Annotated in this window: 56 protein-coding genes, 3 tRNA genes and 1 pseudogene (1 of these 60 only partly in view); 38 read left to right on the forward strand and 22 right to left on the reverse strand. The window is 59.2% G+C overall.

All coding sequences use genetic code 11. The features are described from left to right. Positions 1 to 138 (forward strand): annotated as a pseudogene (locus FHX16_RS18505) (HlyD family type I secretion periplasmic adaptor subunit); the annotation flags it as partial. A gap of 173 nt (positions 139 to 311) precedes the next feature. Here the strand turns inward: FHX16_RS18505 and FHX16_RS18510 are convergent. Both FHX16_RS18510 and FHX16_RS18515 read right to left on the reverse strand, forming a co-directional pair. Continuing rightward, positions 312 to 396: transfer RNA gene (locus tag FHX16_RS18510), tRNA-Leu, on the reverse strand. 53 nt (positions 397 to 449) lie between these two features. Then, positions 450 to 818 (reverse strand): VanZ family protein, encoded by a 369-nt coding sequence (locus tag FHX16_RS18515; protein ID WP_183864110.1) that lies wholly within the window; start codon positions 816 to 818, stop codon positions 450 to 452. A gap of 175 nt (positions 819 to 993) precedes the next feature. Here FHX16_RS18515 and ilvA point away from each other — a divergent pair, with 175 nt between their 5' ends. Together ilvA and FHX16_RS18525 are read left to right on the forward strand one after the other, a co-directional pair. Continuing rightward, positions 994 to 2,244, forward strand: coding sequence for a threonine ammonia-lyase (gene ilvA, locus FHX16_RS18520; protein WP_183864218.1), 1,251 nt, complete (start codon positions 994 to 996; stop codon positions 2,242 to 2,244). Between the two features lie 35 nt (positions 2,245 to 2,279). Continuing rightward, on the forward strand, positions 2,280 to 2,606 hold the full coding sequence (locus FHX16_RS18525) for an HlyU family transcriptional regulator (RefSeq protein ID WP_183864111.1): 327 nt from the start codon (positions 2,280 to 2,282) through the stop codon (positions 2,604 to 2,606). Positions 2,607 to 2,756: 150 nt separating this feature from the next. On the opposite strand, the gene FHX16_RS18530 is transcribed toward FHX16_RS18525, so the two are convergent. Next, positions 2,757 to 3,533 (reverse strand): SDR family NAD(P)-dependent oxidoreductase, encoded by a 777-nt coding sequence (locus FHX16_RS18530; protein WP_183864112.1) that lies wholly within the window; start codon positions 3,531 to 3,533, stop codon positions 2,757 to 2,759. Between the two features lie 104 nt (positions 3,534 to 3,637). Here FHX16_RS18530 and FHX16_RS18535 point away from each other — a divergent pair, with 104 nt between their 5' ends. Then, positions 3,638 to 4,216, forward strand: a complete 579-nt coding sequence (locus FHX16_RS18535) for a TetR/AcrR family transcriptional regulator (protein ID WP_183864113.1) — start codon at positions 3,638 to 3,640, stop codon at positions 4,214 to 4,216. A gap of 47 nt (positions 4,217 to 4,263) precedes the next feature. Here the strand turns inward: FHX16_RS18535 and FHX16_RS18540 are convergent, their stop codons facing one another. Beyond that, positions 4,264 to 4,878 (reverse strand): FMN-dependent NADH-azoreductase, encoded by a 615-nt coding sequence (locus tag FHX16_RS18540; protein ID WP_183864114.1) that lies wholly within the window; start codon positions 4,876 to 4,878, stop codon positions 4,264 to 4,266. Positions 4,879 to 5,019: 141 nt separating this feature from the next. On the opposite strand from FHX16_RS18540, the gene FHX16_RS18545 reads away from it, so the two are divergent. After that, the gene (locus FHX16_RS18545) at positions 5,020 to 5,988 is read left to right on the forward strand and encodes a LysR family transcriptional regulator (RefSeq protein WP_183864115.1); all 969 of its coding nucleotides are present in this window, start codon (positions 5,020 to 5,022) and stop codon (positions 5,986 to 5,988) included. A gap of 35 nt (positions 5,989 to 6,023) precedes the next feature. Here the strand turns inward: FHX16_RS18545 and FHX16_RS18550 are convergent, their stop codons facing one another. The 4 genes from FHX16_RS18550 to FHX16_RS18565 all read right to left on the reverse strand — a co-directional run bounded on the left by FHX16_RS18550 (position 6,024) and on the right by FHX16_RS18565 (position 9,959). Beyond that, the gene (locus FHX16_RS18550; RefSeq protein ID WP_183864116.1) at positions 6,024 to 8,012 is read right to left on the reverse strand and encodes a bifunctional 2',3'-cyclic-nucleotide 2'-phosphodiesterase/3'-nucleotidase; all 1,989 of its coding nucleotides are present in this window, start codon (positions 8,010 to 8,012) and stop codon (positions 6,024 to 6,026) included. Between the two features lie 90 nt (positions 8,013 to 8,102). Next, on the reverse strand, positions 8,103 to 8,438 hold the full coding sequence (locus FHX16_RS18555; protein WP_183757016.1) for a PilZ domain-containing protein: 336 nt from the start codon (positions 8,436 to 8,438) through the stop codon (positions 8,103 to 8,105). 70 nt (positions 8,439 to 8,508) lie between these two features. After that, the gene (locus tag FHX16_RS18560) at positions 8,509 to 9,405 is read right to left on the reverse strand and encodes a DMT family transporter (RefSeq protein ID WP_183864117.1); all 897 of its coding nucleotides are present in this window, start codon (positions 9,403 to 9,405) and stop codon (positions 8,509 to 8,511) included. A 92-nt stretch (positions 9,406 to 9,497) separates the two neighbouring features. Further along, positions 9,498 to 9,959, reverse strand: a complete 462-nt coding sequence (locus FHX16_RS18565; RefSeq protein WP_183864118.1) for an Lrp/AsnC family transcriptional regulator — start codon at positions 9,957 to 9,959, stop codon at positions 9,498 to 9,500. 155 nt (positions 9,960 to 10,114) lie between these two features. On the opposite strand from FHX16_RS18565, the gene ald reads away from it, so the two are divergent. Further along, positions 10,115 to 11,233, forward strand: a complete 1,119-nt coding sequence (gene ald / locus FHX16_RS18570) for an alanine dehydrogenase (protein ID WP_183864219.1) — start codon at positions 10,115 to 10,117, stop codon at positions 11,231 to 11,233. Positions 11,234 to 11,294: 61 nt separating this feature from the next. On the opposite strand, the gene FHX16_RS18575 is transcribed toward ald, so the two are convergent. The 5 genes from FHX16_RS18575 to FHX16_RS18595 form a co-directional block, all read right to left on the reverse strand. Next, complete coding sequence (locus tag FHX16_RS18575) at positions 11,295 to 11,762, reverse strand: DUF1203 domain-containing protein (protein WP_183864119.1); 468 nt, start codon at positions 11,760 to 11,762, stop codon at positions 11,295 to 11,297. Between the two features lie 98 nt (positions 11,763 to 11,860). Next, positions 11,861 to 12,424: a GNAT family N-acetyltransferase gene (locus FHX16_RS18580; protein WP_183864220.1), complete on the reverse strand. Its 564-nt coding sequence runs from the start codon at positions 12,422 to 12,424 to the stop codon at positions 11,861 to 11,863. Positions 12,425 to 12,428: 4 nt separating this feature from the next. Beyond that, entirely contained in the window at positions 12,429 to 13,298 is an 870-nt protein-coding gene (sseA, locus tag FHX16_RS18585) for a 3-mercaptopyruvate sulfurtransferase (protein WP_259129637.1), read from the reverse strand. A gap of 15 nt (positions 13,299 to 13,313) precedes the next feature. Then, on the reverse strand, positions 13,314 to 14,051 hold the full coding sequence (locus FHX16_RS18590; RefSeq protein WP_183864121.1) for an alanyl-tRNA editing protein: 738 nt from the start codon (positions 14,049 to 14,051) through the stop codon (positions 13,314 to 13,316). 6 nt (positions 14,052 to 14,057) lie between these two features. Further along, positions 14,058 to 15,098, reverse strand: a complete 1,041-nt coding sequence (locus FHX16_RS18595; protein WP_183864122.1) for a cysteine synthase A — start codon at positions 15,096 to 15,098, stop codon at positions 14,058 to 14,060. A 233-nt stretch (positions 15,099 to 15,331) separates the two neighbouring features. Between FHX16_RS18595 and FHX16_RS18600 the strand changes: the two genes are divergently transcribed. Beyond that, positions 15,332 to 15,976 (forward strand): ChrR family anti-sigma-E factor, encoded by a 645-nt coding sequence (locus FHX16_RS18600; RefSeq protein WP_183864123.1) that lies wholly within the window; start codon positions 15,332 to 15,334, stop codon positions 15,974 to 15,976. Between the two features lie 99 nt (positions 15,977 to 16,075). Next, entirely contained in the window at positions 16,076 to 16,909 is an 834-nt protein-coding gene (locus FHX16_RS18605; protein WP_183864124.1) for an SDR family NAD(P)-dependent oxidoreductase, read from the forward strand. 444 nt (positions 16,910 to 17,353) lie between these two features. Here FHX16_RS18605 and FHX16_RS18610 read toward each other — a convergent pair whose 3' ends face one another. Both FHX16_RS18610 and FHX16_RS18615 read right to left on the reverse strand, forming a co-directional pair. After that, positions 17,354 to 17,683, reverse strand: coding sequence for a hypothetical protein (locus tag FHX16_RS18610; protein ID WP_183864125.1), 330 nt, complete (start codon positions 17,681 to 17,683; stop codon positions 17,354 to 17,356). Between the two features lie 284 nt (positions 17,684 to 17,967). Continuing rightward, positions 17,968 to 18,042: transfer RNA gene (locus FHX16_RS18615), tRNA-Asn, on the reverse strand. Between the two features lie 117 nt (positions 18,043 to 18,159). Here FHX16_RS18615 and FHX16_RS18620 point away from each other — a divergent pair. The 3 genes from FHX16_RS18620 to FHX16_RS18630 all read left to right on the forward strand — a co-directional run bounded on the left by FHX16_RS18620 (position 18,160) and on the right by FHX16_RS18630 (position 19,208). Further along, on the forward strand, positions 18,160 to 18,450 hold the full coding sequence (locus FHX16_RS18620) for a hypothetical protein (protein ID WP_246712710.1): 291 nt from the start codon (positions 18,160 to 18,162) through the stop codon (positions 18,448 to 18,450). 115 nt (positions 18,451 to 18,565) lie between these two features. Continuing rightward, positions 18,566 to 19,012, forward strand: a complete 447-nt coding sequence (locus tag FHX16_RS18625; protein ID WP_016553714.1) for a BA14K family protein — start codon at positions 18,566 to 18,568, stop codon at positions 19,010 to 19,012. A gap of 122 nt (positions 19,013 to 19,134) precedes the next feature. Further along, positions 19,135 to 19,208 (forward strand) — tRNA-Cys (locus tag FHX16_RS18630). A gap of 148 nt (positions 19,209 to 19,356) precedes the next feature. Here the strand turns inward: FHX16_RS18630 and FHX16_RS18635 are convergent. Beyond that, positions 19,357 to 19,650 carry a hypothetical protein gene (locus tag FHX16_RS18635; RefSeq protein ID WP_183757005.1) on the reverse strand — a complete coding sequence of 98 codons (294 nt, stop codon included), beginning with the start codon at positions 19,648 to 19,650 and terminating at the stop codon, positions 19,357 to 19,359. A 626-nt stretch (positions 19,651 to 20,276) separates the two neighbouring features. On the opposite strand from FHX16_RS18635, the gene FHX16_RS18640 reads away from it, so the two are divergent. After that, complete coding sequence (locus FHX16_RS18640) at positions 20,277 to 20,459, forward strand: hypothetical protein (RefSeq protein ID WP_114712548.1); 183 nt, start codon at positions 20,277 to 20,279, stop codon at positions 20,457 to 20,459. Between the two features lie 466 nt (positions 20,460 to 20,925). Here the strand turns inward: FHX16_RS18640 and FHX16_RS18645 are convergent, their stop codons facing one another. Further along, positions 20,926 to 21,126, reverse strand: coding sequence for a hypothetical protein (locus FHX16_RS18645; RefSeq protein WP_183757035.1), 201 nt, complete (start codon positions 21,124 to 21,126; stop codon positions 20,926 to 20,928). Positions 21,127 to 21,227: 101 nt separating this feature from the next. Here FHX16_RS18645 and FHX16_RS18650 point away from each other — a divergent pair, with 101 nt between their 5' ends. The 4 genes from FHX16_RS18650 to FHX16_RS18665 all read left to right on the forward strand — a co-directional run bounded on the left by FHX16_RS18650 (position 21,228) and on the right by FHX16_RS18665 (position 27,611). Continuing rightward, the gene (locus FHX16_RS18650; protein ID WP_183864127.1) at positions 21,228 to 21,890 is read left to right on the forward strand and encodes a protein-L-isoaspartate O-methyltransferase; all 663 of its coding nucleotides are present in this window, start codon (positions 21,228 to 21,230) and stop codon (positions 21,888 to 21,890) included. A 209-nt stretch (positions 21,891 to 22,099) separates the two neighbouring features. Beyond that, the gene (locus FHX16_RS18655; RefSeq protein WP_183864128.1) at positions 22,100 to 22,984 is read left to right on the forward strand and encodes a DUF2497 domain-containing protein; all 885 of its coding nucleotides are present in this window, start codon (positions 22,100 to 22,102) and stop codon (positions 22,982 to 22,984) included. 118 nt (positions 22,985 to 23,102) lie between these two features. Next, entirely contained in the window at positions 23,103 to 25,946 is a 2,844-nt protein-coding gene (locus tag FHX16_RS18660) for a valine--tRNA ligase (RefSeq protein WP_259129642.1), read from the forward strand. A 405-nt stretch (positions 25,947 to 26,351) separates the two neighbouring features. Then, on the forward strand, positions 26,352 to 27,611 hold the full coding sequence (locus tag FHX16_RS18665; RefSeq protein WP_259129644.1) for an OmpP1/FadL family transporter: 1,260 nt from the start codon (positions 26,352 to 26,354) through the stop codon (positions 27,609 to 27,611). A gap of 3 nt (positions 27,612 to 27,614) precedes the next feature. Here FHX16_RS18665 and FHX16_RS18670 read toward each other — a convergent pair whose 3' ends face one another. After that, positions 27,615 to 28,055, reverse strand: a complete 441-nt coding sequence (locus tag FHX16_RS18670) for a hypothetical protein (RefSeq protein WP_259129645.1) — start codon at positions 28,053 to 28,055, stop codon at positions 27,615 to 27,617. A gap of 263 nt (positions 28,056 to 28,318) precedes the next feature. On the opposite strand from FHX16_RS18670, the gene exoR reads away from it, so the two are divergent. Further along, entirely contained in the window at positions 28,319 to 29,122 is an 804-nt protein-coding gene (exoR, locus tag FHX16_RS18675) for an exopolysaccharide production regulator ExoR (RefSeq protein ID WP_183757000.1), read from the forward strand. Positions 29,123 to 29,148: 26 nt separating this feature from the next. On the opposite strand, the gene xth is transcribed toward exoR, so the two are convergent. Both xth and erpA read right to left on the reverse strand, forming a co-directional pair. Then, positions 29,149 to 29,973: an exodeoxyribonuclease III gene (xth, locus tag FHX16_RS18680; protein WP_259129647.1), complete on the reverse strand. Its 825-nt coding sequence runs from the start codon at positions 29,971 to 29,973 to the stop codon at positions 29,149 to 29,151. Between the two features lie 123 nt (positions 29,974 to 30,096). After that, complete coding sequence (gene erpA, locus FHX16_RS18685; RefSeq protein ID WP_183756998.1) at positions 30,097 to 30,429, reverse strand: iron-sulfur cluster insertion protein ErpA; 333 nt, start codon at positions 30,427 to 30,429, stop codon at positions 30,097 to 30,099. Between the two features lie 216 nt (positions 30,430 to 30,645). On the opposite strand from erpA, the gene FHX16_RS18690 reads away from it, so the two are divergent. The 13 genes from FHX16_RS18690 (at position 30,646) to FHX16_RS18750 (ending at position 45,884) form a co-directional block, all read left to right on the forward strand. Next, positions 30,646 to 31,863 carry a deoxyguanosinetriphosphate triphosphohydrolase gene (locus FHX16_RS18690; protein ID WP_259129649.1) on the forward strand — a complete coding sequence of 406 codons (1,218 nt, stop codon included), beginning with the start codon at positions 30,646 to 30,648 and terminating at the stop codon, positions 31,861 to 31,863. A 65-nt stretch (positions 31,864 to 31,928) separates the two neighbouring features. Next, positions 31,929 to 33,686 carry an arginine--tRNA ligase gene (argS, locus tag FHX16_RS18695; RefSeq protein ID WP_183864135.1) on the forward strand — a complete coding sequence of 586 codons (1,758 nt, stop codon included), beginning with the start codon at positions 31,929 to 31,931 and terminating at the stop codon, positions 33,684 to 33,686. Between the two features lie 59 nt (positions 33,687 to 33,745). Beyond that, positions 33,746 to 36,760 (forward strand): SPOR domain-containing protein, encoded by a 3,015-nt coding sequence (locus FHX16_RS18700; protein ID WP_259129651.1) that lies wholly within the window; start codon positions 33,746 to 33,748, stop codon positions 36,758 to 36,760. Positions 36,761 to 36,867: 107 nt separating this feature from the next. Next, positions 36,868 to 37,881, forward strand: a complete 1,014-nt coding sequence (gene nagZ / locus FHX16_RS18705) for a beta-N-acetylhexosaminidase (protein WP_183864137.1) — start codon at positions 36,868 to 36,870, stop codon at positions 37,879 to 37,881. 21 nt (positions 37,882 to 37,902) lie between these two features. Then, positions 37,903 to 38,763, forward strand: a complete 861-nt coding sequence (locus FHX16_RS18710) for a ScpA family protein (RefSeq protein ID WP_183756993.1) — start codon at positions 37,903 to 37,905, stop codon at positions 38,761 to 38,763. 32 nt (positions 38,764 to 38,795) lie between these two features. Next, complete coding sequence (scpB, locus tag FHX16_RS18715) at positions 38,796 to 39,476, forward strand: SMC-Scp complex subunit ScpB (RefSeq protein ID WP_183864221.1); 681 nt, start codon at positions 38,796 to 38,798, stop codon at positions 39,474 to 39,476. A 185-nt stretch (positions 39,477 to 39,661) separates the two neighbouring features. Further along, positions 39,662 to 39,862, forward strand: a complete 201-nt coding sequence (locus tag FHX16_RS18720) for a twin-arginine translocase TatA/TatE family subunit (RefSeq protein WP_016553757.1) — start codon at positions 39,662 to 39,664, stop codon at positions 39,860 to 39,862. 49 nt (positions 39,863 to 39,911) lie between these two features. Further along, the gene (gene tatB, locus FHX16_RS18725; protein WP_183864138.1) at positions 39,912 to 40,547 is read left to right on the forward strand and encodes a Sec-independent protein translocase protein TatB; all 636 of its coding nucleotides are present in this window, start codon (positions 39,912 to 39,914) and stop codon (positions 40,545 to 40,547) included. Next, positions 40,544 to 41,371 (forward strand): twin-arginine translocase subunit TatC, encoded by an 828-nt coding sequence (gene tatC / locus FHX16_RS18730; RefSeq protein WP_183864139.1) that lies wholly within the window; start codon positions 40,544 to 40,546, stop codon positions 41,369 to 41,371. The genes tatB and tatC overlap by 4 nt, the downstream gene beginning before the upstream one ends. 91 nt (positions 41,372 to 41,462) lie before the next feature. Next, positions 41,463 to 42,746 carry a serine--tRNA ligase gene (gene serS / locus FHX16_RS18735; protein WP_183864140.1) on the forward strand — a complete coding sequence of 428 codons (1,284 nt, stop codon included), beginning with the start codon at positions 41,463 to 41,465 and terminating at the stop codon, positions 42,744 to 42,746. A 4-nt stretch (positions 42,747 to 42,750) separates the two neighbouring features. Next, entirely contained in the window at positions 42,751 to 43,518 is a 768-nt protein-coding gene (gene surE, locus FHX16_RS18740; RefSeq protein WP_183864141.1) for a 5'/3'-nucleotidase SurE, read from the forward strand. Positions 43,519 to 43,524: 6 nt separating this feature from the next. Beyond that, entirely contained in the window at positions 43,525 to 44,178 is a 654-nt protein-coding gene (locus tag FHX16_RS18745; protein ID WP_183864142.1) for a protein-L-isoaspartate(D-aspartate) O-methyltransferase, read from the forward strand. A gap of 137 nt (positions 44,179 to 44,315) precedes the next feature. Next, entirely contained in the window at positions 44,316 to 45,884 is a 1,569-nt protein-coding gene (locus tag FHX16_RS18750; RefSeq protein WP_259129662.1) for a peptidoglycan DD-metalloendopeptidase family protein, read from the forward strand. A 50-nt stretch (positions 45,885 to 45,934) separates the two neighbouring features. On the opposite strand, the gene FHX16_RS18755 is transcribed toward FHX16_RS18750, so the two are convergent. Then, positions 45,935 to 46,810 carry an ATP-binding protein gene (locus FHX16_RS18755; protein WP_183864144.1) on the reverse strand — a complete coding sequence of 292 codons (876 nt, stop codon included), beginning with the start codon at positions 46,808 to 46,810 and terminating at the stop codon, positions 45,935 to 45,937. A gap of 209 nt (positions 46,811 to 47,019) precedes the next feature. On the opposite strand from FHX16_RS18755, the gene yajC reads away from it, so the two are divergent. The 8 genes from yajC (at position 47,020) to FHX16_RS18795 (ending at position 53,893) form a co-directional block, all read left to right on the forward strand. Continuing rightward, entirely contained in the window at positions 47,020 to 47,367 is a 348-nt protein-coding gene (gene yajC, locus FHX16_RS18760) for a preprotein translocase subunit YajC (RefSeq protein WP_114712569.1), read from the forward strand. Between the two features lie 56 nt (positions 47,368 to 47,423). After that, positions 47,424 to 49,985 (forward strand): protein translocase subunit SecDF, encoded by a 2,562-nt coding sequence (gene secDF / locus FHX16_RS18765; protein WP_183864145.1) that lies wholly within the window; start codon positions 47,424 to 47,426, stop codon positions 49,983 to 49,985. A gap of 4 nt (positions 49,986 to 49,989) precedes the next feature. Further along, the gene (locus FHX16_RS18770; RefSeq protein WP_183756983.1) at positions 49,990 to 50,376 is read left to right on the forward strand and encodes an Mth938-like domain-containing protein; all 387 of its coding nucleotides are present in this window, start codon (positions 49,990 to 49,992) and stop codon (positions 50,374 to 50,376) included. 2 nt (positions 50,377 to 50,378) lie between these two features. Further along, positions 50,379 to 51,230, forward strand: a complete 852-nt coding sequence (locus tag FHX16_RS18775) for a phytoene/squalene synthase family protein (RefSeq protein ID WP_183864146.1) — start codon at positions 50,379 to 50,381, stop codon at positions 51,228 to 51,230. Positions 51,231 to 51,299: 69 nt separating this feature from the next. Beyond that, positions 51,300 to 51,767 (forward strand): hypothetical protein, encoded by a 468-nt coding sequence (locus tag FHX16_RS18780; RefSeq protein WP_183864147.1) that lies wholly within the window; start codon positions 51,300 to 51,302, stop codon positions 51,765 to 51,767. Positions 51,768 to 51,924: 157 nt separating this feature from the next. Beyond that, the gene (locus FHX16_RS18785; RefSeq protein WP_114712573.1) at positions 51,925 to 52,584 is read left to right on the forward strand and encodes a peroxiredoxin; all 660 of its coding nucleotides are present in this window, start codon (positions 51,925 to 51,927) and stop codon (positions 52,582 to 52,584) included. 36 nt (positions 52,585 to 52,620) lie between these two features. Next, positions 52,621 to 53,658 (forward strand): MBL fold metallo-hydrolase, encoded by a 1,038-nt coding sequence (locus FHX16_RS18790; protein ID WP_183864148.1) that lies wholly within the window; start codon positions 52,621 to 52,623, stop codon positions 53,656 to 53,658. 22 nt (positions 53,659 to 53,680) lie between these two features. Further along, positions 53,681 to 53,893, forward strand: a complete 213-nt coding sequence (locus tag FHX16_RS18795; RefSeq protein ID WP_246712711.1) for a GDCCVxC domain-containing (seleno)protein — start codon at positions 53,681 to 53,683, stop codon at positions 53,891 to 53,893. 320 nt (positions 53,894 to 54,213) lie between these two features. On the opposite strand, the gene trmFO is transcribed toward FHX16_RS18795, so the two are convergent. Continuing rightward, positions 54,214 to 55,461, reverse strand: the 3' portion of a protein-coding gene (trmFO, locus tag FHX16_RS18800) for a methylenetetrahydrofolate--tRNA-(uracil(54)-C(5))-methyltransferase (FADH(2)-oxidizing) TrmFO (protein ID WP_183864149.1). It continues 186 nt past the right edge of the window; 1,248 of the gene's 1,434 nt are visible here — the last part of the coding sequence; its start codon lies off the right edge, out of view; the stop codon is at positions 54,214 to 54,216.

Genomic DNA, 55,461 nt, shown 5'->3' on the forward strand with positions numbered 1-55,461 from the left:
CAGAACCTCCTCAAGGACAACAAGCTCATCCCCGGAATGCCCGTCGAGGTCTTCGTCCAGACCGCCGAGCGAACCGCCCTCTCATACCTCCTCAAGCCATTCACCGACCAAATGATGAAGGCATTCAGAGAGGAATAGCGGGGCAAGAAGGGAGACGCAGCGGCATGCAGATGCCATCATGGCGGTTGGATCGTGGAAAGCGCCCCAAGCCGAACGGACCGATGACGCTTCTACGCATTTGGTATCCCTGAGCGCCCCTAAGCAAAAAGGGCGCTGCGAAGGACAACAAAGTCGATCAAATGATTTCAATATGGTGCGAGCGACGGGGATCGAACCCGTATGACCGAAGTCGAGGGATTTTAAGTCCCTTGCGTCTACCAGTTTCGCCACGCTCGCGCAGGCTCCTCCTTCAACGACTGATGCGATTCAGTCAAGAGCACTAGGTTGTGTCACGGTCGCGAAGGGCTTGCTGCCGACTTGATGATGCGGATCTTGTTCAATAGGCAACCGATCGAAACGCCGACGGATGCGCCGAGTATCTTCACGGCAGCATCGTGCAGACGGGCGTGGCGCGTTGGAGACAGATATTGCAGATATTCAATCGCCAAGGCGCCGGCAACCAGGAGAAAGGCAACTGCTATCCACTGCCGAGGATAGGCAATCGCGAACATGAAACCAACGAGCGAGTAGGCCAAAGCGCGGTCGAGATTGACCGAGGTCACCGTATGTGGCCGCAGCGCGATCGGCGACAGCGTGACGAAAATAATCGCCACGAGAAGCAGCCAGGCAATCGGTCGTGCAAATTTACTTGAGATCATTGCGGCGATGTAGCCTCATCTCGGGTGAATTGGTAGCGCACAATTGCGTTATTGCATCGCCTTCAGGGTTGCTCGAAAAGATGAGCGGCTGAGTAAACAATATCGGCCGATATGGGCTTTTTCCCACAGTCCGCTTGTGCGATAGCGGAACGGCAACAGGAATAGACGAATGACCGTGACCAGACAGGATGTCGAGAGCGCCGAGACGGCGATGCGTAGCCTCTTTCCAGCAACGCCACTGCAGCTGAACGAACATCTGTCGGCGCGTTATGGCGCCGATATCTGGCTAAAGCGCGAAGATCTGTCGCCGGTACGCTCCTACAAGATTCGCGGGGCGTTCAATTTCTTCCGCAAGGCGATCGCGGAGGGTGCCGGCAACAGGACCTTCGTATGCGCCTCGGCCGGCAATCATGCTCAGGGCTTTGCCTTCGTCTGCCGGCATTTTGGCGTGCCCGGCGTTGTTTTCATGCCGGTGACGACGCCGCAGCAGAAGATCGACAAGACCCGCATATTCGGGGCGGAGTTCATCACCATCAAGCTGACAGGCGATTTTTTCGATCAATGCTACCAGGCCGCGCGCGACCACGTCGAGGCGATCGACGGCGTCATGGTGCCGCCTTTCGATCACCCAGACATCATCGAGGGCCAGGCAACGGTTGCCGCGGAAATCCTCCAGCAACTCCCTGACGGGACGGTACCTGACATCATTGTCATGCCGGTCGGCGGCGGTGGTCTCGCTGCAGGCATCACCGGCTACCTCGACGGCATTCTGCCTAAGTCCGGCTTCATCTTCACGGAGCCGGCAGGGGCACCGAGCCTGAAGAGAAGCATAGAGGCAGGGCACTTGGTGACGCTCACCAAAGTTGACAATTTCGTCGATGGCGCCGCCGTGGCGCGGATCGGTGACCTGAACTTCGCAGCCTTGGAAGCTTTCCCGGCCGAACAGGTCATGCTGATGCCGGAAAACGCCATCTGCGTGACCATTGGCGAGATGCTCAATGTGGAAGGCGTCGTGCTCGAACCGGCAGGCGCGTTGTCGCTGACCGCGATTGCGGCGATGGACCCGAATGCCTTGAGAGGCAAGACGGTCATCGCCGTCGTATCCGGCGGCAACTTCGATTTCGAACGCCTTCCGGATGTGAAGGAGCGCGCCATGCGCTATGCCGGCTTGAAGAAGTACTTCATCTTGCGGATGCCGCAGCGTCCGGGGGCGTTGCGTGACTTCCTGAACCTGCTTGGCCCGGACGACGATATCGCCAGGTTCGAATATCTGAAGAAGACGGCTCGCAATTTCGGCTCGGTGCTGATCGGCATCGAAACCAAGGCGCCGGAGAATTTCGCGCAGCTGATCGCAAACTTCGAAAAGGCTGCCATCGGCTTCGAGGACATCACCGAAAACGAGATCCTCGCAAACCTCATCATTTAGCTTTTCCGGCACGGGCCGGCATGGTAAGGCGAAACATGGCTTCGATCTTCTCCAGCATTTTCTCAATGTTTTCAGGCGGCGGCAAATCGACTGATGCCCCGGCAGGCGCCTCGTCCGAGCCTCAGCTCTATGGGGACTGCACGATCTACGCGGAACCCCAGAAGGAGGGCGGTCAGTATCGCCTTGCGGGACGCATTGAGAAGGCCGTCGGTGGAGAGGTTCTCGTTCGCAACTTCATCCGTGCTGACATGTTCGGCTCGTCGGATGACGCGATCGAGTGCACGGTGCGCAAGGCGCAGCAGATCATCGATCAGAATGGCCCGTCGCTATTCAGCGATGGCGCAAAAGTTCGGCAGGTCTGATCCGCTTCTTCGGGTCCAATCCGCGTCTACGCAGGGTTTTGGTACCTGGCGAATCGCATTCCGCCCAACTCAATAGTCCCAGTATCCGCGGTGTTCGCCGTCGGTATCGGCGCGAGAAAGTCCGATACCAACGACATGGGAAACTGGCGATCACCCTGCACGAAACATCTTGGCGCCCGAAGGTGCGCTCGTGGCACCGCCGTCAACGACGATCTCGATTCCCGTCACGTTGGACGAGTCGCTTGAAGCGAAATAGAGCACGGCCTTGGCGATTTCCTCCGCTTCGCTCATCCGTCCGAGAAGGCTCATGCCGCCCAGTCGAGCTTCGAGCCCGGACATCGCGTCGGCCGTGGATGCCAGCGGTTGCCAAATCGGCGTCTTGGTGCCGCCAGGCGTCACCTGATTGACGCGGATGCCGCGTGGCGCAAGCTCTGAGGCCATATTGCGGGTCATGGCACGCACCGCACCTTTGGTGGCAGCATAGGCTGACCAGCCGGGCGCGCCCAGTACGGCATGCACCGATCCATTGAGAATGACAGAACCGCCGTCGTTGAGATGTGGCAGCGCCGACTGGACCGTAAAGAACACTGCGGTCAGGTTGGTATTGATGATGGCATTGAACTGCTCGAGCGACGTAGTGCCGAGCGGCGTCGCGCCGGCGATGCCAGCATTTGCAAAGAGGACATCGAACTTGCCGACCTTTTCGGCGGCTTCCGCAAAAGCGCGCTCCGTGGCCGCGACGTCTGTGACATCGAGCTTCAGCGTGAGCACGTTGCCGCCCAGAGCGTTTTCGGCAGCGGCGAGAGTCTCGGCGTTGCGGCCTGTGATCACGACCTTGGCCCCCTCGTCGAGGAAGACCTTGGCGGTCGCAAGACCGATGCCGCTGTTTCCGCCGGTGATGAGGGCGACCTTGTTCTTTAGGCGCATTGGATGACTCCTCTTGGAAAAATACCCGATCTGGATTACGATTGATATCTAGAAGGATTATGATCGTAATCTTTATATGTCAACTGGTTTCAGGATGGATTTTCATGGGTCACTCACAGATGGACAAGCGCAAGACGCATGAGAGGATCGTCGAGATCGCCTCGAAGCGGTTGCGAGAGAAGGGGCTGGAAGGCGTCGGCGTCGCGGACCTGATGAAGGAAGCGGGGCTCACGGTCGGCGGCTTCTACAAGCATTTTGCCTCGCGTGACGAGCTGGTGGCAGAGGCTATGCAATCTGCTTTTGGTGCCTGGACCGAGAAGGTGCGGTCAGAGGGCCGGGCTCCGGCAGACATTCCACTTGAGGAATATGCGGCGAGCTATCTGAGCCGCGAGCATCGGGACGATACGGCTGGAGGATGCCCGTTCGCCGCTCTCACCGCTGACATAGCGCGCGGCGGCGAGAGGTGTCGGTCACTGGCAACCGATCAGATGCAGACGAACTTGCGCAATATGCAGGCACGCATAAAGGCGGCGGACGAAGCGGAGGGGCGCCGCAAGGCGATCATCCTGTCCTGCCTCATGACCGGCGCACTCGGGCTTGCACGGATAGCGAACGACGAAACCCTGGCCGGTGAGATACTCGATACCGCCAGGGCTTTTGTGAACGAGCTCGGCGCCAAATGAAAACGGCCGGCTAGAACCGGCCGTTTCGATGGCAGTCTCGACCCCGATTAGGCGGCGAGGGCTATTTCCTCGGCGCGGGCCTTGGCGGCGCCAATTGCCTTCTCGGCAGCTTCCGCACCAAATGCGAGGCCTTCGACATAGATCGTCTCGATGTCGGCGATGCCGAGGAAGCCGAGGACCGACTTCAGGTACGGAACAGCATGGTTCATGCCGGCCGCCGGACCCTGCGAGTAGACACCGCCGGAGGCAAGGACGACGTAGACCTTCTTGCCGGTGGCAAGGCCAACCGGGCCGCTTTCGGTGTACTTGAAGGTCAGGCCGGCGCGGGCGACGTTGTCGATCCAGGTCTTCAGCGACGAATAGATGTTGAAGTTGATGAGGCCGGTACCGATGACGATCGTATCAGCTGCAAGCAGTTCGGCGACGAGTTCGTCCGACGTCTTCACAGCTGCCGCTTCGGCGGCGGTGCGGTCATCGGCCGGCTTGCGGATGGCTGCGGTGAAGAGATCGTCGATGTGCGGCAGCGGGTTGGAGGCGAGGTCGCGACGGACGACGACACTGCCCGGCTGCTGAGCCTTGATCTTTTCGACAAGGTCAGCTGCGATGGTGGTGGAAAGCGAGTCAACACGCGGGCTGGAAGTCAGGAGCAGAATGGACGACATGATTGAATTTCCTCTCGAATTGGGGTCTGCGGCTCGTCTAGGGAGCGTCGAGCCGGTGGTTCGAGACAGAAAATAGGGGTGGCCGATTATCGAAAAAACTGTGATAATGTCGATCGAAATCATCGATAGATTGGATGGAAGATGCTTCCAAACCCCACACTGGACCAGTTGCAAGTGTTCCTCACCGTTGCGGAAACGGGCAGCTTTTCGGCCGCTTCACGCACGCTCAATCGCGCACAATCGGTCATCAGCTACACCATTGCCAACCTTGAGGCGCAACTTGAGGTGCCGCTTTTCGAGCGTTCGGGCGCGCGGCAACCGAAACTGACGGAGGCCGGCAAGGCGCTTCTCGAAGATGCGCGGCGCCTCGTTGCCGACCTAGAGGTGATGCGCGCCCGTGTGAAGGGGCTGAAGGAAGGGCTGGAGGCCGAGGTTTCGGTGGCCATCAGCGTCATGGTGCCGTCGCAGGCGGTGGTCGAAGTCCTGCGCGAGTTCCGTGACGAGTTTCCATCCGTGGCTCTCAATCTGGCTGTCGGTGAACTGGGCGTCGTGATGGATCTGGTTTCGAACGGCAAGGCGACTGTCGGGATAGGGGGGGCGATCCTCCAACAGCATGACTTGCTTGCGACCGAGCGCATCGGTCATTCCTTCATGATGCCTGTGGTATCGAGCACTCATCCCTTGGCGCGGATCGGCCGGCCGCTGACGCTCGCCGACGTGCGCGAAGAGACCCAACTTGTCGTGACAGACGCGTCGGGACTGACGAAGGGCCGCGATTTCAATGTGCTCTCGTATAAGACGTGGCGCGTCAGCGATATCGCGACCAAGCACTCGCTGATCCGGGGTGGTCTCGGCTGGGGTGGTTTGCCGGCGTCGCTCATCCGCGATGAACTGAGAAGTGGAGCGCTGGTTCACCTTGATCTGCAGGCCTATGAGCAGGGTGAGTACCCGATCTACGCGATGCGGCGAATCTCGACGCCACCCGGGCCGGCGGCGACCTGGATGATCGACGCGTTTCGGTCCAGGCTTTCGCAATGCCCCAGTCAAGCCGACTTCACCGCTCAGATGGCGGAATATGCCGCGCGCGACCTCTCTGTCGCGGCGGAGTAGGCGAGGCATCAGCGCCTCGCCACCGATCACAATCTCTAGAGGATCAGCCGGAACTTGGCGAAGCCGTCGGTGCCTTCCCCGGCATCCTCGATCTTCACACTCTTGACGTCCGCGAGGTATTGCTTGGCCTTTGGACCGCTCTGGAAGACTGCCGTCGTCCCTGGGAGCGGTTTGAAGGTCCAGTTGCCGTCGGCCGATGGATTGATCGTACCCTCCTCGTGCACGAAGCGGACGATGACGTCACGGTTTGTGTCCGGCGCTTGGAAGACGACCTTGTCTGCGGCGATTTCCGGAAACTTGCCGCCACCACCGGCGCGGTAGTTGTTGGTGACGACGACGAATTTCTGGGTGAGATCAATCGGCTTGCCGCCGAATTGGAGATTCTGGATTCGGTTCGCATCGGCATTGATCAGTTTGCCATCATCATCGAACCTGCGCGGCTGCGACAGGTCGATCTGGTAGACGACGCCGTCGATCACATCGAAGTTATAGGACGGGAAGGCGTTGTTCAGCAGCTCGGCGTCCTGCGATCCCGGCTTTACCTCGTTGAACATGGCGGCTGACATTTCCAGCCAGTTCTTCACCTGCTCGCCGGTAATGACGACCGCCTGAACCGTGTTGGGGTAAAGGTAGAGGTCGGCGACGTTCTTGATCGCGATATCGCCGGCGGGTACGTCGGTATAGTAGTCCGCGCCCCCTCGACCGCCGGCCTTGAACGGCGCTGCAGCCGAGAGCACCGGCAGATCCTTGTATTCCGTGTCATCTAGCATCTGCTTGATGTACCAGGTCTGGGCCTGGCTAACGATCTGGACAGACGGGTCGTCGGCGACGAGGGCGAAATAGGAATAGAGCGGCGCCGACGTCTTGCCGACCGGGGTGCGCACATAGGCGAGGGTGGCTTCGTGCTCAGCCTTCGCGGCCTCGATCACGTCCGTCTTGTCGGCCACGTCGGCGACGACTTTCTTCTTGTCGTCGCGATGGTAGATCGGCCGTGCTTCCGAGGTGAAGTCGACGATCCGCCAGCCCTTGCCATCCTTTTCCAGCAAGAGATCGATAAGGCCAAGATGCGATCCCCAGAAACCGGCCATGACGGCGGGCTTGCCATGCAACGTGCCCTTTGCGGGATCCGCGTTCTGAATGCCGTCCCAGGTTTTCGGGCCGGGGAAAACCAGATGCTGATGCCCTGTGAAGATCGCGTCGATCCCATCGACCGCGGCAAGGTGCAGCGATGCATTTTCCATTTTCTCCGACGGGGCTGTACCGTCGATGCCGGAATGCGAAAGCGCGATCACGATGTCGGCGCCTTCCTGCCTCATGACCGGTACCCACGCTTTGGCTGCCTCGACGATGTCGCGCGTCTGCGCTCTGCCTTCAAGGTTTTTGATATCCCACAGCATGATCTGCGGCGGCACGAAGCCGATGAAGCCGACCTTGACCGGGCTCTCGTTGCCCGCGCCGTCCCTGATCGCCTTCTCGACGATGAGATAGGGCTTGAAAAACAGTTCATCCTTGGTCGGATCGGAGGCAAGCTTGCCTTTGGTCAGGTTTGCGCAAACGAACGGAAAATTTGCCCCGTTCAGGACCTTGAACATGAAATCGAGGCCGTAGTTGAATTCGTGGTTACCGAGCGTGCCTACGGTGTAGCCGAGCGTGTTCATCGCCTTGATGACGGGATGCACGTCGCCATCTTTCATCCCTCTTTGATAGGCCATGTAGTCGCCCATCGGGTTGCCCTGCAGGACGTCACCATTGTCGATCAGCAGTGAGTTGGCAGCTTCCGCCCGGATAGTGTCGATGATCGTCGCAGTGCGCGCCAAGCCCATCGTGTCGTTCGGCTTGTCAGCATAGTAGTCGTAGGGAAAGACATTGACGTGAATGTCGGTTGTTTCCATCAGGCGAAGATGCGCCTGATTGGCGGCCGCACGGGCGCTGAAGGGGTGAAGCAATATGAGTGCTGACGTGGCAGCAAGACCGCCAAGCAACGAGCGGCGGGTCATTGGCGGCAGATCCAGAATGGATGACATGAAAACTCCTTCGAAAATCACGCGACGCCCGCCCCGCAGGCGAGACTAGGATGATTTGCGAAGGAGTAAACCCTGAAAATGACAGGGCAATTATCGCTTCAGGACCGGTTTCACTTCCTTGTGGAAGAAGCGGAAATAGGACGCGACCTGCGCGCGGGCATTCGAGTTCGGATCGAACTGAATTCCGAGGCGGCCGTTGTGGCTCCAGCGGATGATGCCGTGCAGCGTTCCGAGATCGTCGGCAAGGATCTGTATGCGGCTGCCGGAGGAGGCATGAATGGGCGAGCGGATTTCGACGGCCATACCGCTTGTCGACATATCCAGGATGCGCGCATCCACTTCTTTCGTAAGATAGCGGACCTTGCCGAATATGCGGCAAGACTTCCGCTCGGCCTTGCGAGTGATAATATTCAGATTGTTCTGCATGCTACGCTCCACAAGAAACATACAGGTGAATTCTACGGGGCGACCGTTGAGAATACTTTAACAGCTCGATCTAAAATTGCGAGGACGGTGGTTGCAAACGTGACCGACGGGCAACAACATGTTCCCGCCATACGGTGAAAATGCCTGCTGCAACGACAATGAAAGAGCCGATAATCATGGTGAGGCTCAGCTTCTCGTTGTAGATCACGACGCCGATGATCGACGCATAGACAAGCTGCAAATATGTCAGCGGTTGCACCGCGGCAGCATCGAGCATGTCATAGGCGCGGATCAGGAAGTAGTGGCTCGATATGCTCGTCATACAGACAAGCGCCATCCATCCCCAGTCCCAACCCGACATCCATGTCCAGTAGAAAGGGCCGACGAGCGTCATGGCGATACCGCCGACGACGCCCGTATAGAAGAAACTCGTCATCGCCGAGTCGTCCCGACTGACGAGGCGTGTGGCTATGACATAGAAGGCGAACAGGAAGCAGGAGAAGACGGCAAGCAGGAGCTTGACGTCGAAGAATTCGCCTTCCGGCTTCAGAATAAACAGCACGCCGACCAGGCCTGCCGCGATTGCCGTCCAGCGGCGCCAGCCGACGCGCTCGCCAAGAATGGGCATCGAGAGCAGAGCGATCAGAATTGGAGTGGCCGAGAAGATCGCCTGCGAATGCGCTAGGCCGATCAAGGCAAAGCAGTTGATGACGACGACGACCTGAGCGGCCAGCAGAATGCCTCTGATCACCTGTAGTAGCGGTCTCTTCGTCTTGGCCGTCTCCTTCAGGCCACCCCTCATCTTTGCCGCGAGCGCAATGGTGAAGGCGGCAAATGCCCAATAGCGGATCATGGTGACGAACACAGGCGGGTAGGCGGATGCGAGATGCTTCGAGATGCCGTCCTGCAACGAGAAAATGGTGATCGCCAGCAGGACGAACATATAGCCTTGGGTCTTGGATTTCATGCGTACGTCTTACTGCGGGGGATCAAGCGGGAGATAGCGAAACCGTAGCTTCGGTGCGGACTGTCTGCCGATTTTGCCTTGCTGTCAAAGCCTCAAAGCCCGACATTTGGCCTATCGATAACTTCCCGCAGGGCGAAGCTCGAATTGATCTTCACGACGTGCGGAAGCGCCGACAGCCAGTCGCGATGAATACGCTCGTAGTCTTCGAGGTCACGAGCGGCGACGCGGAGAATGTAGTCGTATTCGCCCGACATCAGGTAACAGACCAAGACGTTCGGACAGCGTTTCACCGCTGCCTCGAATTCGGAGAGTGTCTTGGCAAACTGGCCGGATAGCGAGATGTGCACGATCGCTATCATCTTGTAGTCGAGCGCCTTGGGCGTTACGTGCGCGTGATAGCCGCTGATGACGCTGCTCTTCTCCAGGATATCAAGCCGGCGGGAACAGGCCGATGCCGATAATCCAACCTTCGCCGCGAGGTCGGCATTGGTCATGCGGGCATTGGATTGAAGAGACTTCAGAATCGCAAGATCAATGGCGTCGAGTTCGGACATTCGAAGAACTTTCGATTATTTGCGCGAATTCGCAATATTCTTCGAAAATCAGCATCAGTGCAAACCTTCTTTGCAAGGACATTTCACGTCTGTGGTGGTTGGATTTGCCCGTCAAAAACACTCCGCCAAGCGGATATAACGTGAGAGGAACGCTTATGCGTGTCGGTTGCCCGAAGGAAATCAAGAACCATGAATATCGTGTCGGCCTGACACCTGCATCTGTTCGTGAATATGTCGCCCACGGCCACGAGGTCTGGGTTGAAACCAAGGCAGGCGCCGGCATTGGGGCCGACGATGCCGCCTACATGGCCGCTGGCGCAAAGATTGCCGCCTCAGCCAAGGACATCTTCGAAAAGTGCGACATGATCGTAAAGGTCAAGGAGCCGCAGCCCTCCGAGTGGGCGCAACTTCGCGATGGCCAGATTCTCTATACCTATCTACACCTCGCGCCGGATCCGGAACAAACCAAGGGCCTCCTTGCCTCGGGCGTTACCGCCGTTGCCTACGAGACCGTAACGGACGATCGCGGCGGTCTGCCACTCCTGGCTCCGATGTCCGAAGTCGCCGGACGTCTGTCGATCCAGGCGGGTGCGACAGCACTGCAGAAGGCCAATGGCGGCCTTGGGATCCTCCTTGGTGGCGTCCCCGGCGTTTTGCCGGCGAAGGTTACGGTCATCGGCGGCGGCGTCGTCGGCTTGCACGCTGCACGAATGGCCGCGGGCCTCGGTGCGGATGTCAGTATCCTCGACAAGTCTTTGCCGCGCTTGCGCCAGCTTGACGATATCTTCGGCGGTCGTGTTCATACCCGTTATTCCAGCATTCAGGCATTGGAAGAAGAAGTGTTCTCGGCAGACCTCGTCATCGGCGCCGTCCTCATTCCGGGCGCTGCTGCACCGAAGCTTGTCACTCGCGAAATGCTGTCGGCCATGAAGAAGGGATCTGTCATCGTCGACGTTGCCATCGATCAGGGCGGCTGCTTCGAGACGTCGCATGCAACGACCCATTCGGAGCCGACCTACGTGGTTGACGATGTCGTGCATTATTGCGTGGCCAATATGCCCGGCGCAGTGCCGGTCACCTCGGCGCACGCCTTGAACAATGCGACGCTCGTTTACGGCCTGGCGCTGGCTGACCGCGGACTGCGCGCGATTGCGGAGGATCGCCACCTGCGCAATGGCCTCAACATCCATAAAGGCCGCGTCACAAACAAGCCGGTGGCCGAGGCACTGGGCTATGAAGCCTACGCACCGGAAAGCGTATTGAACGTAGCGTAAGCTGCATCACGTTAGGTGAGTTTGGGCTGGTCGCATTCTCGTGCGACCAGCCCTTTTTCCGTTATCTGTCGATGCGGCACTGATAGCAGTTGTTGCGAGCCGAGCGCACATGCACGTAGGCGATTTCCGGCCGCTCGAGAAGTTCGGCGGCATAGGAGCGGATATCTGGCGTCAGAGTCACTGCCCCGGTGCCGTAGACGATGCGATTTTCGGCATTGTAGCCGCGCACAATGAAATCGGGGCTGGTAAGTACCGGCGGTAGCACCTCTTCGGCGGCGTAGCGCTCACAGAGCTCCTTATGGAGAAAAACAGGGCCGGTTTCCGCATAGGGTTGAAGCTCGGGAAACGGCCTGTAGGCGAAAACCAGCAGTTCCTCGCCCGCGTCTATATTCTTCAGGCAATGACGGCAGGGGTGGCCGGGACCGTCGGAGACCATCGTCTCGGGCAAGAAGCCGTAGGCATCGGTACCACCGTTCCAAAGGTTCTGCGCGTCGGCGGTGGGCATGGCGGAAAAGTGGATGTCGGTCATGGCAGATCTCCTTGCTGATCGCCATCAGATGCGCCTTTACCGTGATACAAGCCACCCGATTCCTGCGAAACGCCGTCAGTCGAACTCTGTCGGCCTGGTCACCAGCCCTTTTTACCCAGCTCCAGCAATTCCTTGTCGCTGAGCGGTCGGACAATGCCCAAACCGGTCGAGACCGGAGAAAAACCGAACATCTGGTAGAGCTGGAGGGCCCGCGGATGATCGAGATTGTTGGTGGTCGTCGTCACCCGCTTCGGATTGACCGTCCAGATCGCATAGAGCGCCTGCAGCAAGAACCACTTTCCGATTCCGAGGCCGAGGGCGTGCTCGATCAGACCGAAGTGGCTGAGCTCGATGGTGTCCTCGTCCTCGAGGAAATATTCATAGAAACCCGCGGGCGCTCCGTTGACGTAGAGCACGCTGATATTGTTGCGCTTGTCGTGCAGCGTCTTGGCCAGATCCTCGTCGGTCATCCGCAAACGATCCACCCACTGCCATCGGGCGCCGACCTGGCGATACAGATAGCGGTAGAAGGGCAGCGGAATATCTGGGGTCCGCATGATCGCTGTCTGAATATTGATCGGCATCGGCAGGCTTGCCTTCGGCGGTGCCGTCATTTCCAGGCGCGTGATGTGGGTTTTTAGCGAAGAAGGGCCCTTCACCATCGTGTCAGGCTTTGACCGGTTCTGGCGGGCCAGTGACGACAGGCGTGTCGTCGCGCCCACCCCATTCGCTCCATGAGCCGTCGTAGAGTTTATTGTCGCTGTGGCCGAGCGATTCGAGCGCGAGCGTAATAATCGCCGCGGTGATGCCGGAGCCGCAGGAGGTGACGACCGGCTTCGACAGATCGATGCCCGCGTCCTCGATTGTCCGCTTGAGTTCCGGCAGCGACTTGAAGCGGCCCTGGCTGGCGAAAACGCCCGACGGCAGGTTGCGTGCGCCGGGCATATGACCCGAACGCATGCCAGCGCGGGGCTCGGGCTCGATCGCAGCGAACCGGCCGGCGCTTCTGGCATCGGCTATCTGCAGGGCACCGTTGGCAACGATGTCTCGCATTGTGTCCAGAGTGACGACTCTCGAGGCATCATAGGCCGGCTTGAAAATCTTCGGCTCGTATTGCGTCGCATTTGTCTCAAGCGGACGGCCTTCTGATTTCCATCCATCCAGGCCGCCGTCGAGTACATAGACATTTTGCGCGCCCATAACGCGAAACAGCCACCAGACTCGCGGCGATGCGAACATCCCGATCCCATCATAGACGACGATACGGTCATTCTCGCCGATTCCGAGTTTTCCAACGTCGCCTGCGAAAAGCTCCGGCGACGGAATGGTATGCGGCAGTGGCACGGAGTGATCCGCGATCTTGTCCTGATCGAAGCGGACGGCGCCCGGTATATGGCCGGCGGCGTATTCTGCGTCGGCATCGCGCTTCTGTGCCGGCAGATAGAAGGACGCGTCCAGAATTCGCAAGTCCGGCTTGCCCAGTTCCGCCTGCAGCCAATCGGCCGAAACGACGAAACGGCTCTTTTCTTCGCTCATTCTGCTCTCCCTAACTCAGGCCTCGTCGCCGGGAGCGCCGAAGCGAATACGGAAGCGGCGGTTTTCCTTGCCCTTCTTCTCGATCTTGGCAATGTGAATCTGGCCGACTTCCTGCGTTTCGGACACATGTGTGCCGCCGCAGGGCTGACTGTCAATCGCAGAGTTTTCGCCGATGCAGACAAGGCTGACCCGACCGAGGCCGATCGGCGGGCGAACATTCTTGGATTTGACGATGCCGGGATTGGCCACAAGTTCTTCGTCGGTGATCCACTGCAGGTAAACCGGATGGTTCTGCCGCACCAGTTCCATCAGTTTTTCGGTTACGCCGTCCTTGTCGATCGTCTCGGTCATGTCGAAGTCGACACGGCTCTCATCTTCGCCGACAGCCGCGCCGGTGATCGGGTATGAACAGACGACCGAAAGCAGGTGACAGGCGGTGTGCATCCGCATCAGCTTGTAGCGGCGCGGCCAGTCGACATGCAGGACCAGCCTTTCGCCGAGACCCGGCTGCGTCTCACCTTCAAGCGGCACGTGGATGACGATATCCTTGGTGGCCCCGTGCCTCGTCTGTCCTAGGGCGATTTTGCTGCCGTCGGCCCGCTCGAGAAAACCGGTGTCGCCCGGCTGGCCCCCTGAAGTCGCGTAGAAGCAGGTTTGATCCAGCTCAATGCCACCGTCTTCGTGAACGGCGGTTACTACCGCCTCGCATGTCGAAAGATAGAAATCGTCACGATAGAGGGCATTGACGGGCATAGGATCTCACGCTGCTGGTTCGTATGGAATTTGTATCTCTTGCGCCCTGGTGAGCCACGCGGGAATCGGCAGCCCCTTAGACGTCAGGAAGTCGGGATTGAAGAGCTTCGACTGATAGCGATTGCCGTAGTCGGCAAGGATCGTCAAGATGGTGTGGCCGGGACCGAGTTCCCTGGCAAGCCGAACGGCGCCGGCAATGTTGACCGCCGTCGATCCGCCGAGGCACAGTCCCTCGTGTTCGACGAGATCGAAGACGTAGGGCAGGGCCTCCGCATCCGAGATGCTGTAGGCGAAGTCGGGCGTAAAGCCTTCCAGATTCGCCGTGATCCGGCCCTGACCGATCCCTTCGGTGATCGATGAGCCAGCGGATTTTAGTTCGCCGTTCTTGTAGAATTCATAGAGCGCGGCACCGTCGGGATCGGCAAGGCCGATCTTGACGTCCTTGCTAAATGCCTTGAGGCCGGCCGCGACACCCGCAAGCGTCCCCCCCGAGCCAACAGAGCAGATGAAGCCATCGACCTTGCCGTTCGTGTCGTTCCAGATTTCGCGAGCCGTCGTTTCGATATGGGCCTGCCGATTGGCGACGTTGTCAAACTGGTTCGCCCAGATCGCGCCGTTCGGGTCCGTCTTGGCCAGTTGTTCGGCAAGCCTTCCGGACACCTTCACATAGTTGTTCGGGTTCCTGTAGGGAACCGCCGGGACCTCGACGAGTTCAGCGCCGAGCAACTTCAGCGCTTCCTTCTTTTCCTGACTCTGAGTCTCCGGGATAACGATGACGGTTCGGTAACCGAGCGCCTTTGCCACCACCGTCAAACCGATGCCGGTGTTGCCGGCCGTTCCCTCGACGATAACGCCGCCCGGCTTCAGCAGACCCTTCTTCTCGGCGTCGCGAATAATGTAGAGCGCGGCGCGATCCTTCACCGACTGGCCGGGATTCAGAAATTCCGCTTTGCCGAGAATGGTGCAGCCGGTCGCTTCCGACGCACCCTTGAGCTTGATCAAGGGGGTGTTGCCGATTGCCTCTAAAACGGAGGGATGAACGGTCATGGACTCTGCCTCTTTTGAACGCTTAGTTTAGGAACGGTCTTTTCCCTTCACAAGGCTAGGTTGGCAAGAAATGCTATTCCATGCCTTTGAGCGCCGTGACAAAATTAGACTTTCCTTCGGGCTGGAGAAGTCGAGGTACAGCGGGTCGCCACCGTCCTTGTGATCTGAAGGTTGACTTTCAACGTAGGGATTACGACAAAGCATCCCCAAAAACGGAAACCACCGAAGCCTTCATGGTTCACGAGCATATCGACACCGTCGATGCATTGATGGCGCATTATGTCGCCGGATCTCTTCCTGAGCCGGCACGCGTATTGGTGGAATCGCATCTCGAAATGAAGTCCGATCATCGCTGGCTGGTGAGAGATCTTGAATCGCTGAGCGGCGAGGCCCTGGAAGACATTTCGGAGGCTGCGATCAGCGAGCGCGACGCACGGCTCGCCGCTATCTTCGCCTCCGCGCCGCCTGCCGAGGATGTGCCGACCGATCTGCAGGCCTCCCGTGGGGGCTTCCCGAGAGCGATTCGCAATTTGGTCGGCTATGACGTCGATACGGTGCCGTGGAAGACGAAGCTGCCGGGCTTCAAGGAATACTCCATGGATATCGACGGCTGCGAGGCGAGTCTGATGTGGATCAGGCCGGGGCGGGCACTGCCCGCACACACACACAAGGGAACGGAACTCACCTTGATCTTGGACGGCGCGTTCAATGATGCACGCGGACGTTTCGGACCTGGCGATATCTCAATTGCCGACGAGAGCGTCGACCATCGGCCGATTGCCGAAAAGGAGCGTCCCTGTATCGCGTTCATCGTTCTTGACGCTCCGGTCAAGCTGACTGGGTCTTTCCGGCAGCTCATTGGTGACCTCATCGGCTGAAAGCAGCCACAATGGGGTGATAAAAGGGTTGAAACCGGGGGATGGCGAGGAGCTCCCGGACCTTTTTGACGTTCACAAGAACGGCCCGGAGGAGATGTCATGCAAGCTTTCGTTGCTCGTCCTGAACATGGAATAGCTTGGATATCAGGCGCAAGTTCTGGAATTGGGCGAGCGCTGGCACTGAAGCTTGCGGGAGATGGGTACAAGGTCGCGGTGACGGCTCGCGATCATGAAAAGCTTGCCGAGTTGCAGGCCGAGGCGTCAGACCTTTCCGGCAGCATTATCGTACTCGACGGTGACGTCACTAACGCCGAAGACATGGAGCATGTCCTTGCTTCAATCGAATACGAGCATGGCACGCTGGCGCTGGCCGTCTTCAATGCGGACGTCAATCTGCCTGTGCATGCGGAGGAGTTGAAGCTCGTTGATTTCGAGAAGAGTTTCGCGGTCAACCTGCAAGGCGTTGTGAACTGCCTTATCCCCGCCGTACGACACATGAAGGCAAAGGGGCAGGGCCAAATCGCCATCGTTTCGTCCGTTTCGGGCTATGGCGGCCTGCCGACGAACGCCGCTTACGGCGCAACGAAAGCCGCCTTGATCAATATGGCGGAGAGCCTGAAGTTCGATCTCGACAAGATGGGTATCCGCATACAGCTCATCAATCCGGGTTTCGTCGACACCCCAGCAACGAAGGGGAGCGAATATCCCCTCCCGTCATTAATCTCGGTAGATGAAGCCTCCGAGCAGATTTCGGCGGGTCTCAAGTCTCAGAGTTTCGAGGTTACCTTTCCGAAGCGCTTCAGCTACATGATGAAGCTCATCAATCTTCTGCCCTACGCTCTGTATTTCTGGCTCGTCAATCGCTTTACTGGCTGGCGCGAACGGCCGCTAAAGAAGCGCGGACGTCCGGCCGTGGCGCACCCTGCTGAGTGAGCTGGACCTAGAGGCAACGACGAGGCGGATGGCGGCCAGACAGGAGGTCATCTGTCGGATCGGACGCCATCCGCTCTCGTCGACTCCGCTCAAAGACGACCTACCGGACGTCTATATTTTCAGCGCGGAAGCCTGCTTCACTTCAAAACTCGCAGAGCCCTTTGAAGCGCTCACCACCCCATGGGGCGCAGTCTAACCCGAAACGAAAGTCTCTGACCAGTGACAAATTTGAACCATCGCCCAGGCGGTCGGAGTGCGCCGGAAGGAAGCGCTGGCCGCCAGGGTGCAGGCCGAAGACCTGTGAAGTGCCAGTGTTTTTGCTTGTTACGGAACAACGGCAGGCTTGGATCTGAAATCTCTCAGTCCTATAAGCGGAATTTTCCGCGCGCTCGCAAACGAAAGGGCCGGTCAAGCCGGCCCTTTCGGAAAACAGGGTAGGTCAGATCAGTTGTCGTATTCGCGGCAGGCGTCGCTGATGGATGCACCGCTCTCGCCACCTCGCGTGTCCACTCCCGAATTTGCCTGTGGCATGCCCGGGCAGTCCATTGCCTTGGGCTGGGGCGTGATGCTCTGCGTCGTTGTCGGATCGACCGGCGCGACAGCGATCGGGTGAGTGCCGTTGTCGCTGCTTGTGTAATCTCCCGACTGGGTGCTGGAGCTGGGATTTGTCGAGCCGCCGTTCGTCGGACCGATTGGATCAGGATTGGATTGGGCAAATGCAGAGGTTGCCAGACCCGCGGCAAAAATTGCCGCCACTATCATCGGACTACGCATAGGAACTTCCTTTTTGTCGTCGTTTTTCGTCTGGGTGACATGGGCAAAACCCATCGGCAAAAGCGTTGTTCCGAAGTTTTTATCCACTAAGGCGCGGATTTTTGTCAGTTGCCAAACCTTGGCGGGCGTTGCGTAGGAGGGAGTCGGGTGCCAGCATCACGCACCATTATTTCCCTTTGATGCGGCGCATCCGTCGATAAGATCCCGGGTGATCTCGGAAAAAGAAAAGAGCGGCTCGAAGCTCGAACCGCTCTTGTAAGAGTTCAGCAAATCGCTGAGAAAACTGGCTCCCCGGGCCGGATTCGAACCGGCGACCTGTCGATTAACAGTCGAATGCTCTACCGCTGAGCTACCAGGGATCACCGCTTGCCGCGGCGTGAGTGGCCTAATACAAATGCTTGCCCGATTTGCCAAGCGGTTTTTTCAAAAAAATGACATCCGCTTGTATTTGCTCTGTATAACCCCATCTCCAGTCGATGACTGAAACACATGATACCACGGGAAAAAGAACCGCCAAGCGCTTTGGCATTGATCACACCACCGGTCGCCTCGTTCTGGGCTCCATAAGTATCCCGTTGCCGCAGTCGCGCATTGCCCGACTGACGATTGGGGTGCTGCTGATCTTTGGCGGCGTTCTGGGTTTTCTGCCGGTTCTCGGCTTCTGGATGCTGCCGCTCGGGTTCATCCTGCTGTCGCACGACCTTCATCTCGTACGCCGGATGCGGCGGCGTTTCTCGGTCTGGTGGACGAAGAGGCGTAAATCTTGAATCAATGAACGACGGCACTGGCGCCCGGCCTGCGTCAAGGAACCTTGGACCGCGCCCTGCGTTATGGAAGTAGGCGTAAGTGTCGTAAGCATACCGGAAATGAGAAGGTGCTGGAATGAAGAAACTTGCGGTATTGGTGTTGGCGATTGCGACAAGCCTGGCTGGCGTCGGTCCGTCTTTTGCAGAGAACTCCGGCGATGAGCATTCAGCTCAGAGCCGCGGTGGTTTCGGAGATTCCGGAGTGAGAAACAGCCGCGGCTTCGATCGCTGCAGCATCTATCGTTGTGGCGGTTACCGCCATGGCGGCTATGGAAATAGGTACTACGGAAACCGCTATCACGATGGCTATTACCGCCATCATGACAACGATGCTGGCGCACTGATTGGCGGACTTGCAGCCGGTGCAATCATCGGCGGTCTGATCGCGTCGCAGCCGCAGGCTGGACCGGTGGGTAATTCGCACGTCGATTGGTGTTACAGCCGCTACCGGTCTTACCGGGCATATGACAACACCTATCAGCCGTATTACGGTCCGCGGCGGCAGTGCTATTCGCCTTACTAAAAGTGACCACGGAAACCGACGTTGTGCGATCCGAAATCCCGTCGGTTTTTCAACAACCCCCTTGCACTCGATTTCTATTCATTCTAAATGCCCGCCAACGCTTCGGTGACGAAGCGTCGTGAGGCCTCGTGGCGGAGTGGTGACGCAGAGGACTGCAAATCCTTGTACCCCGGTTCAATTCCGGGCGAGGCCTCCAAAATTTCCCTACTGTTTCAAGGTAATAGAGCCGCTACGGGCGCGGACGCGAGTGAAAGCGTCTTGCCTTCAGGCGCGGCAAATTTCCTTCCATTTCATCATTTTTCAGTCCGCGAGGCGAATCTGCGACATGCGGTCGCCAAACCCCGCTATTGGTTCCTGTCCCAGGCAAAGAATGGTCGATAGTGCCGTTGGGCAATCAGCAGAGTTCGATCCGGTTGAATGATATAGATTTCCTCGACCGTGCGTCCCGTCTGATCCGTGAACGTATGCGGGAAAGAAGAGCCGATCGGCGCCTTCGTCAGCTTCGTTCGCGGCTGGCCGCCATAAGTGATACTGCCGGGAATAGGCGCGTAACCCTCCGATGGATAGGAGCCCGAAACGGCCGTGCAGCTCGCGACAAGCGCTGCCATCGCACCGATCGCTGCTATTGTCCGGATCATCCTGCGCCTCCTCATCGATGCGGTCCCACGAAGCGGCACTCGACTGCGTTCCGCCAGATCGTAGTGTAATGCCTCGGCCCTCTTCTCGCCAGCGGGTTTGACGCCTCCCTCAGTTCGCCGCGACCCGATTCTGTCACGTGATCTTTACTGGCTTCAACGGCGCAAGAATGCGGTTTGCAAGCGTGCAATTATCCTCGCTTACTCCAATCGAAGTAGGACCTAGGTCCGTCTAGGATAACCGTTGCGAGGGCGCTATTGTTTCTCTTGCTGGTCTGCCACGGACGGTGGGCTTTGAGGGCATCGGACCCCCTCTATTGGCTCCATTCCGCCGCGGCGGCAGACAGGGCGGGGGTAGTTTTCAGTCCCGGCAAAGCTGGAGGGGGTCGCCGCAGTGGCCGACCCTCTCCGGGCGCCTCGTTTCACTATTCTAATGAGCTTCGGCGATATAGGCGGGAGATCGCTCTCCTTCCGTCCATGGTGGCGAAGCCCGCTGGCGTTTCTTCCATTCCTATAGTGACAATCCATACGGCACTAGCGTTGGTGCATGTTTATCAAGGCAAATCACCGGATTGTCGAATTTTCGATAGGGCGCTATCTTTCATTGCGAGTTCTTAGGAGCACCTCCGATGCCGGCGACCCAAATGCCGCAACTGATCTTTGCCCTGAGCGTGGCGCGAGAAATGGCGGAGCGCGAACGACATGCGGAAATGCTTGTCATGCTGATCGACGAGGCCCTGAAGGAGGCAAAGGAAGAGGCTTTACGGCACGGCATTCTGGTCGACACGGAAGAAGAGACCAAGCTGCAATAGCTTTTCCGGGGGCGAGTGGCCCCGGCCGCGACCGTCTTAAGCCCCGGCCGGGTTGCCGATCTGGGAGGGGCTGGGGAGGCTCCAAGATCGGCACAGACACGCTACAGGTCTCGTCTGATGATCGAAACCGGTGCTTAAAGGTATGTTTCGTCCTTTGTTCTTGCTTAAAAAGAACCTCATCGCGAATGGCCGGGACGGCCACCAAAGAGCTTGCCGGCTATCGCGGCACCGGCAAAGCTGGAGCCGTCGAGTTCAGTTGATCCGCTGCAACGACGGCATCGGGGACACACCGTTTGTCGCGACATTCGGGGCGCCGCCTCTCACAAAGGGAATGAGGAGTATGATCCCGAGCAGCGCACAAATGAAAAAGCTGCCCAGCAGAATTGGTCTAATTGCCATGTCCGGTCCGTCGAATCCCAAGGGACCGACACTATCCGGCGAAAAACTGACAATAGCCTGAAGTCAGTCAGCTCGTTTCACGATCGAAAAGCCCGCAGCAAAAGATGCCGACCAGCGTGATGATGATGAAGAAGTCGAACAACGAAAGATATTCGATGATGTTAGGCATTGCCTGCTCCTCCTCTATTCCTCCGGTTGCAATAATATCACAGGGCGCGCGTTTGTTCCATGAAGGATTGCGAAGAGCGCCAGCGGGCAGCGGCGCCATCCCGAATTCTTGTCATGCGCATTCGCGAAGCCTTGAAAGGCCAGTGTGCTGAGATTAAGAGACGTGCAGACAAAGCCGCTTCTATCGGGCGAGAGGACAACATGAATTTTGAATCAGCACGCGCAAACATGGTCGACAACCAGCTCCGCACGACGGACGTCACCTCGCATTCCGTGCTGACGGCGTTTCTCACCGTCCCGCGCGAGGCCTTTGTTCCCGAGAAGGCAAAGCCGCTTGCCTATATCGATCGGGATGTCGAAATCTGTCCTGCAGCGGCGGGCAAGCCCGCACGCTATCTCATGCAGCCGTCGCCGCTTGCAAAGCTGCTGCAGCTCGCCGCGGTTACCAAGGATGACGTCGTCCTCGAGATCGGCGCCGGTAGTGGCTACGTGTCGGCCCTCTTTTCACAGATTGCCGGCACGGTGGTCGCGGTAGAAGAGGACGAAACGCTGGCGGCGGAAGCCAAGACCAATCTTGCGAGCTACCCAAACGTTTCGATCGTCGCCGGTTCACTCAATGCCGGTAATCCGTCGGGCGCTCCCTATGACCTGATCTTTATCAGCGGTTCGGTCGAGGAAGTTCCGTCCTCCTTGCTGTCGCAGCTCCGCGACGGCGGGCGTTTGGTCACCGTTCAAGGCTACGGCGGGTCGGCACGCGCCAAGGTCTTCGTGAGCGAGCGCGGCACAATTTCCGAAAACGTCTACTTCAACGCTTCGGTCAAGCCGCTTCCCGGTTTCGCCAAGGCGCGCGAATTTGTATTCTGAACCACGCTGCGATGATTGATTTTCGACGGGCGCCTCAGGCGCCCGTTTTGTTTCCCGCGATAGAATCTAACCGCGTCAGAAAAGCTGTGCATGGCATCATTCATTTGATTCGCGATGATTTTTTTCAATCCTCGGCTATCCTAAGCTCTGGGTGATTCGGATGCCCACTCCACGCAATCCGGTCGTTTTTCGGAATAACGGGGATAGATATGGCTCAGCCAAGCGTAGCGCGTGAACCGTCGATGGAAGAGATACTGGCGTCGATCCGCCAGATCATCGAGAGCAATGACCCAGGCGCGGGCAGGGCGCTATCGGCATCGCTGCCGGCGGCTTACGGCGTTGATGAGGATGCTCGCGATTCGGACATCCATTTGACGGTGGACGAGGCCTACGCTGGCGTGGAATTCCCTGAAGCGGCTGCTCAGTCTGACCCACGCTTCGTTGCGGCCAATTCGGCAGGCTCGGCTCCCGTGCCGGAAGCGCAGCCGCGTGCCATGTCGCTGGCCGATGTCGCCGCGCGGGTCCGCGCGGCGTCGGAGCGCAACACTGCCCAGTTGCGCGACGTGCCGCCAGCCTTGCGGCAAGCCGAAGCAAGGAGCGCGGAACTGAGCATGGAAGCGCCGGAAGCTACTCGCGAGGCGCCCGGTTCTGCGCCAGTTGCTGCACACTCCGAGGCGGCCGTGACTGCTCCTATCTCGGCGCCGGCGCCGAAGGTCGTCGCGGTTCGTCCGCCCGTAGAAATCCCCTTCGAACTGGCTCCAGTGGCTATGGAGCCGTTACCGGCGCTGGTCCAGGTGCCCGAGGTATTCGTTCCCGCGGTCGTTGAACCGGCCGTGGAAGAAGCAATCCAGAACCTCGCTGAGCAAGAGCAGCAGCCGGCATTGCTCTCGCACGACGCGGGACTGCAAATCGCCCGTTCCTTTGAAGAGTTGGCTGCCGCCATCGATGGCGCCGAGCGGCGTTCTCTCGATGAGATCGCCGAAGACATGCTGCGCCCGATGCTGCGCGAGTGGCTGGATGACAATCTGCCGACCCTGGTTGAGCGTCTCGTGCGTGAAGAGATCGAACGCGTGGCGCGCGGCCCGCGCCGCTGATCGGAAACGCCTTTTCCCAAAAAGCCGCTCCGGTCTCCGGGGCGGCTTTTTTATTGACTTGCCCGAAGCCATCCTATTTACAACCCGCATCAAAGAACCTCCAGATTTTGGTCCCCAAATGCTCGACAAGACCTACGATTCCGCTGCCGTTGAACCGAAAATCGCTGCGAAATGGGATGAGGCGGACGCCTTCCGCGCGGGCGCCAACGCCAAGTCGGGCGCCAAGTCCTTTACCATCGTGATCCCGCCGCCCAACGTGACGGGATCGCTGCACATGGGCCATGCGCTGAACAATACGCTGCAGGACATCATGGTCCGCTTCGAGCGCATGCGCGGCAAGGACGTGCTCTGGCAGCCGGGCATGGACCATGCCGGCATCGCCACCCAGATGGTTGTCGAGCGCAAGCTGATGGAACAGCAACTGCCGGGCCGCCGCGACATGGGGCGCGAAGCCTTCATCGACAAGGTTTGGGAATGGAAGGCGGAATCCGGCGGCCTTATCTTCAACCAGTTGAAGCGCCTCGGCGCCTCCTGTGATTGGTCCCGCGAGCGCTTCACCATGGATGAGGGGCTTTCGGCCGCCGTTCTTGAAGTCTTTGTAACCCTTTACAAGGAAGGCCTAATCTATCGCGACAAGCGTCTCGTCAACTGGGATCCGAAGCTCCTGACGGCGATCTCCGACATCGAGGTCGAGCAACACGAGGTCAACGGAAACCTCTGGTACTTCCGTTATCCGCTGGAGCCTGGTGTCACGTATCAGCACCCGATCGCCTTCGATGATGACGGTAAGGCGACAGAATGGGAAACCCGCGACTATATCGTCGTTGCGACCACTCGTCCGGAAACGATGCTTGGGGACACCGGCGTTGCGGTCAATCCGAAGGATGAGCGTTACCGGCCGCTTGTCGGCAAGCACGTCATCCTGCCGATCGTCGGTCGGCGTATTCCGATTGTCGCCGATGATTATCCGGATCCGACGGCCGGCACCGGCGCTGTCAAGATGACGCCGGCGCATGATTTCAACGACTTCGATGTCGGCAAGCGCACCGGTCTGCGTGTCGTCAACGTGCTCACCGGCGACGCACGGATCATGCTCAAGGATAATGAGGATTTCCTGGAGGGCATTCCTGACGCCGCGGCACTGCATGGCGCCTGGGACGAACTCGAAGGCAAGGATCGCTTTGATGCCCGCAAGATCATCGTCCGCATCTTTGAAGAGGGCGGTCTGCTCGACAAGGTCGAGCCGCACAAGCACATGGTCCCGCACGGCGACCGTGGCGGTGTTCCGATCGAACCGCGCCTGACGGAGCAATGGTACGTCGACGCCAAGACGCTCGCCGCACCGGCAATCGCCTCGGTCCGCGAAGGTCGCACCAAACTCGTTCCGCGCAGCTGGGACAAGACCTATTACGAGTGGATGGAGAATATTCAGCCCTGGTGCGTTTCCCGTCAGCTCTGGTGGGGCCATCAGATCCCGGCCTGGTACGGCCCGGATGGTCAGGTCTTCGTTGAAAAGACGGAAGAAGAAGCTCTGCAGGCGGCAATCCAGCACTATCTGTCGCACGAAGGCCCGATGAAGGCCTACGTCGAGGACCTGCTGGAGAATTTCAAGCCTGGCGAAATCTTGACGCGCGACGAAGACGTTCTCGACACCTGGTTCTCGTCTGCGCTGTGGCCGTTCTCGACGCTCGGCTGGCCGGAACAGACGCCGGAGCTTGAGCGCTACTATCCGACCAACGTTCTGGTCACCGGCTTCGACATCATCTTCTTCTGGGTTGCCCGCATGATGATGATGGGCCTTCATTTCATGAAGGACGATGACGGCGTTCCGGTCGAGCCGTTCAACACCGTTTATGTCCATGCGCTGGTCCGCGATAAGAACGGCCAGAAGATGTCGAAGTCCAAGGGCAACGTCATCGATCCGCTGGAACTGATCGACGAATACGGTGCCGACGCGCTGCGCTTCACGCTTGCGATCATGGCAGCGCAGGGCCGCGACGTGAAGCTCGATCCCGCCCGCATCGCCGGCTACCGCAACTTCGGCACAAAGCTCTGGAACGCGACGCGCTTTGCCGAAATGAACGGTGCCAAGAGCGATCCGCACTTCGTGCCCGAAGCGGCCGAACTGACGATCAATCGCTGGATTCTGACGGAGCTTGCCCGCACGGAACGTGACGTTACGGAAGCCTTGGAATCCTACCGTTTCAACGATGCGGCTGGCGCGCTCTATCGCTTCGTCTGGAACCAGGTCTGCGACTGGTATCTCGAACTGCTGAAGCCGGTCTTCAACGGTGCGGACGAAGGCGCCAAGAAGGAAGCGCAGGCTTGCGCCGCCTATATCCTGGAGGAGATCTACAAGCTCCTGCATCCCTTCATGCCGTTCATGACGGAAGAGCTTTGGGCGCACACCGCGGGCGAAGGCATCGAGCGCGACACGCTGGTCTGCCATGCCGAATGGCCAGCGCCGTCCTATGCCGATGACGCCGCTGCCGATGAGATCAATTGGTTGATCGATCTGGTTTCCGGCATCCGCTCCGTTCGTGCGGAAATGAACGTGCCGCCTTCAGCTGTTGCGCCGCTGGTTGTCGTCGGCGCCAATAGCCTGACCCGCGAACGCCTTATCCGCCACGATGCTGCGATCAAGCGCCTTGCCCGCGTTGACGGCATCTCGCTGGCCGGTGAAGCGCCGAAGGGCGCTGCGCAGATCATTGTCGCCGAGGCGACGATCTGCTTGCCACTTGGCACGCTGATCGACCTGGCGGCTGAAAAAGCGCGCCTAGAGAAGGCAATTGCCAAGGCTGATGGAGAGATTGCGCGCATCAACGGCAAGCTCTCCAACCAGAAGTTCGTTGCCAACGCCAATCCTGATGTCGTCGCTGCTGAGCGCGATCGCCTGGACGAACTGCAAGGTCAGATTGCGAGCCTGCGGGTTGCACTGTCACGTGTATCCGAGGCGTCGTAAAATCAACGCTTGGTAGCAAGAATTTTCAGGGGCGCCCGACTTCGAATCGGGCGCCTTTTTCTTAGGTCGATCGGAGTCGCCGAACTTTGCTGCCCGATTTGCCCAAATTGCTAGCCGTAGGCGTTGATTCCACACGTTTTATCGGGGCGCACGGCGAAAAATATGACTGTTGTTTCCCTGTTACAGGATGGCGCTATCGTGGAATGGTCGACCCTAAGTGAGTAGGTATTTTTACTATCTGTAGAATTTCGTTCTAATTTGCGAAAATATTGACGTGCTCGTCAATCTGTTACGTAAAACTTCCGTTAGCCGAGTTTCCAATCGCGCCCGAACACAAAGTTGCCATTTATCGGCATCGCCTGCACAGTCCGGCCTCATTGCAATTGCCTGAGTGGGGGAGACACATTGGCATCTCGTATGACATCGGCCGGCGTTCTGTCGCTTGCCCTCTTTTCAACGCTGGCGCAGCCGTCCTTCGCGGGCGGTCTTGATCGCGGCGGCTACAATATCGACCTGCTCTTCGATCAGTCGCGTTTTTCGTCACAGGCGGCCGTGCTCTACGTCATGCCGCAGCGTGAGCTGAAGAATGTAAGGGATACCAATACGTCAGTACTGACTGGTGGCGGAAACCTCAATGGAAGGTCTCACTCGGCGGACGAGACAGAGAACTATGCGGTGCCTTATATCGGCTTCAAGGCCGGATACGAAGATGTAGACTGCCTGTTCGACTATTCCGAACCGTTCGGCGCGCATACGAATCCGGGCGTCAATTGGGCCGGCGCCAACAACAATATCGAAACGAAAATCGAGACGCACAATTACGCCACCACATGCTCTTACAAGTTCGATGTTGGTCCCGGTCAGCTTCGCCTGATTGGCGGCGCCTTCTACCAGGAAGTAGAAGGCTTCAAGGAGCGTCTGGTTAGCACCTTGCCCATAGCATTGGGCACTGGAACAGGTGTTGGACGGCTCGATCTTGAGGACAATGGCTGGGGATGGCGTGCCGGTATCGGCTACGAAATTCCGGAATATGCGATGCGTGCGAGCTTGGTCTACAACAGCCGAGTGAAATACGACAGCTTGAGTGGCACTGTGGATCTTACACAGGTGCCGGTGGTCCCCGGGTTTGGCGGGCGCGTCACCAGCGTCTTCGGTGAGGCTGAAGCGCCGGATTCTCTGGAGTTGAAAGTTCAGAGTGGCATCGCACCAGATTGGCTGGCATTCGGCTCCGTAAAGTGGACCAACTGGAGTGTTCTCCAGTCGATTCCGCTTTGCCCCGTCGCCACGAAAGGCAGGGCTTGTACGGCGACCAGTGGAACTCAGCTCACGTCTCTTGACCTGCTCTATCAGGACGGCTGGACCGTTTCGGGCGGCATTGGTCACAAGTTCAATGAACAATGGACCGGCGCTGTTAGTCTGACTTGGGATCGTGGCACCAGCCACGGTTACGGATCGCAGACCGATACTTGGACGGTTGGGGCAGGCGCTGCCTATAACCCGACTGAGAACATCGAATGGCGCGTTGCTGGCGCACTCGGTGTCCTGACCAGCGGCTCCTCAGGAGTGCTGGTGCAGGATGGCGTCACATACGGAAACGACGTCTCATACGACTTCGACAATGATCTCGTCGCTGCCATCTCGACCAGCATCAAGGTGAAATTCTAAGTTTCAAAGACGAACCTCAGAAGAACCCGGCAAAACTGCCGGGTTTTTCTTTATGTACGCCTCGTTAAGCATGCCCTTTTGGCGTCTCATTTTGTGACGATTCAGCAACAGTTTTTTACCAGCATTTGCGTAAGATGATCTCAGGGCGAAATTGTCCATTTCCCGCCACAAACTAGGCGCAGCGCTATAGTCGGGCGAGGAAATGACAGGCGTAAAGTGCGCGTAAAAGAGTACGATGAGCGAGTTTGTAGCGGGTGCAATCAGGATGGGTGAAGCGTACGGCAGAGATGCCGCGGCCGGCGCCATTTTCCTTTTCCCGCAAGGCGATTCCGCCCCGGAGTTTCGCTCTGACGTTGCGCTTTCGACCCTTTCTTTTCTTTCGTGGCCGAACCGATCGGCATCGTCGGAATCGGCTTCCGGTAACGACGATACAGGTTTGGTCACAATTGGTGATTACCTTTTTCTCGACGGCAGAATGGCACATGGCCGAGCCGCGGGAGTGAGGCAAATCGCATCGCGGGCGAGCCGTGCTGGACTACGGACGGAGAGTGTCGATGCGCTTGGAATTGAGGTCCTCGAGGGAGGGCTGAGGCTGGATGCGACGCGGGCAAAGGGGCCTTTGAGCTCACCGCGGGATCGCTCGCCGGGAGGAATGCATCCACGGATCGAAAGTCCGTCCGGATGGGAAGCGAAAGAAACCGAGTGAAATGCTGACGTCCGAGTTCAGACCTTTCAGACTAATGCTCATGGGCCTTTCCATTGCCTGTTGCGCGGCAATTGCATCGCCTGCAGGTGCATTCGACATCAAGTCGGGCGTTTCGAAGGAATCCGGCCCCTTCGATCTCTTCAAGTTCGGTTTCAAGGCCTACAAGAACGGTCAGAAGGAAGAGGCAGTCGAAGCCTACAAATACGCGGCTGAAAAAGGTCATACAGGTTCGCGCTGGGCACTCGCCAACATGTATGCCGACGGCGATGGCGTCGCGCAGGACGACTTCGAGGCCTTCAAGATCTACAGCGAAATCGCGCAGCAGGGCGTCGAGCCGGGCTCGGAAGATACCGGCTTCTTCGTCAATGCGCTGCTCTCGCTCGCCAACTACTACAAGCATGGGATCCCCGGCAGTCCGGTGAAAATCGATCTCAACCAGGCGCGTCAACTCTACTTCCAGGTTGCGTCCACCTTTGGCGTGCCCGAGGCACAGTTCCAGCTGGCACAGATGATGTTGGCAGGTGAGGGTGGCAGCACCAGTGCGCAGCAGGCGAAAAAATGGCTCAACCAGGCCCGCAAGAGCGGCCATCCGGGCGCCATGTCCGTCTTTGGCAACATCCTCTTCCAGGAAGGGCAGGCGGCCAACGGGCTGGCGCTAATGACCGCCGCTCTCGACCGCTGCAAGCCGAAGGACTGTGGTTGGATGGAGGCTCTGCAGGAGCAGGCCTTTTCGGTCGCGACCGAAAGCGACCGCCGCTCGGCCGTCGCCCTTTCTCACAAGATTGCCGTCAACGGCTCCGACTAAGCCCGCGAACGGTTCTCGCCTACACCTTACGAGTGGAGGGATCGCGACGCGTTTTCGGCTAAAGCCGCGAAATCGAAATAGACCACAACAGGCACGTGGTCTGACGGCTTCTCCCAGGCCCGCACATGCTTTTCAATCGCTGACGACGTCATGCGATCGGCAGCTTCCGGCGAAAGCAGCAGGTGGTCGATGCGAATGCCGTTGTTTTTCTGCCATGCACCGGCCTGATAGTCCCAGAACGAGTAGAGCTGAACGCCATCGGTCGTCGCGCGCACGGCATCCGTCAGGCCAAGGCCTTCGAGCCGACGGAAAGCCTGCCGTGTCTGCGGCAGGAACAGTGCATCATTTTCCCAAACCTTCGGATCGAAGCAGTCGTGCGGTTCCGGGATGACGTTGTAGTCGCCGGCGAGGATCAGGATTTCCTCGTAAGCCAGACGCTCAGCGGCGAAAGTCCGCAGCCGCTCCATCCAGGCGAGCTTGTAGGAATATTTCTCGGTTTCAACAGGATTGCCATTCGGCAGGTAGAGGCAGCAGACGCGCGCCACTCGATTGCCCGGCAGCGAGAAGACGGCTTCCAGGAAGCGAGCTTGCTCGTCGAGCGGATCGCCCGGCAGACCGCGACTTACTTCATCGGGCTTGGTCTTGGAGAGGATCGCGACGCCGTTGAAGCCCTTTTGGCCATGCGTCTCGACATGATAGCCCATGGCCTCGATCTCGAGCCTCGGAAAACCCTCGTCGACCGTCTTGATCTCCTGCAGGCAGACGATATCGGGGTCGGAGTCCTTCAGCCACTGTGTCAGGTTGTCGATGCGCGCCTTGACGCCGTTGATGTTCCAGGTCGCGATCTTCATGGAATGTCCTGTTCCGCTTCGTCGGCTCCCTTGTATCGCGCTCTTTCGATTGCGGACAAGACGAGAAACCGGTCGAAAGGGATTCTTTCGGCCGGTTCGATGTGGATACGCGGAGATACGGTACTAGATCGAGAAGCTTGTACCGCAGCCGCAGCTGGCAACCGCGTTCGGGTTCTTGATCTGGAAGGACTGGCCGAGCAGGTTATCGACGAAGTCGATCTCAGATCCCGCCATGTAGACCAGTGACAAGCTGTCGATCAGCACCTTCGCGTCATTCTTTTCGACCACCACGTCGTCGTCATGGGCGCCGTCCGCGAGGTCGAACTTGTAGGAAAAGCCTGAACAGCCGCCACCTTCCACGGAGACGCGCAAGGCGCTCTTGCCGGGCTCCGTGCCGACGATGGCCGCGATTCGTTTTGCCGCGGCTTCGGAAAGGGTTACATTTACGTCCGTCATGTTTGCTCCTGCCGGGGTCAAGATCCGGAGAGAATAGTTCTTAGCCGCCGGTTTCAAGCGACTGTTTTCAAAGCTACTTACGATTCATACCACAGAAGCGCAAGTTTGGCTAAGGCGGCCGAGAAAGCATCGCTTTGCCGTTTATGTGCTCTATAGGTATGAAGAGCGCAAGGCAGCGTCAATGGGCGAGCTGCTGCATATCGGTAACGGTGACGAATGACGATCGACAGGCAAGCATTGGGTTACGGCAACGGTGACAGGGCGGCGTATGCGGCTGATCCCTGGGCGACGCGCGGCAGGCTCTACCCCGAAGACCTAAGCCCAACCCGCTCGGATTTTCAGCGCGACCGCGACCGCATCGTTCATACGACGGCATTTCGTCGGCTGAAGCACAAGACCCAGGTCTTCATCGCTCAGGACGGTGACCACTACCGTACACGGCTGACGCACACGATTGAGGTCGCGCAGGTGGCCCGCGCTCTTGCCAGGGCCCTGAAGCTGGACGAGGATCTCGCCGAGGGAGTGGCGCTCGTCCATGATTTCGGCCACACGCCGTTCGGCCATACGGGCGAGGACGCGCTGCATGAGGCGCTGTTGCCCTACGGTGGCTTCGATCACAACGCCCAGTCGCTGCGTATTGTCACCAAGCTGGAGCGCCGCTATGCCGATTTCGATGGCATCAACCTGACCTGGGAAAGCCTGGAAGGTCTCGTCAAGCACAATGGCCCGCTTCTGACAAAGGACGGCGCCGGCACGCGTGGGCCGGTTCCGCAGCCCATCCTGGATTACTGCGAGATTCACGACCTGGAACTGGACACCTATGCAAGCCTCGAGGCGCAGGTGGCCGCAATCGCCGACGACATCGCCTACAACACGCATGACATCGATGACGGGCTTCGCTCCGGCTATTTGACCTTCGAGATGCTGGAGGAGATCCCGTTTCTGGCCGGTCTGATGACCGAGGTACGGGAACGCTATCCGAACCTGGAGCCTAGCCGCTTTACCCACGAGATCATGCGCCGCCAGATCACGCGCATGGTCGAAGACGTCATTTCCGTTGCCCAACAGGGCCTTGCGGAAATCAAGCCGAAGAGCGCAACGGATATTCGCCAGGCAGGTCGCGTCATTGCAACCTTCTCCGAAGAAATGTCCGAGACCGACCGGCAGATCAAGGCGATGCTTTTTAAGCGCATCTACCGGCATCCCGAGATCATGCGTATTCGCGCCGGCGCGGCGCAGATTGTCACCGATCTCTTCGGAGCCTATATGGCCAACCCGAAGGAGATGCAGAGCCACTATTGGGTGGATCATATTGCGGGCCTTGCAGAAGCGGCGAGGGCGCGCCATGTCGGCGACTATCTGGCGGGGATGACCGACACTTACGCGATCAGTGCCCACAGGCGATTGTTTGACCACACTCCGGATTTGCGATAGGCAGCGGTCGCCCGGCTGGGACCGGACAAATGCCTTGTGGCAAAGCCTATGCATGGAAGAGTGCGATGAACCTTTTTACCGATTTCGACGCCCGGATTAAAACCGCCCTTGAACAGATCGATCTGGTCAAGGAGAAGCGATCTGAGGTGGATTTCGGCCGCATCGCGATCGAACCGCCACGCGACCCAAGCCACGGTGATGTTGCGACCAATGCCGCCATGGTGCTGGCAAAGCCGCTTGGAACCAATCCGCGTGCTCTGGCCGAGATCATCACGGAGAAGTTGAAGGAAGACGCCGACGTCGCTGATGTCTCGGTCGCAGGCCCAGGCTTCATCAATATCAGGCTTTCCGTTGGCTACTGGCAGCGCCTGCTCGCCTCGATGATCGAGGCCGGTACCGACTACGGCCGCTCCATGATCGGCGCCGACAAACGCGTCAACGTCGAGTATGTCTCCGCAAATCCGACCGGGCCCATGCACGTCGGCCACTGCCGCGGCGCTGTCGTCGGCGACGCGCTGGCCAACTTGCTTTCCTTCGCCGGCTTCGACGTCGTCAAGGAATACTACATCAACGATGCGGGCTCGCAGATCGACGTGCTGGCGCGCTCCGTGTTCCTGCGTTACCGCGAAGCACTCGGCGAGAAGATCGGAGAGATTCCGCCCGGACTTTATCCGGGCGACTATCTCGTTCCGGTCGGCCAGTCACTGGCCCGTGACTATGGCGTGAAGCTGCACAACATGCCGGAAGACCAGTGGATGCCGCTGGTGAAAGATCGCACCATCGATGCGATGATGGCGATGATCCGCGAGGATCTCGATGCATTGAACGTGCATCACGACGTGTTCTTCTCGGAGCGCACACTGCATGCGAACGGCGCGGCTGCGATCCGCACGGCTATCAACGACCTGACCTTCAAGGGACATGTCTACAAGGGTACGCTGCCGCCGCCGAAGGGCCAGTTGCCCGAGGATTGGGAAGACCGCGAGCAGACGCTGTTCCGCTCCACTGAGGTCGGTGACGATATGGATCGGCCGCTGATCAAGTCGGACGGCTCCTACACCTATTTTGCTGCCGACGTTGCTTACTTCAAGAACAAGTTCGATCGTAATTTCAACGAGATGATCTATGTTCTTGGTGCTGACCACGGCGGCTACGTCAAACGTCTGGAGGCGGTCGCTCGGGGCGTTTCCGAAGGTAAGGCGAAGCTGACGGTTCTTCTTTGCCAGCTTGTAAAGCTGTTCCGCAATGGTGAGCCGGTGAAGATGTCGAAGCGCTCGGGCGACTTCGTGACGCTGCGCGAAGTTGTCGAGGAAGTCGGCCGCGATTCGGTGCGCTTCATGATGCTTTATCGCAAGAGTTCGGAGCCGTTGGACTTCGATTTCGCGAAGGTAACAGAGCAGTCGAAGGACAATCCGGTGTTCTACGTGCAGTATGCGCATGCGCGCTGCATGTCTGTTTTTCGGCAGGCAAAGGAGGCGTTTCCTGACCTCGACGTCAGCCCCGCCGACCTTGCGAAGGCGGTTGCAGGAATCTCGGATCCCGCTGAATTGCAGCTGGTTGCGAAGGCGGCCGAGTTTCCACGCTTGGTCGAGTCTGCGGCGCAGTCTCAGGAGCCTCACCGCGTCGTATTTTACCTCTACGATCTGGCAAGTTCTTTCCATGCGCACTGGAATAAAGGTAAGGATCAAGTAGACTTACGATTTATTAACGATAAGAACCGAGAATCGAGTATAGCCAGATTAGGGCTGGTGTACGCCGTTGCGTCGGTTTTGAAGTCGGGACTTGCCATTGCGGGTACCGCTGCGCCGGATGAGATGCGGTAGCGTCACCATTTACCCACAATGCTCTGGCATAAACCTTAGCAAGTGCGAGTGGGATGAGTATGGCAGACAAACAGCGGGCGTATGACACGCGTAAGAATACGGACCTCTTTGCTGACGATGATCCTTTGGCGGAACTTGCCCGCATCGTTGGTTTCGAACCACGGGTAGCGGCGAATACTGTTGAGGATGCGCCCCGACAGGAGCCAGCTTTCAATCTCGAAGATGAGTTGTTGCGCGAGTTCGATCGCTACGAGGAGCCTCAGTCTGCTGCTTCGTTTGATCGTTTGCCTGAGCCCGTATTCGAGCAACCGGCTGCGCATGAAGCCCCAATTGGCGAAGCTGAAGTCGCGCCGGCTGCCGAGGCTGAGCCCGACTTTGTCGTCGAGCCTGAAGTTGCCATTGAGCCGGTGGTTTCTCAACAGCAGGAAGTGGCGTCCAACCTTACGCCTGCCGCTTGGGCGTCGAACGCCGTCCGTGACGGTGAGCCGGTATCTGGTGGGGCCCGTGATCTGATCGAAGAACTCGAGATGTCGATCGGTACTGCGCCGGTCCCACCGACGGCGCCTGCCAAGGCTCCCCAGTGGTCTGCCGCCAGCATCCGGCTTCCGATCGCCAATTTCCATCCGGCACGCCGCGACGAGCTCTCAGTTCCGGCAGTTGTTCCTGTTGCTGCGCCTGTCGTCCAGCGGGACATTTCCGTGCCTGAGTCGACTACCGCTGCTTCCGAACACGTCGCTGTCTTTGAGGCGCCCGTTGCCGCAGGCTTCCCCGCCGAAATCGATCGGCATGAAGAGCCTGAGGTTCTTCACGAAGAACTTGAGGTGTTTCAAGACTCGCCCGTGGTCGACCCTCTCATCGATCACAGCGCCTTCGATCTGGCCGCTGCCGCGAAGGATGGTGACGTTCAGGCCGATGCGGCGCTGACGGAAGCCCTGCCAACGGAGATCGACGATATCAATTTCGATATCGACGATCTCCTTGCCGATGTTTCGCACTACCCTGTTCCCGAGCGTCAGGCCGCGCCTGCAGCCGATGCTGCGGAGCTATCGCGCGCTGCAGAACCGGTTCGTGTCGCAGCGCCCATCGTTGCCCCGATGCCGAAGCCGGTCGAGCAACCGTTGGCCGTTCCCTCCGCCAAGGCCGAACCGGAGGGCGATGATCCTTTCGCTGGCCACGACTTCGAACTCGATCTTGAAGGCATCGAGCTCGAGCTGGCGGACTTTGACTTTGCCGAGCCTGCAAAGCCGCAACCGCAGCCACAGGCGATTGAACCGGCGAGAGTGCAGACGCCTGAGCTAGCCACAGTGAAGACGCCGCATGTCGAGGCAGCTAGACCGGTCGCGCCAATGCCCGTCTTCCAGGCGGCGCAGCCCGCTGCGGCCGTCGCTGGTCCGATCCGCCAAGCACCGGTGGAGATGGCGCCCGCCACCAACACGACCGCTACGCCTGCGTTCTCAGCAGATGCTGGAGACGACCTTCCATTCGATCCGTCGATGATTTCGGATGCCGAATATCATCCGGAAGCGGTCGAAGAAATGCATGTGCCGGTGCTGCCGCCGGTTGAGCAGCCGGAACTTGTCGTAACGACCTCCGACTTCGATTTCGACGTCGACGCCGAAATCGCTAATCTGCTTGCTCCTGCAAAGCCAGCGGAAACGCCCGCGAAGCCAGTTGTCGAGGAATGGCGGACCCGAGCTCCGATCTCCGTTGCGCCAACCGCAGCACCAGCCGCGCCTATCGCCAAACAAGCTCCGTTGCAAAACTTGGACGAGTTCGAACGTGCTCTGGAAGAAGATTTCCGTCGCAGCGTCAACGAGCCGGTACAGCGCCGCGAAAATGTTTCTCAGGTTCAGATCCAGTCGGCAAGCGAAGCCGAGGACATGAGCCGGGCACGCTCCATGAAGCGGATGCTGGCTGCAGCTGCAGCGATTGTCGTCTTCGGCAGCGTTGCCTATGCAGGCTACACCTTCCTGGCCGGCAACGGCCGGCTCGGCATCGCCTCCGGCGAACCGCGCGTAATTACCGCTGAGAAGGACCCTGTGAAGGTTGTTCCCGAAAATCCGGGTGGCAAGACCGTGCCGAACCAGGACAAGGCTGTTTACGACAGCGTTGGCGGCGCGGCTGCAGAAGAGCCGAAGCAGAAGGCCTTGGTATCAAGCAACGAGCAGCCGGTGGACGTTGTCCAGCGCACCCTGACGCCAGAAACGCTGCCGGAGGACAATGACAGCGACGTCGCGACACCGCCCATGGCGACGCCGGTTGGCGACACTCAGGATCCGCGCCTGCTGCCGAGCCAGGATACGGCCGTTGCCGACGAGGCTGACAGCGCGAACCAGGCGCCGTCTGTTTCCGCCCGTAAGGTCCGCACGATGATCGTCCGTCCGGACGGTACTCTGGTGGCCCGCGACGAGCCGGCACCCCAAGCCACACCGACGCTGCCCAAGGCAACGTCGGTTCAGACGCAGAAGATCACGGCTGGCGCCAAGCCTGCCGGTGGCACAGCTGCGAATTTCCCGGCATCCGCGCAGGTCGCTTCCGCTGATATACGCTCCACCCCGGTTGAAGAAACCAAGCCGACGCCGGCTCAGGCTCCTCCGGAAAGTGCTTTGGCCAAGGCCGCCGCGGCCACTCCCGCGAACGTCGAGCCGCCCGTCCGGGCGGTGAAGAGTTCTCCAGTCGACGCCGCTCCGGCTCCGGCAGCGCGTCCAGTCGAGACCGAACAGACGAAGGCTGCCGCCGCGGAGGCGCCTGCTGCGCCGGCAGCACCAAAGCCGAAGGAAGTTGCCGCTGTTTCGCCTGCTGCGACGCAAGTTCAGCCGACTGCGGCGGCTGGCGGTTACGGGGTTCAGATCGCATCGCTTCCTTCCGAAGAAGAGGCGAAGAAATCCTACGCGAGCCTTTCGAAGAAGTTTGCGGGCGTGCTCAGTGGCCGCAGCTACGAGATCCGCAAGGCGGAGATCGCAGGCAAGGGAACTTTCTACCGCGTTCGTATTCCGGCCGGCTCGAAGGATGAAGCCGCGGCGATTTGCGAAAAGTACCGTGCTGCAGGCGGCAGCTGCCTCATCTCGAAGTAAGCTTTCGCAGGCATTCAATCGAAGCGGCGGGCCATTGGTCCGCCGTTTTTTTGTGAATGCCGATTGACGCCGCTCGTATTTCCGCATGGCACCTCTATGATTCGGATATGACCGAATCAAAAGCGATGATCCTTGGCTGTAGCGGCCACTCACTCACTCCCGAAGAAAAGGCGCTCTTCAGCGCCGAGCGTCCTTGGGGCTTCATTCTCTTTGGGCGCAACATATCGGAGCCGCAGCAGATCAGCGACCTCGTCGCGGAGATGCGGGAAGCAGTCGGATGGCATGCTCCGGTTCTGATTGACCAGGAAGGCGGGCGCGTTCAGCGTATCCGTCCGCCGATCTTCCAGCATTACCCCTCGGGGCAGCAGCTTGGCGATCTCTACCGCCAGGACAGGGAGAAGGGCGTCCGCGCCGCGTGGCTGATGTCGCGGTTGCACGCCTTCGATCTTTCGGGCCTCGGGATCAATGTTGATTGCCTGCCGGTGCTTGATGTTCCTGTGGAAGGCAGCAGCAACGTGATCGGCAATCGCGCCTACGGGGGCAATCCGGAAACAGTCACGGCCATGGGGCGTGCCGCAGCCGAGGGTCTGAAGGCGGGCGGCCTTCTGCCTGTGATGAAACACATGCCGGGCCACGGTCGCGGCTTTGCTGACTCCCATCACGAGCTGCCGGTTGTTACAGTTTCGCGGGCGGAACTCGAGGCGCATGATTTTCCGCCGTTCATTGCCATGAAGGACGAATTGATGGCAATGACGTGCCATGTTGTCTTTGCGGCAATCGATTCTGAGCGTCCGGCGACTACCTCCCGTAAGGTTATCGACGGCATCATCCGCGACCATATCGGCTTCAAAGGGCTGTTGCTTTCCGATGATACGTCGATGAACGCGCTTGCAGGTACGATCGGAGAGCGTGCCGCCAACATCATCGCCGGCGGATGTGATATCGTGCTGCATTGCAATGGCCACATGGACGAGATGCAACAGGTTGTCGAAAACGTGCCCGTCTTGCAGCACCAGTCGCTCTTGCGCGCACAAGCGGTGCTGAACGGTTTCCCGACGGCGGATAACGCCGAGGAGGCGTCGGTCCGCGCCGAATTCGACGAGATGTTTGCGACTGTCTGATCGCGGAAGGAGCTGGGCTGGGTGAACACGATAAAGGGCACGGAACGGCTACAGGCCGCGGCAACGCCGATGGACAAGCTGTGGCAGGAGAACGACGCGGAGCGCGCGACCTCCGATCCCGCGCTACTGATCGACGTTGCCGGTTTCGAAGGGCCGCTCGACCTTCTGCTCTACCTTGCCCGCAATCAGAAGGTCGATCTCTCCCGCATCTCCGTGTTGGCGCTGGCGGAGCAATATCTGCAATTCATCGAAAGCGCGCGGCGTATCCGGATCGAGCTTGCGGCCGACTATCTCGTCATGGCGGCGTGGCTCGCCTATCTGAAATCGCGCCTGCTGATCCCGCAACAGGCCAAGGATGATGGCCCCTCAGGGGAGGAAATGGCGGCAACGCTTGCCTTCCGCCTGAAGCGCCTCGAAGCAATGCGCGAGGCTGCAAGCGGTCTCGTCAACCGCAACCGTCTGGGCCGCGATATCTTTGCTCGCGGTGCGCCCGAGCATATTCCGGACAGGCAGCAGTCAGCATACACCGCTAGTCTCTACGATCTCCTGACGGCTTATGCGTCTCTCAGGCAGCGTCAGGCGGTGACTCAGGTGACGATTGCACGACGGAATGTTTGGTCGCTGACGGATGCCCGCGAGCTTCTGACCCGCATCATCGGCGAGATCGGCGATTGGACGGCCCTGGAAACCTATCTCCTGCGTTATACGGCGTCGCCGGAAGACAGAGTGACAGCAATTGCCAGTGCGTTTGCGGCTTCCCTCGAGCTCGTTCGCGAAGGTAAGCTTGAAATCCGGCAGGACGGGGCCTTCCAGCCGCTCTATATGCGGCGTGGCCCTAAGCACGGGACGCTGCAGGTGGTCGAACAGGAGCGACCGGCGTGACCGATCTGGAAGACGAACATATCGACAATACGATGGCGGAAGATTCAGAGGACGATCTCCATGCTGAGGCAGAGGCGGAGCGCATTGCCGAAGCACTGGTCTTCGCGTCCGCGCAGCCCGTCTCCGAAGGCTTCATCGCGGACCGCTTGCCGCGTGCGCTGAATGTCCGCGCGATCATGCTGCGCCTGAAGGAGCAGTACGCCCATCGCGGTGTAAACCTGGTCCAAGTGGATGACGCTTGGGCCTTTCGCACGGCGGCAGATCTCTCCTTCGTCATCAGGCGCGACGAGAACGAGGCAAAGAAGCTGTCACGAGCGGCCTTGGAAGTGCTGGCGATCATCGCGTATCACCAGCCGGTGACTCGCGCTGAGATCGAAGACATCAGAGGGGTGCAGACCTCCCGTGGCACGCTTGATGTGCTGATGGAGGCTGGCTGGGTTCGCTTTCGCGGTCGCAGGCGCACGCCCGGTCGCCCCGTCACGTTAGGCACGACGCGCGATTTCCTTGACCATTTCGGCCTGGAGGAGATCCGTGATTTGCCTGGCCTTGAAGAATTGAAGGGCGCGGGATTGCTCTCCGGTCGCATACCGGCCAATTTCAATGTACCATCGCCTGCGATGAACGACGAGTTGACCGAGGACGAAGATCCGATAACGCAACTCGATCTTGAAGAACTCGGTCTGCTTGCGCCTGGTGGCGCCTCCGAAGACTAGGCGGATTGACCTTTGTTCCGTCACGCATTTCGAAAACAACGCCGATCACGGTTTTTCGAATGTGTATTCTCTTGTCACAGACGGCGATACCGTGACATTAAGCGACAATCTACAGGGAACTTTGATGTTGGAATTGGTGTAGGAAACTCTTACATCAAGGAACATCGCAAAAGGGAGTTAGCGTAATGGGTTCTTTTAGCATGTGGCACTGGCTGATCGTTTTAGCCATCGTGCTGTTGTTGTTCGGTCGCGGCAAGATTCCGGAACTGATGGGCGATGTTGCCAAGGGCATCAAGAGCTTCAAGAAGGGCATGAACGACGAAGACAGCACGCCCGAGACCACGGCTGGCAAGACCGTCGATCACAAGGCCGACGAAACCAAGTAATCACCTCCGGGCAAACGTAGCCCCCACGTTTCCCGTCCAGGAGCCTTGAATGTTCGATATTGGTTGGACCGAGCTGCTTGTCATCGCGGTCGTACTGATCGTGGTGGTTGGTCCGAAGGACTTGCCGCCGATGCTGCGTGCGTTCGGCAAGATGACCCAGCGTGCGCGCAAGGTCGCAGGCGAGTTTCGCGCGCAGTTCGACGAGGCGCTCCGTGAAGCCGATCTGGACGATGTGCGCCAGACGCTCGCTGATGCGCAGAAGTTGAACCCCGTCAACAGTTTGCGCGATGCCATGAATCCGCTTCGGCAGATGGGCAACGAGATCAAGGCCGACCTGCAAAAGGCGACGACGGTGGAGAAAAAGACCGAGGTTCCGGCTGCTGCCGTGTCGGTGCCTGAGCCGTCGATGAGCCTGCCGGAGACGCCGCCGGTGGTAGCGCCGCCGCCGGCCGCAGTCTCGGAGCCGGTCGTGGCGGCAACAAGCCCGGTAACGGCGACTGTCCAAGAGAAGCCGAAAGCAGTTCGCAAGCCGCGTGCTAAGGCAGAACCTGCGACGGTTGCCGCTCCAATCGAGAAGCCCAAGCGGGCTTCGACGAAGCCTGCGACCGTCAAGAAGACAGCGGCGGTTGCCGCCACAGCCGCTCCGAAGAAGACGGCAGCAAAGAAGAAGAAGGACGACGCATGAGCGGTGAAATCGAAGATAAGCCGCAGCCATTGATCGAACACTTGATGGAGCTGCGTACGCGGCTGATGTGGTCGATCGGTGCGTTTTTCGTTGCGTTCATCGCCTGCTTCATATTCGCCAAGCACCTCTTCAATGTCCTGGTCTACCCATACAAATGGGCCGTGACCTGGGCGAAGCTGGATGTGTCCAAGGCGCAGCTCATTTACACCGCGCCGCAAGAGTTCTTCTTCACGCAGGTGAAGGTCGCCATGTTCGGCGGCCTAGTCATCGCGTTTCCGATTATCGCGGCTCAGATCTACAAGTTCGTGGCGCCCGGCCTCTACAAGAACGAGCGCGCCGCCTTCCTGCCGTTTTTGGTCGCGTCGCCGATCCTGTTTCTGATGGGCGCTTCGCTCGTCTACTTCTTCTTCACGCCGATGGTCATGTGGTTCTTCCTGACCATGCAGCAGGCGCCGGGTGAGGGCGATGTTGCGATCTCCCTGCTTCCCAAGGTCTCCGAATATCTCAGCCTGATCATGACGCTGGTGTTTTCGTTTGGCCTCGTTTTCCAGCTTCCAGTGATCACCACGCTACTCGCCCGCGTTGGCCTGTTGACGTCCCAATGGCTTGCCGAGAAGCGCAAGTTTGCGATCGTGCTTGCCTTTATCGTTGCAGCGGTGCTGACGCCGCCTGATCCGATGTCCCAGATCGGCCTTGCGCTGCCGACCATCCTTCTCTACGAGATTTCCATCTACGCGGCGCGACTCGTGGAGCGCCAGCGTGCCCGCGAGGCGGTCGAAGAGGCTGAGGGAACCACGGACGTTGCCAAGACGGACAACGTCTGACGATCTCCCTCAATGAGCGCTTCCAAGCATCCGGTCGAGGCCCAGCCGGGCGTTGGCCGGGTTATCTTTTTTACAACGACCTGGAACGACGATGCTCGATATCAAATGGATCCGTGAGAATCCCGAAGCGCTCGATGCGGCACTTGCCAAGCGTGGTGCCGAGCCTTTGTCTGAAAGCCTGATCGCGGTCGATGAAAAACGCCGCTCGTCCATTCAGAAGGTCCAGGACATGCTGTCCCGCCGCAATGCCGCCTCCAAGGAGATCGGCGCTGCGATGGCACAGAAGAACAGTGAGCTTGCCGAAAAACTCAAGGCTGAAGTGGCCGACCTGAAGGTGCTGCTGCCGAACGCCGAAGAGGACGAGCGACAGGCGACCGACGAACTGAATGACGCGCTGTCGCGCATTCCGAACGTCCCGCATGACGACGTACCGGTCGGCAACGACGAGCACGACAATGTCGTTGCCCGGATCGTCGGAGAGAAGCCGCGCTGGAATCACACGCCGAAGGAACACTTCGAGATCGGCGAAGCGCTCGGCTACATGGATTTCGAGCGGGCTGCCAAGCTGTCGGGATCGCGCTTCACCGTGCTCACTGGTCCGCTCGCTCGGCTAGAACGTGCGCTCGGTCAGTTCATGATCGACCTGCATACCGGCGAGCACGGCTATACTGAAGTCAGCTCTCCGCTGATGGTCCGCGACGATGCCATGTTCGGTACCGGGCAGTTGCCGAAGTTTGCGGAAGACCTGTTCAAGACGACGGATGGCCGCTGGCTGATCCCGACCGCCGAGGTGACGCTCACCAATCTTGTCTCTGGCGAAATCCTCGATCAGGAAAAGCTGCCGCTCCGTTTCACCGCGCTGACACCGTCTTTCCGTTCGGAAGCGGGCTCGGCCGGCCGCGATACGCGTGGCATGCTGCGCCAGCATCAGTTCTGGAAGTGCGAACTCGTCTCGATTACCGATGCTGAAAGCTCGCTTGCCGAACACGAGCGCATGACGGCTTGTGCCGAAGAGGTCTTGAAGCGTCTCGGCCTGCATTTCCGTACGATGACGCTCTGCACCGGCGATATGGGCTTTGGTGCGCGCAAGACCTACGACCTCGAGGTCTGGCTGCCCGGGCAGAATACCTATCGCGAAATCTCGTCCTGCTCGGTCTGCGGCGATTTCCAGGCGCGTCGTATGAATGCGCGCTATCGCGGCAAGGAAGACAAGGCGACGAAGTTCGTTCACACGCTGAATGGCTCCGGTACGGCCGTCGGTCGCTGCTTGATTGCGGTTCTGGAGAACTATCTGAATGAGGATGGTTCCGTGACGATTCCAGATGCGCTGCTGCCATACATGGGCGGCTTGAAGAAGATCGAACGGGCGGCTTGAACCAATGCGCATTCTGCTCACCAACGACGACGGCATTCACGCAGAAGGCCTCGCGGCGCTGGAGCGGATTGCACGGACACTCTCCGACGACGTCTGGATTGTCGCGCCGGAGACGGATCAGAGCGGCCTCGCTCATTCGCTGAGCCTTTCCGAGCCGTTGCGGCTTCGCAAGATTTCCGACAGGCATTTCGCGCTGCGCGGAACGCCTACCGATTGCGTCATCATGGGCATCAAGCAAGTCATGGACATTAAGCCGGATCTGGTGCTTTCAGGCGTCAATTCTGGCTCGAACGTCGCCGACGATATCACCTATTCGGGCACCGTCGCCGGCGCCATTGAAGGCACGCTGCAGGGTGTCCGCTCTGTTGCATTGAGCCAGGCCTACCTGCACCAAGACGGCGCAAGGACAGTCCCCTGGGAGGTCTGTGAGGCACACGCCCCGGTGCTCCTCGATAAACTGATGACGCTCGAATTGCCCGTTGGGACGTTCCTGAACCTGAACTTTCCGAATTGCAGGCTCGAGGAAGTCGAGGGTGTCGAAGTGACGGCACAAGGTAAGCTCGCCTTCAATTTGCAGGTCGATGAACGGGCGGATGGACGCGGCTTTCCATACTACTGGCTCAGGTTCGGCGAGCGTGCCGGCGCCTTCACCGCAGGCACGGATATTCACGCTTTGAAGCATCGCAAGATTTCGGTAACTCCTTTGAAACTGGATTTGACTGATTATTCCGTACAGGACCGCGTGGCGCGGGCGCTTTCGGGTACGGAGTAGATCGCTTTGACTGCACGGTTGGTGGAGAAGGAAGGCTTTGCGGCGCTTGTGTTGAGGCTGCGAGCCGAGGGTGTATCCGATCTGGACCTGCTGACGGCGGTGGAGCAGACGCCGCGGTCATTGTTCGTGCCGCCCCAGTTTGCCGAGCAGGCCTATTCCAGCCGCACGATACCGATCGAATGCGGCTCCTTTATTGAAGGCGTGGATTTCGCGGTCAGGGTTCTGCATCACTTGAAAATCAAGCCGGGGCAACGTGTCCTAGAGGTCGGCACGGGCAGCGGCTTCATGTCCGCCGTCATGGCGCGCATGGCCGAACGCGTGCTGACGATCGACCGCTACAAGACGTTGACGACAAACGCGCAGCGCCGTCTCGATTCGCTTGGGCTCCGGAATGTCATTATTCGCCAGGCCGATGGCAGCGCTGGCCTGCAAGGTGAGGGGACGTTCGACCGGATTCTGGTCACCGCTGCGTTCAACGCGATGCCGCGGTTCTACACCGACCAGCTTGTTTCCGGCGGTTCGATGATCGCCCCTTTGATGATTTCCGAGAATGAGTGTCGCCTGGTGCGGCTTACAAAAACGGGCAGCCGCTTCGAGCGCGAAGAACTGTTCGACACGCCTTATCTCCCGATCGTGCCGCGGCTGGCTTCGCAACTTTGAGGCGATCCGCCTGTTGGTGTTGCTATGGTTAGCAATCTCTCAAAAAAATCTCGCGAATTTCGGCACCTTAACCGCGTGGTAATACTAACGCGCTTTAATAAACCCACAAATGGTTGCGTTCATCAGTGGGTCGAGTCATGCGTTTCAGTCTTTCGCCAAGAGTAGGCAAGTCTGCCGGTAATGTCCTGATAGCGGCTTTGCTGGCGAGTACAGTAGCGGGTTGCAGTTCCGATGTGACACGTTTCGGTGGTCTTTTCTCGTCGTCCGGTCAGGATCAGATGACGACCAATTCCATTCCGCGCAGAAACATGAGTGGCCTACAAGCCGATCCTGTTCCACAGGCAGATCTTGCCCAGGGTGGCTATGCTGCGAACAACCAAGCGATGAACCAGCCTTATCCGGCCCAGCCAGCTTACGGCGCCTCCAGCGCCCGGATGGCCTCTGCACCCGTCTCAGTTCAGCGTTCGGAGCTTGCTGCGCCGTCCGCAGTAGCGCCGGCCGCGCCGTCCAGGGAAAAGCAGGTCGCACTCGCTCAACCGTTTCCCGCTGCCGCGGCTCCGAAGAAGTCGGCGCCAATTCTCGTTCCGCCAAAGGCGGCAACCGACTCGATCGTTACCGGCACGACACCCAAGGTTTCCGGCTGGTCAGCAAACAACGCGCCGTCCGTTACCCTTCGCCCGGGTGAAAGCATTACGACGCTCGCCAATCGCTATGGTGTGCCGGAAAAGGAAATCCTCAGGGTCAACGGCTTCAAGACTGCCGCTGCCGCCAAGCCCGGTCAGATCATCCTGATCCCGACCCTCAACGGTGGCAATGCCGCCAAGGCATCTGCCCAGACGGCAGATCTCTCCAAGGGTGGCCACCTGCCGCAGCCTGGTAAACAGCAGGAACAGAACGTTGCGGTCGTGCCGGGCGCGAACTCCGCCCGCGACAAGTCGATCGCAAATGCGGATTCGTCCGGCAAGCTTTCGGCCGGTGCAGGCAAAGGGCCGAAGGGCGCCGGCGGCACTTACGTCGTCAAGCCGGGCGACTCGCTTGCCAAGATCGCCAAGGCGACGGGCACCAGCATCGACGATCTGAAGGCTGCCAATAATCTGTCGGCCGGTTCGATCCGCATCGGCCAGGAGCTCAATCTGCCGGGCGCTTCGCGGGATGGCATGAAGACGGCTTCCATTCCGGCGAAGGCAGAGCCGAAGCCGGTCGCGGAGCCCGCCTCCGCAACGTCGACTGCGGCTGCACAGCCGGCAACCTACAAGGCTCCTGTTGCCACCGAGACGGTGGACGAGGCGGCCAAGAAGGAAGTGGCGTCCGCAGCACCTGAGGCAACCGGCATCGGCAAATATCGCTGGCCGGTCCGTGGAGCCGTCATTGCGGCCTACGGCGCCAACGTCAACGGCAGCCGCAACGATGGTATCGACATTTCCGTGCCGCAGGGTACGCCGATCAAGGCCGCCGAAAACGGCGTGGTGATCTATGCAGGCAACGGCCTGAAGGAACTCGGCAACACGGTTCTCGTCCGCCACGACGACGGGACGGTCACTGTCTACGGCAATGCCGATACCCTGAGCGTCACCCGCGGCCAGAAGATCCAGCGCGGCCAGACGGTTGCCGTCTCCGGGATGAGCGGCAGCGTCAAGCAGCCGCAGGTCCACTTCGAAGTCCGCAAGGATGCGACTCCGGTCAACCCGATTACTTTCCTCGAATAGGTATTGCGTCCGAGGGTGCTCAAAAGCCCGGCCTCAAAGCCGGGCTTTTGTCATTGGGCGCGGTCGAGCGCGATACGCATCCGGCCGGCGAGATCCTGAATGTACTGCCAGGCGACGCGGCCGGAACGCGCACCACGGGTCGTCGCCCATTCCAGCGCCTCCGCATGCATTTTCTCGCGATCGACCGGCAGCTTGAAATGGTCAGCATAGCCGTCGATCATCGTCAGATAGTCGTCCTGGCTGCATTTGTGGAAGCCAAGCCAAAGGCCAAACCGGTCCGATAGCGAAACCTTTTCCTCAACCGCTTCGGAGGGATTGATCGCCGTTGACTGCTCGTTCTCCATCATGTGACGCGGGAGCAGGTGGCGGCGGTTCGAGGTCGCATAGAAGAGGACGTTGTCCGGTCGACCTTCCACGCCGCCGTCAAGGGCTGCCTTGAGCGATTTGTATGCCGTATCATCGTGATCGAACGAGAGATCGTCGCAGAAGACGATGACACGGTGCGGCGTGTCCTTGAGAAGATCGAGCAGTGTGGGGAGGCTCGCAATGTCTTCGCGATGCACTTCCACCAGCTTCAGCGATACTCCACTCTCGCGTCGCACGTCTTCGTGAACAGCCTTGACGAGCGAGGACTTGCCCATACCGCGCGCACCCCAAAGGAGAACATTGTTTGCCGCATAGCCTTCGGCAAAGCGCACCGTATTCTCGTGCAGGATGTCCCGCACGCGGTCGACGCCGCGGATCAGCTTCAGGGCCACGCGATTCGGGCGAGCAATCGGTTGGAGGTGCTGGCGGGCAGGGGACCAGACGAAGCAGTCTGCCGCGCTCCAGTCGTTGATCGCCGGCGCCGGACCAGCCAACCGGTCGATGGCGTCCGCCAGCCGGCGCAGCTCTGCCAGAATGGCGTTGTTGACGTCTTCGGCCATGGGCCTTCCTCCTGAATTCTGGTTGCGACCAGCGTGCTGTGTCTTTTGCCTGCGGCGTAGCATGGCCTTTTGAGAGCGGAAAGGTTATGAGGCAGCGGAATCGGTACGGTTTCCGGCTCTTTCTGTTGCATTCGCAAAGACCATAATTATAGTCCGGCCACCCGAGAAAAGGCGGAGTTCCGCCACCGGAAAGTTTTGAGGAGTTTAGCATGTTCATCACCCCGGCATTTGCCCAGGCTGCCACCGACACCGCGGCGTCGCCGTTCGGCTCTGGCCTTGAAATGATCATCCTTTTCGTGCCGCTGATGGTCGTCTGGTACTTCCTGCTGATCCGTCCGCAGCGCGCGCAGGCCAAGAAGCGTGAAGAAACGCTGAAGGCGATCCGTCGCGGCGATCAGGTTGTCACCGGTGGCGGTCTCGTTGGCAAGGTTACCAAGGTTGTTGACGACAAGGAGCTCGAAGTGGAAATTGCGGACGGCGTTCGCGTTCGCGTCGTCCGCACCGGCATTACGGAAGTTCGCGTAAAGGGCGAGCCGGTCAAGGCGGACGCTGCATAATATTGCAAATCCAGCTGTGAACCGGATTGGGCCGGGTCGGAAATAGTCGAGAGAAAATGCATCGTTTTTCCCGCCTGAAGGCCGTTCTGATCCTGGTTCTGGTAGCGGTGGCCGCGGTAATCGCGGCCCCAAATCTGTTATCGAACGCGCAGCGCTCTACGCTGCCTGCATGGCTGGCCGGTAGCCGCGTTGTCCTCGGCCCTGATGTCCAGGGCGGCTCCCATCTGCTTCTCCAGATTGAACGCGCCGATATCGTGAAGGATCGGCTGGAGCGCACGGTAGCGGATGTTCGCGGCAAGTTGCGCGAAGCCAACATTCGCTACACCGGCCTGACTGGCACAGACCAGGATATCACCGTCAAGATTACCGATGTGAGCCAAGTGGATGCTGCCGTCCACGCGTTAGACCCGCTGACAGTGGCGACAAAAAGTGGCTGGTTCGGAGGCTCTGTCCAGAATGTATCCCTGCAGAAGGGCAACGACGGACAACTTTCGTTGCGAATTTCCGACAACAACATCGACGAGGGCACCGTAGCCGCTCAGGCGCAGTCCCTGGCGGTCGTAGAGCGGCGCATCGCCGGCCTTGGGATAACGGATTTTTCCGTTCGCGCCGATGGTAACGACCGTATCGACGTCAAGGCCCTCGGCTCCATCGACGTGGAGCGGCTGAAGAACATTTTGAATGAGCCTGCCCAGCTTTCAGTTCGGCTGATCGATGAAACTATGTCCGGGCAGCAAGCTCTTGCCGGTCGCTGGCCGGCGACATCGGAGGTGCTCTACTCGCTTGACGATCCGCCCGTTCCGTACCTCGTCGATCGAACGGATTTCGTCACGGGCAAGAATCTGGCGGATGTCCAAGCGGTTGCCGATGCGCAAGCGGATGCGGTCGCGATCACCTACAAGCTGGATGCTGAAGGGACCGAGCAGCTCGCACAGAAGACGCGCCAGAACATTGGCCGGCACCTTGCCATACTCTTCGATGATCAGGTCATGGCGGCGCCGCTGATCAATGCACCAATCCTGGATGGGACCGGACGGGTTCCTGTCAGTTTCAGCGAGGATGGAGCTCGCGATCTTGCGCTGATGTTGCGAAGTGGCGCCCTGCCGGCGACATTGACGACCGTGGAAGAGCGCACCGTCAGCCCGGCCCTCGGCGCGGAATCGAAGCGCGCCGGTCTGGTGGCTGGCTTTGTCGCCGCAATCCTTGTTACCGGTTTGATGTTTGCCTTCTATCGCAAGCTGGGCATCATCGCCGGTATTTCGCTGGTCCTGAATCTCCTCCTGATTCTCGCCGTGTTAAGCGTGATCGGCGCAACACTGACGCTGCCCGGCCTCGCAGGCATTGTCTTGATCATAGGCATGGCGGTCGATGCCAATGTGCTCGTCTACGAGCGCATCAGGGAAGAGGCGAAAGCAGGCCATTCCTTCGCGGACGCGATCGATAACGGGTTTTCGCGTGCATTCCTGACGATCCTTGACGCCAATGTCACGATCGTCATTGCGGCAGTCATTCTCTACTACCTCGGCAGCGATACCGTTCGCGGTTTTGCGGTAACGCTCGCGGCGGGGATTCTGACGACTGTCTTTACCACCTTCACGCTGACGCGCTGGATCGTCGTTACCTGGCTTCACCGCAAGCATCCGAGGCACCTGCCCAGGGATGTGCAGACGGGCATCTTCGATCATGCCAAGATCCGGTTCATGGGCATACGGCGCTACACGTTCACGGTGTCGGCGGCACTTTCGATCCTGGCCATGATCGGCTTTGCAACGCTTGGCGCAAATCTTGGGGTGGATTTTGCCGGCGGGTCGTTGGTGGAGGTCAAGGCGAAGCAAGGAAATGCCGATCCGGATGATATTCGCGCCCGTCTCGGTGACCTGAACATTGGGGACATCGAGGCACGCCGCCTATCCGACGCATCGACAGCGCTGGTTCGTATTCAGTCGCAGGGCGGTGGCGAGAATGCCGAACAGTCGGCGATGACGTTGCTACGCGATGAGTTGGCGGACGACTACGAAATCCGTCGGGTCGAGGTCGTCGGCCCTGCCGTGTCCGGAGAGCTGACCAGGGCCGCGACATTCGGCCTCCTTGGTTCGCTTGCCGTCATTTTGTTTTACATCTGGCTCCGCTTCGAATGGCAGTTCGCGGTCGGTGCGATCATCGCGACGCTCCACGATATCATCCTGACGCTTGGCCTCTTCGTGTTGACCGGTATGGAATTCAATCTGACAAGCGTTGCGGCTATCCTGACGATCGTTGGCTATTCGCTCAACGATACGGTCGTGGTCTACGACCGAATGCGCGAGAACCTGAAACGCTATCGCAAGATGCCCATGCCGATCCTGATTGACGCTTCCATCAATCAGACCCTGTCGCGCACGGTTCTGACGGCGGCGACAACATTGCTCGCGCTGCTAGCGCTCTGCCTTTTCGGCGGTGAGGTGATCCGCCCCTTCGCCTTTGTAATGCTATTCGGCGTTGCCATCGGCACCTTTTCCTCCATTTACATAGCCGCGCCCGTGCTGATCGCGTTCAAGCTCCGCCCGGACGCGATCGATAGCGACCAACATGAGAAAGTGGCCGAGCCGGAGACAAACCCCGGCAATCCGGCAGTGTGAGAATATGGCAAGAGGCATAGAAATCCGCGAGGCGCATTTTCCAGGACGTGCGCCCATCGACACTTACGGCAATGGCGGCTTCCGTTTCGCCGATATGTCCCACCGCGGGTCCATCCTGTGCCTGCCATCCGGCATTTATGGCTGGGACATGGATGCGTCGAAGCCACTGTCGATCGAGAATTTTCAAAAGGTGATCGACGAGGCTGCCGAGATCGAGGTACTGTTGATCGGCACCGGAGATGATATGCGCCCGATTCCGGCCGATCTGAAGGCGGCGTTGAAGGCCGCGGGTATTTCATCGGATCCCATGAATACCGGTGCCGCAGTTCGGACCTTCAACATCATGCTGATGGAATCCCGCGCGGTTGCCGCGGCATTGATAGCGGTCTGACAATGGCCGATCAGTCTTTGACGAACCAGGATCTTTGCCTGGCGACGCTCCGCGACAATGACCGCGACCGCTACCTTGCCTGCCTGCTGTCGCCGCAGGAGAAGCGCGGCGCTCTCGCAGCGCTCTACGCCTTCAATGCCGAGCTTGCGCGTATTCGCGATCTGGTGCACGAGCCGCTTCCCGGTGAAGTGCGCATGCAGTACTGGCGGGACCTGTTGGAAGGCAACGCCCACGGGTCCACCCAGGCAAATCCGATTGCCTCAGCCCTATTGACTGCCGTGGATGACCACCGCCTGCCGAAACAGACGCTCGTGAACATGGTCGATGCTCGTATCTTCGATCTCTACGACGATCCGATGGAGACGCGCGTCTCGCTCGAGGGATATGCCGGCGAAACGGCATCGGCTCTCATTCAACTGGCTAGCTTGGTACTTGCACCGACCGAGGCTGCCGCTTCCGCAGAAGCCGCCGGACACGCAGGCGTTGCCCAAGCGATCGCCGGTCTTCTGCTTCTGATGCCGTTGCATCGCCACCGCGGGCAACTCTACGTTCCGCTTGAAATCCTGTCAGCGACAGGACTTGACCGCGAAACATTTCTCGCCGGTGAAGATAGGGCACGGATCTCCGCAGCGATCGAAGCCTTTGCGGGGCTCGGCCGCGACCATCTCGCGAAGGCGAGAAGCGTCGCAATAGCTCCGAACGTGTTTCCGGCCTTCCTGCCAGCTGCTCTGGCAGAGCCGGTCCTCATCACAGCTCAGAAGGCCGGCGCAGGACTGTTCGAACGTCAGCTTCAACAGTCGCAGTTGCGGCGCCAGACACGCATGCTGCTTGCGATGATGCGCAAGAAAATCTGATCCTGTTTAAACTCGCGCAAGGCTCGTGTGTTATAACGACGCCATTGCCGTTTTTGATCGGAGAGGGACGTGAGCATAATCGTCTGGGCCGTTATTTTCGCGATCGTCATCTTCATCGCCTTCATCTCGACGCGGATGGCCGCGCAGAACAAGGAAGATGGCCTTCACGATACCGGGCTCGCCATCATCGAATTCAACCGCGCTTTCCCGAATGAAGCAATCCGCCAGCTGCAGGCGACCGCCAACGGGCAGGCAGTGTTCGTGCGCCTGCATGACAACAAGGCTGGCTACATGCGCAGCATGCAGAGGCACTATTCATGCCACGTCATTGAACCGGGCAGGGTGCGCGTTCTAAGCTCGGAAACCGGCAGAGGTCTCAGCATTGAGTTCCTTGACGCGCCGCATCAGAGCGGTACGTTCGAATTCGCGTCCGCCAGGGAAGCGTCGGAGGTCTCTCTCTGGCTCCTTGGCAACTATGTGGCGGAGCCGGACAAGGCCCTGCCGCCCCATAACTCCACAATCGCAGACCGCCACTAAGGAAGCTGGCGCTGCTATTTCCGTGGATGCTGCGGCGCCTCGCGCGAGGCGTTGCTGCGGCCGTTTTGCCGTTGCCTACGGCCTGAAATAGGCGCAAGATTTAGGCTCATCCGGTAAAGTTTGAGTTTGTATTCAAAAGCGCTATGGGAGGTGCGTGATGCTTGCAATCAATGATACCGCTCCGGATTTCGAAGCCCAGACAACCGAAGGCAAGATCAGTTTTCACGAATGGATGGGCAATTCCTGGGCGGTGCTGTTTTCGCATCCGAAGGACTTTACGCCCGTATGCACGACCGAACTCGGCTATATGGCCCGGATCAAGCCTGAATTCGACAGGCGCGGCGTGAAGATCATCGGCCTATCCGTCGATCCGCTTGAGCGCCATGCCAGTTGGATGAAGGATATCGAGGAAACGCAGGGTTATCGTCCCAACTATCCGATGATCGCCGACGTCGATTACACGGTGTCGAAGCGCTACAACATGCTGCCTGCGCTGGTATCCGGTGATCCAACAGAGCGCACGCCGGCCGATAACCAGACCGTACGCAATATTTTCGTGATCGGCCCTGACAAGAAGATCAAGCTCGTTATGGTCTATCCCATGACAACCGGTCGCAATTTTGATGAGGTGCTGCGGGTCATCGATTCCTTGCAACTCACTGCAAAGCACAAGGTCGCCACGCCGGTGAACTGGAAGAACGGGGAGGACGTGATCATTGCCGGTTCTGTTTCCGACGAGGACGCGAAGAAGCAGTATCCGCAGGGTTGGCGGGCCCCAAAACCCTATATCAGGATCGTGCCGCAGCCGCACGGATAGTCGCTCGCAAACCATGTCGCCACGAAGGAGGTGGGGATGATCTTCCGGCAGCTGTTCGATCCGGTATCGAGCACCTATTCCTATTTGCTGGCAAGTCGGAAGGGGGGCGAGGCACTGATCATCGATCCAGTGCTGGAAAGGGTCGAGCGCTACCTCCAGCTCATCCACGAGCTTGATCTAAAGCTGGTCAAGGCCGTGGATACCCATCTCCATGCCGACCACATCACCGGTCTTGGCGCGCTGCGCGACAAGACCCATTGCATCACCGTGATGGGAGAGCAGACAAAGGCCGATGTCGTCTCGATGCGTCTCTCCGACAATGACACGCTGACGATCGAAGGGCTCTCCCTCGATGTGATCTATACGCCGGGCCATACGGACGATTCCTACAGTTTCGTCCTGCCTGACCGCGTATTCACCGGCGACACGCTGCTGATCCGCGGTACCGGCAGGACTGATTTCCAGAATGGCGATCCCAGGGCTCAGTACGAGTCGATCTTCGGGCGGCTTCTGAAGCTTCCCGAATCGACCTTGGTTTTCCCGGCGCATGACTACAAGGGAGATACAGTCTCCACCATCGGCGAGGAAAGGGCATTCAACCCCCGCCTGCAGGTGAAGTCAGCCGAAGAATATGCCGAGCTGATGAACAATCTGAAGCTTGCAAACCCGAAGATGATGGATGTCGCTGTCCCGGCCAACATAAAGGTCGGAATGAACCAGGACAACGTCATGCGCCACGGCTGGGCGCTGACGGCGCAGCAAGCGCGGGGCGTCGTCGGTCTCGGAGATGTCGCGCTGATCGATCTGCGCGAGAATGCCGAGCGACAGCGAAACGGCACGATTCCCGGGTCGTTGCACGTTCCCTATCCTTCGCTCGAGGAAAGCATAGGTGCCGGTGGGACGCTCCATGAACTGGCAACGTCAACCCGCAAGAGGCTGCTCTTCTATTGTGCCTTTGGTGAACGATCGGCAATGGCAGTGCAGGCAGCCCATGATGCCGGCCTTCCGCTGGCCTTTCATATTCAAGGCGGCATTGACGCCTGGAAGAAGGCCGACGGACCAATCGCGCATTGAGGGCAGCGTGAAGAGGGATACGATGGAACCGCGGTCAATTCTGACATGTCCCATCTGCGGCCACCGGGCGCTGGAGACTATGCCGGTTGACGCGTGCGTCTGTCGCTATGATTGTCGAAGCTGCGGAACAACGCTCACGCCGAAGCAAGGCGATTGCTGCGTCTTTTGCTCATACGGATCCGTTCCCTGTCCACCGGTTCAGGCCTGCAGGACAACCGTTCCGTCATCACGCTAGGTGGAGGATCGCCGCGTAGTGGTCTGGTGAGAGATCCTCCACGTGCGAAAGCCGGCCGCCTCAACGACCGCGCGGACAGAATCGGCTGACATGCGCATTTCGGTTCGCGGTCCGCGTGGGCTGCCAGGGACAACCGTTTCCTCCCGCTGCACCGGATGCTAGCTGGCGATGCAGAACAACTCGCCTCGTCTCAGAACTGCCCTAACGGAATGTGAAAGTCTCGTTTGGTCAGGAACGCCGTGGAACGTATTGGCCATCAAGACAAATCGCCCGGCTCGTCGAAAGACGATAACCTTGAGAATGCTGCTGCCCAGCGCCGATCAGGCACTCTCCGCGAGTTTGACGTCGAGGCCCAACCAGCTCGCACAATCGCCAAGCGCGCGCCTAGCGATCAACTGGCGCTTCATGATGGTCTTGTCCTTGCCGCGGAAACGCTTGACGCCTTCGGGTTTTACGATCGAACCGGGCTCGAGTTCGGGAAAGAGGCCGAAATTGATGTTCATCGGCTGGAACGATCGCTTGCCAGGCTCCTCGTCGTTGACGATGTGGCCACCGGTGATGTGGCCGAGCAGCGAGCCGAGCGCTGTCGTTGCGGGCGGCAGTGAAACGTCCTCTCCCTTGCGCTCGGCTGCGGCGAACCGGCCGGCCATCAACCCGACGCTTGCGCTTTCGACATAGCCTTCGCATCCGGTGATCTGACCGGCGAAGCGCAGTCCTCGGCGCGACTTGAGAGTGAGCGACGGGTCGAGCAGTGTCGGCGAATTAATGTAGGTATTCCGATGGAGGCCGCCGAGGCGGGCAAATTCCGCATTCTGCAGTCCCGGGATCATCCGAAAGATATCAGCCTGGGCGCCGTATTTCAGCTTCGTCTGGAATCCGACCATGTTGTAGAGCGTGCCGAGCGCGTTGTCCTGCCGCAGTTGTACGACCGCATAGGCCTTGACGGTCGGGTTGTGAGCATTGGTCAGGCCCATCGGCTTCATGGGGCCGTGGCGAAGCGTCTCGCGGCCACGCTCGGCCATCACCTCGATCGGAAGGCAGCCATCGAAATAGGGCGTGCCTTCCCATTCCTTGAAGCCGACAGTGTCACCGGCAATCAGGGCGTCGACGAAAGCATTGTATTGCTCTTCGGTCATCGGGCAGTTGATATAGTCCTTGCCGGTGCCTCCGGGGCCGACCTTGTCGTAGCGCGACTGGTACCAGCAGATATCCATGTCGATGCTGTCGCGATGAACGATCGGCGCGATCGCATCGAAGAAGGCGAGCGCGTTGGCACCCGTCTCGGCCTGGATGGCGTTTGCGAGGGCAGGGGCCGTCAGAGGACCGGTCGCAACGATCGCAAGATCCCATTCCTTCGGCGGCAAGCCGGTCACTTCTTCACGAACGACCGTTATCAATGGGTGGTCCTGGATCGCTTTGGTAACGGCGTCCGAGAAACCATCGCGGTCGACGGCCAGTGCGCCACCGGCGGGAACCTGGTGCTTGTCGGCGCATGCCATGATCAGCGACCCCGCCATGCGCATCTCGGCATGGATGACGCCGACCGCATTGCTGGTCGCGTCGTCCGA

This window comes from Rhizobium sp. BK661, assembly GCF_024808825.1.
Taxonomy (GTDB): domain Bacteria; phylum Pseudomonadota; class Alphaproteobacteria; order Rhizobiales; family Rhizobiaceae; genus Rhizobium.

Bases quoted from the DNA above. Each gene is read 5' to 3' on its own strand.
- xth (WP_259129647.1), bottom strand. From the start codon at position 29,973: ATGAAGATCGCGACCTGGAACATCAACGGCGTCAAGGCGCGCATCGAC.
- tatC (WP_183864139.1), top strand. From the start codon at position 40,544: ATGAGCGGTGAAATCGAAGATAAGCCGCAGCCATTGATCGAACACTTG.
- FHX16_RS18785 (WP_114712573.1), top strand. From the start codon at position 51,925: ATGCTTGCAATCAATGATACCGCTCCGGATTTCGAAGCCCAGACAACC.
- FHX16_RS18640 (WP_114712548.1), top strand. From the start codon at position 20,277: ATGCCGGCGACCCAAATGCCGCAACTGATCTTTGCCCTGAGCGTGGCG.
- FHX16_RS18655 (WP_183864128.1), top strand. From the start codon at position 22,100: ATGGCTCAGCCAAGCGTAGCGCGTGAACCGTCGATGGAAGAGATACTG.
- FHX16_RS18525 (WP_183864111.1), top strand. From the start codon at position 2,280: ATGGCTTCGATCTTCTCCAGCATTTTCTCAATGTTTTCAGGCGGCGGC.
- FHX16_RS18645 (WP_183757035.1), bottom strand. From the start codon at position 21,126: ATGGCGCCGCTGCCCGCTGGCGCTCTTCGCAATCCTTCATGGAACAAA.
- exoR (WP_183757000.1), top strand. From the start codon at position 28,319: ATGCTGACGTCCGAGTTCAGACCTTTCAGACTAATGCTCATGGGCCTT.
- FHX16_RS18650 (WP_183864127.1), top strand. From the start codon at position 21,228: ATGAATTTTGAATCAGCACGCGCAAACATGGTCGACAACCAGCTCCGC.
- FHX16_RS18700 (WP_259129651.1), top strand. From the start codon at position 33,746: ATGGCAGACAAACAGCGGGCGTATGACACGCGTAAGAATACGGACCTC.
- FHX16_RS18755 (WP_183864144.1), bottom strand. From the start codon at position 46,810: ATGGCCGAAGACGTCAACAACGCCATTCTGGCAGAGCTGCGCCGGCTG.
- secDF (WP_183864145.1), top strand. From the start codon at position 47,424: ATGCATCGTTTTTCCCGCCTGAAGGCCGTTCTGATCCTGGTTCTGGTA.
- FHX16_RS18540 (WP_183864114.1), bottom strand. From the start codon at position 4,878: ATGTCGTCCATTCTGCTCCTGACTTCCAGCCCGCGTGTTGACTCGCTT.
- nagZ (WP_183864137.1), top strand. From the start codon at position 36,868: ATGACCGAATCAAAAGCGATGATCCTTGGCTGTAGCGGCCACTCACTC.
- FHX16_RS18530 (WP_183864112.1), bottom strand. From the start codon at position 3,533: ATGCGCCTAAAGAACAAGGTCGCCCTCATCACCGGCGGAAACAGCGGC.
- FHX16_RS18550 (WP_183864116.1), bottom strand. From the start codon at position 8,012: ATGTCATCCATTCTGGATCTGCCGCCAATGACCCGCCGCTCGTTGCTT.
- FHX16_RS18535 (WP_183864113.1), top strand. From the start codon at position 3,638: ATGGGTCACTCACAGATGGACAAGCGCAAGACGCATGAGAGGATCGTC.
- FHX16_RS18580 (WP_183864220.1), bottom strand. From the start codon at position 12,424: ATGGTGAAGGGCCCTTCTTCGCTAAAAACCCACATCACGCGCCTGGAA.
- FHX16_RS18720 (WP_016553757.1), top strand. From the start codon at position 39,662: ATGGGTTCTTTTAGCATGTGGCACTGGCTGATCGTTTTAGCCATCGTG.
- argS (WP_183864135.1), top strand. From the start codon at position 31,929: ATGAACCTTTTTACCGATTTCGACGCCCGGATTAAAACCGCCCTTGAA.
- surE (WP_183864141.1), top strand. From the start codon at position 42,751: ATGCGCATTCTGCTCACCAACGACGACGGCATTCACGCAGAAGGCCTC.
- erpA (WP_183756998.1), bottom strand. From the start codon at position 30,429: ATGACGGACGTAAATGTAACCCTTTCCGAAGCCGCGGCAAAACGAATC.
- FHX16_RS18770 (WP_183756983.1), top strand. From the start codon at position 49,990: ATGGCAAGAGGCATAGAAATCCGCGAGGCGCATTTTCCAGGACGTGCG.
- tatB (WP_183864138.1), top strand. From the start codon at position 39,912: ATGTTCGATATTGGTTGGACCGAGCTGCTTGTCATCGCGGTCGTACTG.
- FHX16_RS18620 (WP_246712710.1), top strand. From the start codon at position 18,160: ATGACTGAAACACATGATACCACGGGAAAAAGAACCGCCAAGCGCTTT.
- FHX16_RS18790 (WP_183864148.1), top strand. From the start codon at position 52,621: ATGATCTTCCGGCAGCTGTTCGATCCGGTATCGAGCACCTATTCCTAT.
- FHX16_RS18590 (WP_183864121.1), bottom strand. From the start codon at position 14,051: ATGCCCGTCAATGCCCTCTATCGTGACGATTTCTATCTTTCGACATGC.
- sseA (WP_259129637.1), bottom strand. From the start codon at position 13,298: ATGAGCGAAGAAAAGAGCCGTTTCGTCGTTTCGGCCGATTGGCTGCAG.
- FHX16_RS18600 (WP_183864123.1), top strand. From the start codon at position 15,332: ATGGTTCACGAGCATATCGACACCGTCGATGCATTGATGGCGCATTAT.
- yajC (WP_114712569.1), top strand. From the start codon at position 47,020: ATGTTCATCACCCCGGCATTTGCCCAGGCTGCCACCGACACCGCGGCG.
- FHX16_RS18595 (WP_183864122.1), bottom strand. From the start codon at position 15,098: ATGACCGTTCATCCCTCCGTTTTAGAGGCAATCGGCAACACCCCCTTG.
- FHX16_RS18635 (WP_183757005.1), bottom strand. From the start codon at position 19,650: ATGATCCGGACAATAGCAGCGATCGGTGCGATGGCAGCGCTTGTCGCG.
- FHX16_RS18660 (WP_259129642.1), top strand. From the start codon at position 23,103: ATGCTCGACAAGACCTACGATTCCGCTGCCGTTGAACCGAAAATCGCT.
- FHX16_RS18795 (WP_246712711.1), top strand. From the start codon at position 53,681: ATGGAACCGCGGTCAATTCTGACATGTCCCATCTGCGGCCACCGGGCG.
- serS (WP_183864140.1), top strand. From the start codon at position 41,463: ATGCTCGATATCAAATGGATCCGTGAGAATCCCGAAGCGCTCGATGCG.
- FHX16_RS18605 (WP_183864124.1), top strand. From the start codon at position 16,076: ATGCAAGCTTTCGTTGCTCGTCCTGAACATGGAATAGCTTGGATATCA.
- FHX16_RS18575 (WP_183864119.1), bottom strand. From the start codon at position 11,762: ATGACCGACATCCACTTTTCCGCCATGCCCACCGCCGACGCGCAGAAC.
- FHX16_RS18625 (WP_016553714.1), top strand. From the start codon at position 18,566: ATGAAGAAACTTGCGGTATTGGTGTTGGCGATTGCGACAAGCCTGGCT.
- scpB (WP_183864221.1), top strand. From the start codon at position 38,796: ATGGCGGAAGATTCAGAGGACGATCTCCATGCTGAGGCAGAGGCGGAG.
- FHX16_RS18750 (WP_259129662.1), top strand. From the start codon at position 44,316: ATGCGTTTCAGTCTTTCGCCAAGAGTAGGCAAGTCTGCCGGTAATGTC.
- FHX16_RS18775 (WP_183864146.1), top strand. From the start codon at position 50,379: ATGGCCGATCAGTCTTTGACGAACCAGGATCTTTGCCTGGCGACGCTC.
- ald (WP_183864219.1), top strand. From the start codon at position 10,115: ATGCGTGTCGGTTGCCCGAAGGAAATCAAGAACCATGAATATCGTGTC.
- FHX16_RS18610 (WP_183864125.1), bottom strand. From the start codon at position 17,683: ATGCGTAGTCCGATGATAGTGGCGGCAATTTTTGCCGCGGGTCTGGCA.
- FHX16_RS18515 (WP_183864110.1), bottom strand. From the start codon at position 818: ATGATCTCAAGTAAATTTGCACGACCGATTGCCTGGCTGCTTCTCGTG.
- FHX16_RS18560 (WP_183864117.1), bottom strand. From the start codon at position 9,405: ATGAAATCCAAGACCCAAGGCTATATGTTCGTCCTGCTGGCGATCACC.
- FHX16_RS18565 (WP_183864118.1), bottom strand. From the start codon at position 9,959: ATGTCCGAACTCGACGCCATTGATCTTGCGATTCTGAAGTCTCTTCAA.
- FHX16_RS18690 (WP_259129649.1), top strand. From the start codon at position 30,646: ATGACGATCGACAGGCAAGCATTGGGTTACGGCAACGGTGACAGGGCG.
- FHX16_RS18555 (WP_183757016.1), bottom strand. From the start codon at position 8,438: ATGCAGAACAATCTGAATATTATCACTCGCAAGGCCGAGCGGAAGTCT.
- FHX16_RS18545 (WP_183864115.1), top strand. From the start codon at position 5,020: ATGCTTCCAAACCCCACACTGGACCAGTTGCAAGTGTTCCTCACCGTT.